Raw genomic sequence first — 50,528 nt, 5'->3', positions numbered from 1 at the left:
GGCTCGGTCGGCTTCTCGGTGGTCACCGACCTGATCTCGCCCCGCCGGCGGGGCCTGGTGATGACCCGTTCACGCCTTGCTGTCAGCAGTGTGGTGAACATGTGATGCTCCTTTCCAGAGCAATCGCCGCACCGCTTCATTGCCCCCGGAGGATCACTCCCTCCGCCGTCGCCGTGGGCGCTCCCTGTGCCGGCTTGTGACCCACCCCACGTCGCGGCACCCTCCGTGCGGCGTGCAGCACGGCGGCCCGCCATTCCCGGCGCGGATTAGCCGACCCGCCGAATGGCGAACGGCCGATATTGTTGCGAATTTGCCGCACCATAGGTCAAACTCTTAGCCACACTGCCCGACACAGGGAGCAATGGCGATGGCAAGGAAAGTAATCACCGTTCTGACCGACGACCTCGACGGCGGAAAGGCGGATCGGACCGTCGAGTTCGGTCTGGACGGCGTGACGTACACGATCGACGTCTCCGACGAGAACGCCGGCGTGCTGCGCAAGGCGCTGGACCCGTACATCAGCGCTGGCCGACGGATCGGGCGTGGCCCGCTGGAGAGTGGACGCGCCGCGCGGCGGCCGGCCCGCCCGGCCACCTCCGGAATGGACCGCGAGCAGAACCGCGCCATCCGGGAATGGGCCGCGAAGAACGGCTACGAGATTTCCGAGCGGGGCCGCATCCCGGTCTCCGTGGTGGAGGCCTACAAGAGCCGCTGAGCCCTCCTGGTTCACCGTCGGGCACACCGGGGTCACGCTGAGAAATCGGCGTGGCCCCGGTTGGCGTTTTCAGCGTTGACAATTCTCACCCCGGTGGAGAGCGCCGGCATCCGGCACCCGCACCGGACCGTGAGCGGCGCCACCATGATCGCCCGGTGACCAACCCCCCGTCGTACCCCTAGGTTGTAATGACCGGCACGTCCGGTGCTCATTACACGAACGACACGGGGGTGGCGCATGACGACGTGGTGGAGGCAGACCGGGGGCGGGTTACCCCGCACGTTCTGGTATCTCTGGACCGCCACGCTGATCAACCGGCTGGGCAGCTTCGTCGCCATCTACCTCGGCGTCTACCTGGTCTCGGTGCGCCACTTCGACCCGTCGTACGCCGGAATGGTGATCGGGTTGCACGGCGCCGGCAGCGCGCTCGGCACGCTGGTCGGCGGCATCGTCGCGGACCGGTGGGGCCGGCGGCCGGCGATGCTGTCCGGCAACGTCGCCGCCGCAGCCACAGCGGCCGGGATGGGACTGACCGGGCACCCGGTCGCCATCGCGGCGCTCACCCTGACGCTCGGGCTCTTCCTCGGCGTCTCCCGGCCCGCCTTCACCGCCACCATCATCGACGTGGTCGGCGAGCGCGACCGGCTGCGGGCCCTGACCTTGAACTACTGGGCGATCAACATCGGGTTCTCGGTGGCCGCCATCGTCGCCGGCGTGCTGATCCGCGTCGACCCGCTGCTCCTCTTCCTGATCAACGCGGCCGTGCTGCTCGGCACCGCCACCCTGATCGGCCTGAAGGTGCCGGAGTCCCGGCCGGCCCCCGAGGCCGTCGGGCCCCGCGTCCGGGCCGACCGGGGCGGGCTCGGCGCGGTGCTGCGCGACCGGGTCTTCCTCACCTTCACCGCGCTGACCGGGCTGATCTGGCTCTGCATCGAGGCGAACGCGATGCTCCCGGTGGCCTTGCAGGCCGACGGGCTGCCCGCGTCGGCGTACGGGCCGATCATCGCGGTGAACGGGCTCATGATCGTGGCGGGACAGTTGTTCGTACCCCGGCTGATCGCCCGTTTCGACCGGACCCGCACGATCGCGGTGGCGGCGGTGGTCGTCGGCGTCGGGTTCACGGTCACCGCCATGGCCGACACCGTGCCGCTCTACGGGCTCAGCGTGCTGATCTGGACACTCGGCGAGATGATGATGACGCCCGCCAACTCGGCGCTCAGCGCCGATCTCTCCCCGGCCGCGCAACGCGGTCGCTACCAGGGCGTCTATTCGCTGGGGTACGCCTTCGCCAGCTTCGCCGGCCCGACCCTGGGCGGCCTGGTCACCGGTCGGTTCGGGGTTACCGCGCTCTGGCTCGGGCTGAGCGGGCTGGCCCTGCTGGTCGCGGTGGGCAACCTGCTCGCCGGACCGGCCCGCACCCGCCAGATCGAGGTGCTGCGGGCACCCGCACCGCTGCCGGCCCGGCCCGTGCCCGCGCCGGCGTGACCCGCGCGCCCGGCCGGCACCGCCGGTGTCGGCCGGGACACGACGCGGGCAGCGCCGGGCGGTCAGTCGGCGCAGAGGTGGTCGAAGGCGAAGCCCCCGTCGAACTCGTCCCGCCGGGCGGCCAGCCGCCGCAGACGCCCGCGCAATTCGTCCCGGTCGACCAGCGACGGCTCGACGGCGTCGAGGTCGCGCAGCCGCTCCCCCACCGCCACGGCGGCCAGGTCCTCGGCGAGTTGCCCCGGATCCACGCCGCAGGAGAACCGCTGCGCGAACAGGCCGACCCGTTCGACCAGGCACCGGCCGGGCCGCACCTCGACCCAGCTCCACCCCTCGGCCGGGCCGCCCGTCCACCGCACATGCATCCCGCGGACGATCGGGTCGGCGAGCCGGCGCTCGACGTACGCCTCGACGACGGCGGCCCGAGCCAGCGCCCCGAGATCGTTCACCGGTCCGCTGCGCCCGTCGGGCAGCCGGCCGACGATCTCCCGGAACTCGATGGCGTACCCACCCTCCGCTCCCGAGCCGGCAGCGTAGCTCCGCGCGTCGATGACGTACTCGACGAAACGTCGGGCATGGTCGGCGCCGCGCAGCGTCGTCGACTCGACCCGCAGCACCGGCAGGCCGACGGCCGCGCAAACCACACTGGTCATCCGCTCGGCGCGGCGGGCGGCGGTGCCGGCGGGCGGCGGCGCGACCTGCACGGCGAAGACGGGACGGCCGCTGTCGGCCGCGCAGACCACCTGGTCGAAACTGTCCCGGAGGGCGCTGCTCCACTGGTGCCCGGTGATGCCCGGCGGCCGTCCCTGCACCAGCTCACCCAGCCGCCGCGCCGCGTACCCGACGTGGCCGGCCCGGGTGAGCAGCGGGGCGGGCCCGGCCGTGATCGGACGCAGCCAGGAAGCCGCCACGCTGCCGCTGCTCGTCATCTTCGTCAAACCCATCCATCGCTCGATCGACGCCCGAGTCTAGGCCGTCGATCATGGACGCCGCCTCCCCCGGGATGGATGGGAACCAACCGGTTCGGACCGTCACCCGCCACCTGCGCGGCACTGACCAGCCCGCCCGACGACGGATCGCCTCGGTACGCGAGGATGCTCCGCAGCGAGGAAGGGAGCCGCCGTGCGAGTGGTGTCACTGGTGCCGTCGTTGACCGAGGCCGTGGCGCTGACCCGGCCCGAGGTGCTGGTCGGCGCCACCGACTGGTGCACCCACCCGGCCGGGCTGGACGTCGCCCGGGTCGGCGGCAGCAAATACCCGGACCTGGACCGGGTGCTCGCGCTCCGGCCCGACCTGGTCCTGCTCAACGAGGAGGAAAACCGGCTCGCCGACGCCGACGCCCTACGCGCGGCCGGCGTACCGGTGTGGGTCACCTTTCCCCGTACGGTGCCCGAGGCGCTGACCCAGCTCGGCGAGCTGCTCGCGGCGATCGGGGTGCCCGGCGAGCCGGACTGGCTGCGGGACGCCCGGCGCGCCTGGGCGGCACCGCCCGGCCCGTCGGCGCCGCGTGCCGCGGTCGTGCCGGTGTGGCGGCGGCCGTGGATCGTGCTCGGCCGGGACACCTTCGCCGGTGACGTGCTGCGCCGGCTGGGCATCGCCAACCAGTGGGCCGACCACGACGAGCGTTACCCCCGCCCGAGCCTGGACGAGTTGCGCGCCCGAGCGCCCGAGCTGGTGGTGCTGCCGGACGAGCCGTACCGGTTCACCGCCCAGGACGGGCCGGAGGCGTTCCCCGGCGTACCAGCCGCGCTCGTCTCGGGCCGGCACCTGACCTGGTACGGCCCGTCGCTCGCCGAGGCGCCCGCGCTGCTCGCCGCCCAGCTCGCCGGCGCAACCTGAGGGCCGGACCGGGCGGACGAACCCGCTCGCCACGACCGCCGGCCGACCCGGTGCGGGGCCGGCCGGCGGCGACGGTCAGGCGACCGGCGTGGCGTGCACCGGATCGAGCTCCCTCAGCGTGGTGTCGTCCACGTCGTACGCGATGGTGTTGTGGACCTGCACGACGCCGCTGACCTGGGCGGCGAGCCGGCCGGCAAGGTCGACGGCGCTGCGCCGGTCCAGCCCGCCGTCCAGGGTGACCGCACCGTCGCGGACCTGGACGGTGACCAGGCCGTCCCGCACCGCGAGCACCCGGCGCAGCACCTCTTGCACCACGTCCTCGCGGATCTCCGCGTCGGTGCGCAGGTGCACCCGGAGCAGGTCGCTCCGAGTCACGATGCCGACCAGCCGGCCGAGATCGTCCAGCACCGGCAGCCGCTTGACCTCCTCGCGGCCCATCAGCCGAGCCGCCGCCGGCAGCGACGCGTGCGGGCAGGTGGTCACCGCCGGAGCGGTCATCAGGTCCCGGGCGAGCAGGGCGTCCGCCTTCTCCCTGGCGATACGCCGGCGCCGTCCCTCGAAGACCCGCCGCTCGTCGGGCTGCCCGGCCCGCTCCACCTTGTGCAGCAGGTCCGCCTCGGAGACCACGCCCAGCACCCGGCGGAAGCCGTCCACCACCGGCACGGCGCTGACGCCCCGCCGGATCAACACATCGACGATCTGGCGGTACGGGGTCTCCTCCTCCACCGCCGCGACCTCCCTGGTCATCACGTCGCCCACCTGCCACGTCCTCATCACGACCTCCTCGGCCCGGTGTTCTGAGCACGACGGTAGGGCGGGCTTGTCCACCGTGGTCAGAGGCGATCGGCAGGGCCGCGCAGGGCCGACCAGGCCGGGTCGGGACGGGTCCAAGGTCCCGGCCAGGAGCGGCCCGGTCGGCCCTGCCCGCACGACGCCGGCCGAGGTGGAATGAAGATGCCACCGGGAAGCGCGGTGCGAGGCACAGGAAGGGACGTGGAGACCATGACCGCGACTGTCGAGCGGATCACCGCCAACAACACCATCGCTCCGGCGGTGCAGACCATCCGCCAGGTCGAGACCATCCGGCAGAAGGCCGCCCGGTACGTCTTCGCCGGACTGCGGATCGCCCTCGGCTGGATCTTCCTCTGGGCTTTCCTGGACAAGATGTTCGGCCTGGGACACGAGACCACGGCGAAGAACGCCTGGCTCAACGGCGGCAGCCCCACCAAGGGCTTCCTGACCTTCGGCGCCAAGGGCCCGTTCGAGAACCTCTACCACGGGATCGCCGGAGCGGCCTGGGCGGACTGGCTGTTCATGGTCGGCCTGGCGGCCATCGGCGTCGCTCTGGTCCTGGGCATCGGGATGCGGGTCGCCGCGGTCGCCGGCGGGCTCCTGCTGGTCCTGATGTGGACGGCCGTGCTGCCCCCCGCGAACAACCCGTTCATGGACGACCACCTCATCTACGCGGGCCTGCTGGCCGGCCTGGCCCTGGTCGGCGCGGGGAACACCTGCGGACTCGGCCGGGCATGGGCAAAGCTCCCCATCGTCCAGCGGCTCCCCTGGCTGCGGTGACCGATCCGGCAGTGCCCAGCGGGCGGGCGTCACCGAAGGTGGCGCCCGCCGTCTCGTCCGCCCACCGGTCCCGGCGCCGTCGCGCCGGGACCGACATGTATCGGCCGGTCACGATCCGGCAGGATCGACGGAGATTGCACCCACGAACCACCGAGGAGATCCGCCATGGAAAAGCCCGAGGTTGGCCCGATCGAGGGCGCACCGCCCGCCGATCTCGTCATCGAGGACATCACGGTCGGCGAGGGCCCGGAGGCCCGCCCCGGCCAGCTCGCCAACGTGCACTACGTCGGCGTGGCCCACTCGACCGGCCGCGAGTTCGACGCCTCGTGGAACCGGGGCGAGGCGTTCGAGTTCTCACTCGGCGGCGGGCAGGTCATCGCCGGCTGGGACCAGGGCGTGGTCGGCATGAAGGTGGGCGGCCGGCGCAAGCTGACGATTCCGCCGCACCTGGGCTACGGCGCCCGGGGCGCCGGCGGGGTCATCAAGCCGAACGAGACGCTGATCTTCGTGGTGGACCTGCTCGGCGTCCGCTGACACACGGAGCGACCCGCACCGGGGCCGTCGGCGCTCGTGCCGGCGGCCCGGTGCCGTCCCGGGTGGTCGGCGCGGTCAGGCCGGGACCAGCTCCGTCGCCGCGGCCGACTCCACGATCGGCATCACCCGGTGCAGCCCGGTGGCATGCAGCACCCGGCGGACCACCGGGTCGGGGTCGACCAGCAGCAGCTCACCGCCCCGGGACCGGGCCCGCAGGTACGCGGCGACCAGCGCGCGCACCCCGGCCGCCGACAGCACCCGAACCTCGGACAGATCCAACCGCAGCACGGGCCGGGCGGGCGCGGCCCACAGCCCCGCCCGGAACGCCCCGACCGTGGCGATGTCGATCTCGCCGACCGCCCGGACGTCGACCACGTCGTCGGCCACGCTGACCTCCACGTGGAACCGCTCGCTGTGCTGCCCCATGACCGTCAACTTAGCCGCCGGGACCGACATTTTCGCCTTCCCGGACCCGGGATCCGGGTACGTCCGGGGTCTGACCCCGAGACGCTCAGGGTGGTCCCCCGGACAGCATGCGACGGACGGCCCCCCACCTCGGCGGCGGGCCGTCCGTCGGTCGTACCTCCCCAGGTCCTCAGCCGCCGCTCGCCGACGGGGCGGGTGCGGGCGCCGACCCGCCGGCCACCGCGCCCGGGTGTGGCGTCGCGCTCTGCGTGGGCTTGAGCCCGGCCGGCACCGGCAGCGCGCTGCCCTTGGCGAACTCGTCCCAACTGACGTTCCAGGCCGTGAAGCCGTTGCCCTGGTCCAGCTTCACCTCAGTGCCCTTGACCGTCACCAGGTCGCCGACCTGGGTGACGCCCATCAGCCAGTGCGCGTCAACGGACGAGACGTTGGTGCAGCCGTGTGAGGTGTTGTAGCTGCCCTGCTCCCCCTCCGACCACGGCGCGGCGTGAATGAACTCGCCGCCCCAGGTCAGGCGCTGCGCGTCGTCGACGTCGACCACGTAGCCGCCAAGCGGGTCACCGCGGGTGTCGAAGGTGGTCCGGTCGAACTTCTCCATGATCACCATGTTGCCGCTGGAGGTCGGTGTGCTCTCCTTGCCGAGGCTCACCGGGACCTTCTTGAGCAGCTTGCCGTCCGCATAGACCGACATCTGCTTGGTGGCGTTGTCGATGTCAAGCGAGGTCTGTCGGCCGATCTTGGACGTCCCCGTGTGGTCCTCGTCGCCGATGGCGTCCTTGCCGATCGGCAGCCCCTGCAGGGCGCTCCGCACGCTGATCTTCGTGCCCGGCTTCCAGAAGTCCGGCGCCCGGTATTCGACCTGCGTGCCGTCCGCGATCCACGACCACGTGCCCGGCTGCGGCGGATCCGTCTTCACGAACAATCGTCGCTGCACATCCGCCCTGGCCTCTTTCGGAATCCCCGGGTCGAACTTGACGACCAACGGCATCGCCGTCCCGTACGTCTGATTGTCGGTGAAATAGAGCGTGCTGGTGATCGGCGACTTGGTCGACGACGTCGCCGTGGTGGTGAATGTCGTCTTCTGTGTGGTGCTCTTTCCGGAATCGCCGGTCGCGGTCACCTCCGCGGTGTACGTCCGCGAATTGTCCAACGGCTTGCTCGGCACCCAACTGGAGCCGTCTTCCCGCGGCTCCGCCGCCACCTGCGCGCCCTTGTCGTCGGTGAGCCGGACGGCGGTGATCTTCCCGCCGCTGACAGTGGCGCCCACCTCGGCGCTGATCGGCACGTCCTTCGCGTGGTCCGACGGTGTGACGGTCAGCGACGGGGGCTTCTTCTTCTCCTGGCCCGACTTCACCGTCTTCGGTGCGACCGTGCAGCCGGCGACAACCAACGGTGCGGTAGCCATGGTTACCGCCAATAGCGTGAATCGTCGCCTCACGTCCATATTCGGTCCCCCATTTCCACTCCCCCTCGGCCACATTCTGTACGGCGTTTCCCAGGCCACGGCGCTCTTCCCCAAGAAATGCCCGTGAAACCACCAGCATTTCGTCGCCGATGTGCCCGACAAGGGCGCCGCCGCGAGGAGGCGATGTCCAACGCGACGGGGCCGGTCATCCAGCAGAGGATGACCGGCCCCGTCGGGCGGGATTTCAGACGTTCGCCACCAGCAGCGCGGGCTGCTCGACACAGTCCGCGACGTGGCGCAGGAAGCCGCCCGCCACACCGCCGTCACAGACCCGGTGGTCGAAGGTGAGGCTGAGCTGAGTCACCTTGCGGACCGCGAGTTGACCGTCGACCACCCAGGGCTTGTCGACGATCCGGCCCACCCCGAGCAACGCCGCCTCGGGGTGGTTGATGATCGGGGTGGAGCCGTCCACCCCGAACACCCCGTAGTTGTTCAAGGTGAAGGTGCCGCCGGTCAGCCGCGCCGGAGGCAGGGTGCCCGCTCGGGCCGCGGCGGTGGTCTCCGCCAGCGCGGCGGCCAGCTCGCGGGTGGTCAGCCGCTGCGCGTCCCGCAGCACCGGGACCACCAGGCCACGGTCGGTCTGCGCGGCGATGCCCAGGTGCACCCCGGCAGCCTGGATGATCCGCTGCCCGGCCGTGTCGACGTGGGCGTTGAGCTGCGGATACCGGCGCAGCCCGCTGAGACAGATCCGGGCCAGCAGGGCGAGGATGCTGACCGGGGCGTCCGGGCTGGCCGCGTTGATCGCCGCCCCGGTCTCCAGCAGCCCGGTGGCGTCCACGTCCACCCAGATGGTCACCTCGGGGATCTCCCGCCGGCTGCGGGACAGCTTGTCGGCGATCGCCCTGCGGATGCCGGTGAGTGGGATGACCGTGTCCCCGTCACCGCCGGGCGCGAGCCCGACGTGCGCCTCGGTGGCGTCCGGCACAGCCGCGAGGCCCGCCGCCGGGGCGGCCTCCACGTCCGCGCGCCGGATCACCCCGCCGGGCCCGGTGCCGCGCAGCGACGCCAGGTCCACCCCGCGTTCCCGGGCCAGCCGACGGACGATCGGCGAGATCACCAGGACGGAGCTGGCCGTACCCGTGCGCCCGTCGGTTCCGGCCGGGGCCGCTGCGGTGGGTTCCGGCGCGACGGCCGGCCGGGGCCGGCGCCGCCGACGGCCGGAGCCGCCGTGGCCGGTGCCGTAGCCGATCAGCACGTTGCCGGAGCCGGCCCGCTCCTCCTCGCGGTAGGTGGCGTGCCCGGCGGGCTCCGCAGGATCACCGGCGTCGAGGGGGGCGATGGTGATCAGCGGCTGGCCGACCGGGCGCACCTCACCCGCCGCGCCGTGCAGCGCGACGACCCGACCCGCGTACGGGCAGGGCACGTCGACCACGGCCTTGGCGGTCTCCACCTCGACCACCGTCTGGTCCACAGTGACCACGTCGCCGACGGCGACCCGCCACTCGACGATCTCCGCCTCGCTCAGCCCCTCGCCAAGATCGGGCAGGAGGAAGTCCTTGGTGCTCATGCCTTCACCCACCGGCTGTCCGGCTGGTCGTCCCACTGGAGCCGGGCCACGGTGTCCAGGACCCGGTCGACCGAGGGCAGGTGGGTGTGCTCCAGCATCGGCGCCGGGTACGGGATGTCCAGGCCGGACACCCGCAGCACCGGGGCGTGCAGCGCGTGGAAGCAGCGTTCCTGCACCCGGGCGGCGATCTCCGCACCGACGCCGGCGAAGCCCTGCGCCTCCTGGATCACCACGCAGCGGCCGGTCTTGCGCACCGACGCGGTGACCGTGGCGTCGTCGAACGGCACGATGCTGCGCACGTCCACGACCTCCAGGTCCCAACCCTCCTCACGGGCGGCCTCGGCCGCCTCCAACGCGACCGGCACCGCCGGCCCGTACGCGACGAGAGTGGCGTCGGCGCCGGCCCGGCGCACGACGGCCCGGCCGAACGGCGCGGTGCGGGCCGGCAGCTCCGCCTCGGCGCTGGAGAAGTAGAGCTTCTTCGGCTCCAGGAACACGACCGGGTCCGGGTCGTCGATCGCCTCGCGCAGCAGCGAGTACGCGTCCTCGACGGTGGCCGGGGTGACCACCTTCAGGCCCGGGGTGTGCGCGTAGTACGCCTCAGACGAGTCGCAGTGGTGCTCGACCCCGCCGATACCGCCGGCGTACGGGACCCGGATGACGATCGGCACGCTGAGCGCGCCGCGGGTGCGGTTGCGCAACTTCGCCACGTGCGAGGCGATCTGCTCGAACGCCGGGTACGCGAACGCATCGAACTGCATCTCGACCACCGGCCGCAGCCCGGACATGGCCAGGCCGACGGCGAAACCGACGATCCCGGCCTCGGCGAGCGGGGTGTCGAAGCAACGCTTGTCGCCGAACCGGGCCTGAAGCCCGTCGGTGATCCGGAAAACGCCACCGAGCTGCCCGACGTCCTCACCGAACACGACGACCCGCTCGTCGTCCAGCATCGCGTCGGCGAGCGCGGCGTTGAGCGCCTTCGCCATGGTCATGGTGGCCATCAGGCGTCCCCCTCCTCGTCGCGGGCGGCGGCCAGCTCGGCGCGGACCTGCTCGCGCTGCTCGACCAGTTGCGGGGTCGGCTCCGCGTAGACGTGGTCGAAGAGGCTCAGCGGGTCGACCGTCGGCTGGGCGTTCATCCGGTCACGCAGCGCGGCGGCGTACGCCTCGGCCTCGTCGGCGACCGCGCCGACCGCGGCGTCGTCCAGCGCGCCCCGGGCCCGCAGGTACGTCTCCAGCCGGGCGACCGGGTCGCGGTCCCGCCACGCGTCGACCTCCTCGGCGTCCCGGTAGCGGGTCTGGTCGTCGGCGTTGGTGTGCGGCTCCATCCGGTAGGTGTGCGCCTCGACCAGGAACGGCCCCTTGCCCGAGCGGGCGTGCTCCACGGCGCGGGTGAGCACCGCGAGGACGGCCACCGGGTCGTTGCCGTCGACCTGCTCGCTGGGTACGCCGTACCCGACGCCCTTGTAGGCCAGGCTCGGCGCGGCGGTCTGCCGGGACAGCGGGACGCTGATCGCGTACTTGTTGTTTTGTACGAAGTAGACGACCGGGGCTTTGAACACGGCGGCGAAGTTGACCCCCTCGTGGAAGTCGCCCTCGCTGGTGGCACCGTCGCCGATGAAGGCCAGCGCCACGGTGTCCCGCCCCTGGTACGACTCGCCGTACGCGAGGCCGGCGGCGTGCACGCACTGGGTGGCGAGCGGGGTGCACTGCGGCGCGGTGCGCCGGGCCGCCGCGTCGTACCCGCAGTGCCAGTCGCCGCGCAGCAGGGTGAGCACCTCGACCGGGTCGATGCCCCGGGCGGTCAGCGCCATCGACTCGCGGTAGGTCGGAAAGACCCAGTCGGTGTCGCGCACCGCGAGGACCGCGCCGACCTGGCACGCCTCCTGGCCGCGCGAGGACGGGTAGACGGCGAGGCGACCCTGCTTGGTCAGCGCGGTGGCCTGGACGTCGAAGCGGCGGCCGACGACCATCCGCCGGTACATCTCCCGCAGCGCCTCGACCGGCGGCTCGGGGTAGTCGTCCCGGGCCGGCAGCGGGGTGCCGTCCGGGTTCAGCAGCCGGACCGGCTCGACGTGCGGCAGCAGGCCGGCCGACGGGTCGGGGGCGGCCGGGGTGGCCTTCCGGCGGGTGCGGGGGGATGCCCTGCGGGCCGCCTGGGGTGTGGTCGTCACGGCGAGGACCTCCTGGACGTGTGGTGGAACTATGCTCACGCCCTCGGATGATTGACTCAAGTTGCCCGTAGAACGCGGGATGAATGGCACATTGCGAGGTGGCTCATGAGCCAGGAGACCAACCCAGCACCGGGCGCGGCGGGCGGAACGGGACGTTCGGCCGGGCCGCTCGACGAGGTGGACCGACGGATCCTGCGCGAACTGACCGGCGACGGCCGGCTTTCCATTCGTACGCTGGCCGAACGGGTGCACGTCTCGCGCACCAACGCGTACGCCCGAGTGGAGCGGCTGGTGCGAGACGGGGTGATCACCGGGTTCCGGGCCCGAGTGGCGCCGGAGCCGGCCGGGCTGGGCACGTCGGCGTACATCGCGCTGACCATTGAGCAGAACACCTGGCGGGAGGTGTCCGAGGAGTTGGCCCAGGTGCGCTACGTCGAGCACGTGGCGCTGCTCAGCGGCGAGCACGACGTGCTGGCCCTGGTCCGGGCACCAGACAACGCGACGCTGCGAGACGTGGTGCTGGACCGGGTGCAGAGCATCGCCGGGGTGCTGTCGACGCGTTCGTGGCTGGTCTTCGAGGAGTTCGACGGGGCGCAGACCCCCTGGCCGTAGGGGATCGGTGGCGGGCGGTCAGGAGAGCAGCATGATGCCCGCGACGACCAGCGGCAGCCCGACGAACAGGAAGATCCCGACGCCGGTGAGGACGCGGCCACCGCCCCCGGTCTCCCGCTCGGGCGCGAGCCCGAAGGTGGCGCGGGCGCCCAGCATGCCGACCCGGCTGAGGGTGAGGTCGCCGGTGACCCCGAGCAGCCCCCCGACCACGACCAGGGCGATGCCGAACCGGGTGACGAACTCGCCGCCGGACACCGCGACCCAGACGCCGGCGGCCACCGCGACCACCACCAGCGCGATCACGAACAGCACCAGCGCTTCCCGCAGACCCTTGAGGACCGTCATTGATGGCTCCATCCCGTCGTGTCGGACGAGACATTCTGCGCCATCGACGTGTTCGGCTGCCGTCCGCACGCCCGGGGTCGCGAGGTCCACACGCGTCGGCCGGGATGGTCATTCCCATCCCGGCCGCGATGTACCGGTCAGCCCTTCTCTCGCTGAAGCCGGTCGATGAGCAACTTCTTGCCCTGGTCGCCAGCCTTGCGGTTGTTCTCCTGGATCTTCCGGAACCAGGTCGCCAGCTCGCTGTCGCCCCGATTCTCGGCATCGGCGATGTACGTCTCCAACTGCCAGATGTGCTGGAGTGACATCTGCACCGCGTGGATCAGGTCGTAGTTCTTGTCCTTGACCGGGCTCATCGGCTCTCGGACCATGGTCGCCACGGCGTACCTCCCCGTGCTGTCGGCTTCCGGTGGAGCAGTGCGGTTACCCGCTGACACCCTGTTGACACGCCCGGTCCAGGCCTCGGAGCCTTTGCCGCCATCTGACGGTTGTTGTTCATCCGTTCGGCTGTGTGTAACACAACACCACAAGCCTACGCTGAACCACTGGAAAGTGAGCATCCTGCTCGTTTTCCGCTGGCCCGCTTTCCCCCAGGCAGTGCGGCCGGCTGGATCAGCCCTCTGGAGTCTGTGTGAAGAACCTGCGTCGCAAGACCCTCGCCGCCGCGTCCGTCGTGGCGCTCGGCGTCGGCCTCGCCGCCATCGGCGGGGTGGCACCCGCCGCGGCCGCTGGACCGGAAACCACGTTCCTGGTCCTCGCCCCGCAGAACGGCAAGACCGACAAGGCCGCCGCCCGCGTGGCGGCCGCCAACGGCACCGTGGTGGCCAGCTACGACCAGATCGGCGTGCTCGTCGTCCGCTCGACCAATCCGAACTTCGCCACCGAGGTGGCGGGGGCGGGCGTCGAGGCGGCCGCCACCACCGCCGGCCTGGGCACCGCCCTCGACGAGGGCGAGACCGTCGAGGTCTCCGCGGAGGAGATCGCCAACGCCTCCGGCGACCCGACGAAGGAGCCCATGTACGGCCAGCAGTGGGACATGGACATGATCCACGTCCCGCAGGCCCACAAGATCACCATGGGTAGCCCGAACGTGGTTGTTGGCGTGCTGGACAGCGGCATCTCCAGCAGCCACCCCGACCTGGCAACCCAGATCGCCAAGGACAAGAGCGTGTCCTGCGTCGGTGGGGTCACCAACACCGCCGAGGCGGCCTGGAACCCGACCAACAGCGACCACGGCACCCACGTGGCCGGCACTATCGCCGCCGCCGTCAACGGCGTCGGCGTGACCGGCATCGCGCCGGGCGTCAAGGTCGCCGCCGTCAAGGTGGTCAACAATGACGGCTACATCTACCCGGAGGCTGCGGTCTGCGGGTTCATGTGGGCCGCCGACCACGGTTTCCAGCTCACCAACAACAGCTACTACATCGACCCGTGGGAGCTGAACTGCCGCAACGACGCGCGCCAGCGTCCGGTGTGGCAGGCCGTGCAGCGAGCGATCCGCTACTCGCAGAACAAGGGCGTGCTGAACATCGCGTCCGCGGGTAACTCGAACTACGACCTCGCTCACAAGATCACCGACACCGGCAGCCCGAACAACGGGACGCCGGAGAACCGGCAGAACCTCACCAGCGCCTGCCTGGACCTCCCTGCCCAGGCGCCGGGCGTGGTGACCGTCTCGGCGGTCGGCCCGACCGGGCAGAAGAGCTACTACTCCTCGTACGGCCAGGGTGAGATCGACGTGACGGCGCCGGGTGGCGACACCCGGGTCCGTACCCAGGGCCGCAGCTCCACCTCCACCGACGGGATTCTGTCGACCACCTTCAACACGGCGACGAAGACCAACGGTTGGGGCTACAAGCAGGGCACGTCGATGTCCGGCCCGCACGCCACCGGTGTCGCGGCGCTGGCGCTGTCGGCTCACCCGAACATGACCCCCGGTCAGCTGTCGTCGTTCCTGCAGCGCACGGCCGTGAGCATGTCCTGCCCGAAGGGCGTCTACAACCCGGTGCCGCTGTGGCCGGGCCGCCCGAACGACTACGACGCGACCTGCTCCGGCGGGAACCGTAACGGGTTCTACGGCTTCGGCATGGTCGACGCGTACAACGTGGTGAAGTGACCGCCTGACCGCAGCGGACGGGGCCCGGCGAGCGATTCGCCGGGCCTCGTCCGTCTCCGCAGCCCACCCGGTAGGATCGGCGCGGGCCGTGACTGGCGCGTGGGGATGGAGCACCATCGGGAAGCGGTCCCGTCGCAAGGACGCACGCCGAGCGCCTGGGCCTTCCGCACGTCACCAGGAGGTTCCATGTCGCTGAACGCCGAATCCACCGCCTTCCGCAGCGCGCTGGAGGTGATCCGGGCCGTCGAGCCGCGAGTGGCCGACGCCATCGGGGCGGAGCTCGCCGACCAGCGCGAGTCGCTCAAGCTGATCGCCAGCGAGAACTACGCCTCCCCCGCCACGCTGCTGGCGATGGGCAACTGGTTCAGCGACAAGTACGCCGAGGGCACCGTCGGCCGCCGGTTCTACGCCGGCTGCCAGAACGTCGACACCGTCGAGGCGCTCGCCGCCGAGCACGCCCGGGAGCTGTTCGGCGCGGCCCACGCGTACGTGCAGCCGCACTCCGGCATCGACGCCAACCTGGTCGCCTTCTGGGCGATCCTGGCCGACCGGGTGGAATCCCCCGCGCTGAAGAAGGCCCAGGTACGCCAGGTCAACGAGCTGACCGAGGCGGACTGGTTCGCGCTGCGCCGGGAGCTGGGCAACCAGCGGATGCTGGGCATGTCGCTGGACGCCGGCGGCCACCTGACCCACGGCTTCCGCCCGAACATCTCCGGCAAGATGTTCGACCAGCGCAGCTACGGCACCGACCCGGCCACCGGCCTGGTCGACTACGACAAGGTCGCCGCAGCGGCCCGCGAGTTCAAGCCGCTGATCCTAGTCGCGGGTTATTCGGCGTACCCCCGGAAGGTCAACTTCCGGATCATGCGGGAGATCGCCGACGAAGTCGGCGCGACCTTCATGGTCGACATGGCCCACTTCGCCGGCCTGGTCGCCGGCAAGGTCTTCACCGGCGACTTCGACCCGGTGCCGCACGCGCACATCGTCACCACCACCACCCACAAGTCGCTGCGCGGCCCGCGCGGCGGCATGGTGCTCTGCGGCCCGGAGCTGGCCGACCAGGTCGACCGGGGCTGCCCGATGGTGCTCGGCGGCCCGCTGCCGCACGTGATGGCCGCCAAGGCCGTCGCTCTCGCCGAGGCCCGCCGCCCCGAGTTCGCCGACTACGCGGCGCGCATCGTCGCCAACGCCCAGGCGCTCGCCGACGGGCTGCTGCGCCGGGGCGCGAAGCTGGTCACCGGCGGCACCGACAACCACCTGGTGCTGATCGACGTCTCCGGGTACGGGCTCACCGGCCGGCAGGCCGAGCAGGCGCTGCTCGACTCGGGCATCGTCACCAACCGCAACTCCGTCCCGCAGGACCCGAACGGCGCCTGGTACACCTCCGGCATCCGGATCGGCACCCCGGCGCTGACCAGCCGGGGCCTCGGTGCCGCCGAGATGGACGCCACCGCCGAGCTGATCCACACCGTGCTGGCCCAGACCACCCCCGGGTCGAACCCGGACGGCACCCCGTCGAAGGCCAAGTACGTGCTCGACCCGGCCCTGGCCGACAAGGTGAGCAAGCAGGCCAGCGAGTTGCTGACCGGCTTCCCCCTCTACCCCGCCGTCGACCTGGGCTGACCCCACCCCCGCCTCCGGCTCCGGCACCATCCCGACGCCCCACCGGCCTGGCCGGTGGGGCGTCGCCCTGTCCAGATGACGTAAACCGCTGGCCCGGACTCCTCCCGTCCGGAGGCGCGGCGCGGCCCTCACCGCCGATGCGGCCTCGACGTCAAGAGGGGCCGGGTGTCGGCGGTGAGGACACCGATCGTCAGCTGTCAGCGGGTCAGTGGGCGCTTGAGGTAGTAGCGGTGCACCTCGGTGCTGCCCTGGACGTTGTTCACGTCCTCGGCCGCGTTGACCAGCTCCCAGCCCTCCCGACCGACCCGGTTCAGGTGCGCGACCGCGGTCTCGCCGTACGGGGTCACGTCGACGCGCGACCCGTCCGGGCCATACCAGACGAACGAGACGGTGAACTGTCGGCCCTGCCCCTGATAGCGGCGGACCAGCAACGCGTACTCCCAGGCAACCATCGGTCCATTATCTACAAACGGATCACGTGACGCGACGGCGGCGCAGCGGGTGTCACGCCGGGGCTGTCGAAACAGCCAGCCCGTCGGCGACCAGCGCAGCGAGCCGGTCCAGGCCCACGTCGATCTGCGCCGGGGTGACGGCGCTGACCGACAGCCGCAGCGCGTTCACCGGCGTGCCGTCGTCGTAGAAGTGGGCCATCGGCGTCCACAGCACGCCGTACTCGCGAGCGGAGCGGTGCAGCAGCGCGTCGTCCACGTTGAACGGCACGGTCACCACCACGAAGAAGCCACCGGCGGGCACATTCCACCGCACCGGACCGTCGGGCCCGAAACGCCGAGCCAGCCCGTCGATCAGGTGCCGCAGATTACGGGCGTACGCGGCCCGTTCCCGGACGTTCGCCGCGACCAGCGAGCAGTCGTGGGCCAGCAGCGCCCCGCCGATCACCGCCTGGGCGATCGGCGAGGTGTTCACGGTGACCATGCTCTTGATCTTGGCGAGCTGGTCGGCGAGCGGGCCGACGGTCCCGTCGGAACCGGCCACCCGCTGGTCGGCGACCACGTAGCCGACCCGGGCCCCGGGCAGCACGGTCTTGGCGAACGAGCCGAGGTAGACCACCCGGCGGTGGGTGTCCAGCGCCTTGAGCGTGGGCCGCCGCTCGGTGCCCGTGGCCGGGAAGAGGCCGTACGGGTTGTCCTCGATCAGCAGCAGGTCCTCGTCGACGGCGAGGTCCAGCAGCCGCCGCCGCTGAGCCGGGTCCATGCTGACCCCGGACGGGTTGGCGAAGTCCGGCATCACGTAGCAGGCGCGCGGGCGCAGCCCCTCGGCCCGGGCCCGGCGCAGCTGTTCGCGCAGGTCGGTCAGGTCGATCCCGGCCGGCCCGCCGGCCACCGGGCGCACCGGCAGGTCGACCAGGCGGGCCGCGCCGGTGAGCCCGACGTACGTGGGAGCGACGGCGAACAGCACGTCCTGCGGCCCGGCCCGCAGCGCCCGCAGCACCAGGAACATCGCCTCCTGGCAGCCGACGGTCACCACGATCGTCTCCGGATCGACGGCGAGCTGCTCGTCGACGGCGAGGTTGCGGGCGATCAGATGATGCACGATGCCCTTGGTCCGGCCGTACTGCAGCAGCGTCCGGTCGACCTGGTCGGGGCTCAGCCCGAGGTCGTCGGCGAGATGCCGGCGGAAGGTGTCCAGGTACCGGTGCAGCACGGCAGAGTCGAAGAACTCCTCGTACGGCCGGCCGGCGGCGAGCGACACCGCGTCCGGGTAGTGCTGCGCCACCTCGTTGAGGAAGTTCATCGAGTTCAGCGCGGGGTCGTCGACGGCGGCGTGCAGGCTGTCGACGGTCAGGTCAACCGGCTCCACCTCATCCTCCAGTGCGGGTGCGCAGGTGCCGGGCCGCCGCCGGGTCGGCGCAGCCGGTGAGGGTGAGCGCGTCACGCAGCTCGGCGGCGAGCAACGCCAGGGCCGCCTCGGCGCCGGCCCGGCCACCCGCCGCCAGCGCCCACAGCAGCGGCCGACCGACCAGCACGCCGGCCGCGCCGAGCGCGAGAGCGCGCAGCACATCGGTGCCGCTGCGCACGCCGCTGTCCAGCAGCACCGCGCAGCGTTCCCCGACCGCCGCGACCACCTCAGGCAGCGCGGCGACGGCAGCCGGAGCCCCGTCGAGCTGCCGGCCGCCATGGTTGGAGACCACCACCGCGTCCGCCCCGGTCTCGGCCGCGCGGACCGCGTCGCGCGGATCGAGGACGCCCTTGACCAGCAGCGGCAGCGTCGTACGCGCCCGCAGCCAGGCCAGGTCGGCCCAGCTCAGCGCGGGGGCGAAGACGGCACTGGTGTGCGCCGCGACCGCGGACACCCCGGGCGTACCCTGGTGGGCCAGGTCGTCGCGGCCCTCGGGCAGGTTCGCGGCAGCGACGTGCGGCGGCAGTGCGAAGCCGTTGCGGACGTCGCGCAGCCGCCGGCCGAGCACCGGCACGTCGACGGTGACCATCACCGCGGCGCAGCCGGCGGCGTGCGCCCGACCCAGCAGGTCCGCCACCAGGCCCCGGTCGCGCAGCCAGTAGAGCTGGAACCAGACCGTGCCGCCGGCCGTGGCGATCTCCTCGATCGGCGTGCTGGACAACGTGCTGGCCACGTAGGGCACCCCGGCCGTCTTGGCGGCGGCCGCCAGGGCCGGCTCCCCGTCCGGGTGCAGCAGCTTCTGGTACGCCATCGGCGCGACCGCCACCGGCATGGCGTACGTCCCGCCTGGCAGCGCGGCGTCGGTGCGCGGGCGGTCCACCCCGGTCAGCACCCGGGGCAGCACCGCCACCCGGTCCAGGGCCACCCGGTTGGCCGTGAGGGTGGTCTCCGTGCCGCTGCCGCCGGCCACGAAGTCCCACACGTCGGCGGGCAGCACGGCCCGGGCCAGCTCGGCGAAGTCGGCCAGGCTGACCGGCTCAGCCATGGTCCGGCCCGCCGTTCGTCGCCCCGGCCGCCGACCCGGCCGGGTCCAGCCCAAACCTCCGCCGCAGGAAGGCCGCCGCCTGCTCCTGCGCCCGCCGGCCCGCGTCGAACACGCCGGGCATGGCGAAGAAGCCGTGGATCATCCCGTCGTACCGGGTCGCCTCGGTGGGCACACCGGCCTCCCGCAGCCGCGCCGCGTACCGCTCCCCCTCGTCGCGCAGCGGGTCGTGTTCGGCGGTGATGACCAGCGCCGGGGGCAGCCCGGACAGCTCCTCGGCGAGCAACGGCGAGGCGAGCGGGTGGGCCGCGTCGGCCGGGTCGGCGAGATAGTGCCGCCGGTACCAGGCAACGGAGTGCCGGTTGAACAGCAGCGCGTCCTCGTCGTCGGCCGGTCCCGGGCCGGGCCGCTGGTCGGTGTTCGGGTAGACCAGCAGTTGGGCGGCGAGCCGGGGACCCTCGTCGGCGCGGGCCAACAGGGTGACCGCGGCGGCCAGGTTGCCGCCAGCGCTGTCCCCGCCGACCGCGAGCCGGGCCGGGTCGATGCGGAACTCCTCGGCATGCCCGGCCAGCCAGCGCAGCGCGGCATGGCAGTCGTCCACGGCCGCCGGGAAACGATGCTCGGGGGCCAGCCGGTAGCCGACGGTCACCGTCTGGCAGGGCGTGGCGTTGGCGAGCCGGCGGCAGATCCCGTCGGCGGTGTCCACGCTGCCCAACGTCCAGCCGCCGCCGAAGAAGTAGACCAGGGTGGGCAGCGGGCCGTCACCGGCCGGCCGGTGGATCCGCACCGGCAGCGGCCCGCCCGGGCCGGGCAGGTGGGTGTCGCGTACCTCGTGGACCGGCTCGACCGCGCCGGCGCCGGCGCGGATCGCGGCGAGGTCGGCGGCGCGGGCCTCGCCCAGGGTCTGGGTGTAGAGCGGCGCGGTGTCGGCGGCCGCCCGCGCCGCCCGCCACGCGACCACCTGCGGGTCGAGCGCCATCATTCCCCCCGGCCGTCGGTGGTGACGAAGAGCTTGTCGATGCCGCGCAGGAACAGGCTCCCGCTGTACGTGTAGGGCTGGGTGACGGCCAGGCGCGGGAAGCGGGCGAAGAGTCGAGGCAGGGCGAGCCGGCCCTCCAGCTTGGACACCGCGGAGCCGAGGCAGAAGTGCAGTCCCACGCCGAAGGCGAGCGAGGGCGGGCCGGTGCGGTGAGGGTCGAACCGGTCCGGGTCGGGGAAGCGGGCCGGGTCGCGGTTGGCGGCGGCGATCAGCAGCAGCACGTCCTCGTCCTGCTTGACCGGCACCCCGCCCAGCTCGGTGTCGTACGGCGCGGAGCGGGCCAGGAAGTGGACCGGGCTCTCCATCCGCAGGATCTCGTCCACGCAGCCCCGCGCGAGGGCGTCGTCGCCGGGCAGCGCGGCGACCAGGTCGGGGCGGGCCAGCAGCAGCGGCAGCCCGTTGCTGAACATGTAGACGGTGGTGACGAAACTGGCGTTGAACAACACGATCAGGTTGCTGATCAACTCTTCCTCGGTCAGTTCCATGCCGCCGGCGTCCAGCACCTCGACCAGGCCACTGATCAGCTCCTCGCCGGGCTGCCGGCGCCGGTGGGCGATCAGGTCCCGGTAGTAGGCGCGCAGCTCCTCGGCGGCCTGGTTGGCGCGGGCCACCCGCTCCGGGGTCTTGCCGGCGACGTCCATGTACTCGTCGATCCAGTCGACCCGCTGCCGGTACCAGGCCAGATCCGCCTCGGGCAGACCGATGAACTCGGCCATCACCAGCGCCGGGACCGGGTACGCGAAGTCGGCGACGAAGTCCACCTCGCCGCCGTCGGCGCCCGCCTCGGCCATCCGGTCCAACCGGTCCTCGACGACCCGGACGATCACCGGCTCCAGCGCGCTCAGTCGACGCGGGGTGAACGTCTTGGCGAAGACCGCCCGCATCCGGGTGTGATCGGGCGGGTTGATGAACATCATCGAGGACAGGAAGGTGCGCAGGATCTCCTGCTCCTGCCAGCCCGGCGGGGCGCCCTTGTACCAGGCCGGGTCGCGCAGCACCTGGTCGACCACGTCGTACCCGCCGGCCACGGCAGTGAGGGTGCTGGCGGCGGGGCGGTTCGGGATAGCGCTGATCGGCGCCTGTTCGTGCAGGGCCGCGTACCACGGATAGGGATCCTGCCGGCCCTGCTCGCTGAACAGGCCGGCCAGGATCTGACCAACGTCCACTTTCGGTGCCTCCCCGGGATCGGCGGTGGGGGCGACGTGGGTCGCACGCCACCCCCACCGGGTGTCACAGATCGAGCAGCTTCAGCGGTACGGCGTCCGCCATCGCCTTGTTGCCGGTGTCGTTCGGGTGGATGTGGTCACCCGAGTCGTACGCCGGCAGCAGCCGGCTGGTGTGCGTGGGATCGCGCAGCACCTTGTCGAAGTCGATCACCCCGTCGAACTCCTTCGCGCCCTGGCCGCGCAGCCAGGAGTTCACCGTCTGCCGGGTGGCCTCCTTCTCCGGCGTCCACACGCCGGGGCCGCCGTTGCCCTCGTACGGGGTGAGGGTGCTGACCAGGCTGGTCAGACCGCGGGCCTTGACCTGCTGGTTGAGCTGCCGCAGCGAGGCGATGATGCTCTCCGCGCTGTCGCCGTTCATCCAGATGTCGTTGATGCCCAGGTGGGTGATGACGGTACGCACCCCGGTCTGCGGGTAGACGTCCTCGTTGAGCCGGGCCAGGGCGTTCGGGCCCAGCTCGTAGTAGCCGGGGAAGTTGTCCGCACCGGGCTCCGTGCCCTCGTGGTTAAGCCGGTTACCGGACAGGCTCATGTTCAGCAGACCCGGCCGCTGCACCTCGGGTCGGGAGCCGATGAGCCTCCCGGCGAGCAGGTCCGGCCAGCGCTTGTTGGCGTTGGCCGTGCTGCCGTTGCCGTCGGCGATCGAGTCACCGAAGACGACCACCGCGCCGGGGCTCTTCTTGCGTTCCACGTCGATGCCGGACAGGAACATCCAGCAGCAGTCGGGCCGGGTGGTGAAGCCCGCGCCGCCCGCCGAGGTGGTGAGGTCGGTGCCGCCGATGAAGACGGTGGACCGGGACTGGCCGTGGAAGGTGACCGCGCCGGTCAGCACCGGGAAGTACAGGGTGACGACCAGGTCCTCCTGCTCGCGGACCTTGAAGCCCACCGGGTCGCTGAGCAGCTCGGCGCCCCGGTTCATGGTGGCCGAGGAGGCACCATTGAAGGTCAGCTCGCGCAGACTGGCCGGGTCGATGTCGGACAGGTCGTTGACGGTGGCGGTGTTGGGGCGGGCGATGGTGGCGTGCCCCACCTTCACGGCCCGCTCGCCGTAGATGTTGGTCAGCCGCACCCGGAGCCGATCGCCGCCCACCGAGGTGTGCACGATCATCCGGATGCTGTGGTTGTTGAGGCCGGTGTCGGTGAGGCCGACGTTGTTTCCGCGGGTCACCGCGGTGGCCCAGCTAGCGGCCCACTCCGCGCGCCCCTTCGGGGCGCTGTCGGTGCCGGCAGGGCCGGCACTCGCGGTGACAGCCGGGGTAACGGCGATCAGCAACGCCGTGGCGAAGGTTATGAGGTGCCATCTTCTCGGGGTCGACATTAAACCTCCATCGTTGGCAGCCCGGGGCGCGGTCCGACCGACGGCACCACCCGGACGATGGACCGGAAACTAGCGGCCGCTCGCGACGAGCGTCAATCAACCTGATCGACATGATCAAATGTCCTCGGGGTGTCGCCGGACGCCGAACCGGCTCTGTCCACGCCGGACCTGCGGTGCCTAGGCTCGATCCCCGGAACACGATGGGGGCTGCGCGATGATCGATCGGGCGAACTATCTGCACGAGGCACTGGAGCTGTTCGCTGGCTTCGGCGACCGGGAGGCCCTCGTCGGCGGGGGCCGTCGGATGACCTACCCCCAGGTCGCCGCCGAGGTGCGCGGCCTGGCCGGCGCGCTGCTGCGCCACGGCGTACGCCCCGGCGACGCGGTGCTGGTGATGCTCGGCAACACGGTGGAGGCACCGCTGCTCCAATTGGCGCTGCACCTGCTGGGCTGCCGGAGCATGTGGATCGCACCGGTGACCTCCCGCCGGGAGGTCGACGAGTTCGTCGCCCTGGCCCGCCCCGACGCCTTCGTCCACGACCCGCGCGCCGAGGACCCGCTCGGCGCGGAGATCGCCACCAGGCTGTCCGGCGTACCGGTGCTCTGCCTCGGGCCCGGCGGTGCGGGACCCGACCTCACCGCCGGCGGGAACGCACCGGTGGAGCTGCCCGCCGAGGTGCCGGCGCCGGAATCGTTCCTGCAGACCAGCGGCACCACCGGCACCCCCAAGCTGGTACACCACCGGGAAAGCTTCTACCGCCAGATCCTCGCCCTGGCCGCCGACTTCCGGGCGGCCGGCTTCCCGCTGCTGCGGCACCTGTCGCACTCGCCGATGTGGCTGGCCAGCGGCCAGATCACCACCCTGTTCAACCTGTTCACCGGCGGGGTGCTGTTCCTGCGCGAGCGGTGGGACCCGGCCGCGTTCATCCGGACCGTGGACACCGAGCGGCTCACCTCCACCTTCGTCACCCCGCCGATGCTCTACGAGGTGCTCGACCATCCGGCCCTGGCCGGCGCCGACTTCTCCGCCATGTTCATGTTCAACGTGGGCGCCGGGCCCGCCGCGCCCGCCCGGCTGCGCCAGGCGATCGCCCGCTTCGGCCCGTGCCTGCGCATCGTGTACGGGCTCAGCGAGGCCGTGGTGATCTGCGCGCTGCCGGGGCTCACCGACGATCCGGAGCACCCGGAGCGGCTGCGTTCCTGCGGCCGGCCGTACGGGGACGTGACCGTGCAGATCCGCGACGCCGACGGCCGGGTGCTGCCGCCCGGCGATGACGGCGAGGTGTGGGCGCGTACCAAGCTCAGCTTCGCCGGCTATCACGGCCAGCCCGAGCTGACCGCCGAGACGCTCGTGGACGGCTGGGTCCGGACCCGCGACATCGGCCACCTGGACGCCGACGGCTACCTCTACCTGGTCGACCGACTCCAGGACCGGATCCTCACCCGGCAGCGGAGCTGGCCGATCTACTCCCGCCCAATCGAAGACGCGCTCGCCGCCCACCCCGAGGTACGCGCCGCCGCCGTCATCGGCGTGCCGGACCCGGTGGCCGGGGAACTGCCGCACGCGTACGTGGTGCCGGCGCCGGGGGCCACGGTGACCGGGGACGAGCTGATCGCGCTGGTCACCCGGGAACTGAGCGACACCTGGGCACCCGGCGCGGTGGAGTTCGTCGACGCGCTGCCGCTGAACCGCTCCGCGAAGGTGGACAAACGCGCCCTGCGCGCCCGGTACGCCGCCACGCACCCCGTCGACACGGACGCGGCGGCGATCGGCGGCCGGGCGTGAACCCGCGCCGCGAGCTGTACACCCTGGTCGGCGCCGACCTGCTGTCCAACCTGGGCACCCGGATCTCGGTGGTGGCCATCCCCTGGCTGGTGCTCGAGACCACCGGCAGCCCGACCCGGATGGGCCTGGTCGCGGCGGCGGAGACCCTGCCGTACATGCTCTCCAGCGCCCTCGCCACCCCCTGGGCGGACCGGTTCGGGGTACGCCGTACCGCCGTCACCGTCGACGCGGCCAGCGCGGTGGCGATGGCGGTCGTGGCGCTGGCACCCTGGCTGGGGTTCGGCGCGCTGGTGGCACTGGTCGCGGTGGCCGGCGGGCTACGCGGCATCGGCGACCGGGTCAAACACGTCTTGTTCAAGCCTGCCGCCGAGCGCGCCGGGGTGCCGCTGATCCGGCTCACCTCCGCCTACGACGGGCTGGTCCGGGGCCTGATGCTGTTCGGGGCGGTCCTCGGCGGGCTGCTCATCGGCTGGGTGGGGGTGACCCGGGCGATCTGGATCGACTCGGCCACCTTCGTGGTGTGCGCGCTGCTGGTCGGCCTGCTGGTCCGCCCGCCCGCGCCGGCGAACCCGGCGCCCCGGGAAAGCTACCTGCGCGCGCTACGCGGTGGATTCGGCTATCTGCGTACCGACCGGACGCTGCTGACCATGCTGGTGGCGGTCTCGGCGGCGAACATGTTCGCCGTCGCCAGCGTCGCGGTCTGGATCCCACTCTGGGTGAGTCGGGTGCTCGGCGACCCGGCCGGCTTCGGCCTGGTGCTCGGGGTGTTCTCCGGCGGGGCGCTGCTGGGCAACCTGCTGTTCACCGTGGCCGGGCCGCGGCTGCCCCGCCGGGTGATGTTCGCGCTCGGGCTGGCGCTCAGCGGCGCGCCCCGACTGGTGGCGCTCGCCCTCACCGACCGGCTGGCGGTGGTGCTCACCGTGACGTTCGTGTCCGGCATCGCGATCGCCGCGGTGAACCCGCTGCTCGGCGCGGCCCTCTACGAGCGGGTGCCCGAGGCTCTGCAGACCCGGGTGCTGGGCATCTCCGGCTCGGTGGCGTTCGTCGGCATGCCGATCGGTGCGCTGGTCGGCGGCTGGTCGGTGGCGGCGCTCGGGTTGACCCCGGCGCTGCTGGTGATGGCGGCGGTCTGCCTGACGCTCACCGTCGGGCCGCTGCTGCTGGCCCGGTCGAAGGCCGACCGCCCGGCGGCGGAACCCGCGGTGTCCACCCCGGCCTGAGCGGTCAGCGGTAGCGCAACAGCACCACGCCGTTGCCGAACCGGCGGGTCTCCATCAGCTCTAGGTCGAGCGTCGTGCCGGCGGGAAACAGCGGCCTGCCGCCGCCGACGACCACCGGATTCAGGTAGATCCGCCATTCGTCGATCAGCCCGTGCCGGGCGAACTCGGCCGCCAACTCCGCGCCGCCGAGGATCAGGTCACCGCCCGGCTGCTCCTTGAGCGCCCGCACCTGCTCCGGCACGACCTCGCGCACCACGGTGGCGTTCCAGTCGGCCCGGTCGAGGGTACGTGAGTAGACGATCTTCGGCATCTCCCGCCAGATGCCGGCGAACTCCCGGGTTGTGGCGCTGGCCTGCGGGTCCTGGTCGGCGGTGGGCCAGAACCCGGCCATCAGCTCGTAGGTGCGCCGGCCGTCCAGGAAGGCGCCCTTGGTCCGCAACTCGTCGTTGAAGTGCTGGTGCAACTCTTCGTCGACCCGGTGCCAGCTCAGGTCGCCTTTGGGCCCCTCGAAAAAGCCGTCGAGCGACACCATCATCCACACGATGACCTTGCGCATCTCACCCCAATCTCGCCGGTAGGTGGGAGGCCAGTCTGCCAAGATTCCGGCGTGTTCGCGCACCGCCAGGCCAGTAGTCGCCGCACGGAGACTACGAACTCATCCCCATGCCTCCAGCGCGACGGCGACCGCCTCCTCCGGCGTGTCGACGTGCCGCGGGCCGGGCAGCGGCTTGCCGGCCGGGTCGAGAATGCGCCAACCGCCGAGCACTGCCACGGGGATGTCACCGCGCCGCATCGCCAGCGCCAGCTCGCTCAGCGTCCCCCACGAGCCGCCGACGACGATCACCGCGTCGGCGCTCCACACCAGGATCGCGTTGCGCGCCTGACCCATGTTGGTCACCACCGCCGCCGACACGTCGGCCTCGCCCGGGTCGGTGCCGTCGTCGGGGCGTACGCCGATCACCAGGCCGTTGCGGGACCGGGCGCCGGCGGCGACGGCGGCCATCACCCCACCGCCCCCGCCGCACAGCACGGTCACCCCGCGCTCCGCCAGCAACTCCCCCAGCCGCCGCGCCCCCGCCACCTCGGCCGCCGAAGCTTCCGCCGGCCCACACACCGCCACCTGCACCCGCATCCCTCCATTCCGGCCGATGATCATGACGTTGGCGACGCGACACGCCGGTCGGGAGACCGCCAAAGTCATGATCGACGGGTCGGGCGCGGGTGGGTTAGCGTTCCGGGATGGGACGGGTGTTGAGCGAGGTTACCGATCCTTGGTGTCTGCGAGAGGGTGAGAGCGTCGGGCTGCTGCGCGGGCATCCGTGGCGACGGTTCGTGGTGCTGGGCGACAGTGTGGCCGAGGGGCTGTGCGAGCCGGTCGAGGGCTATTCCGACCTGCAGTGGGCCGACCGGATCGCCGCCGAGTTGCGGGCGGTCCAGCCCGAGCTGGCGTACCTCAACCTGGGGCGACGCGGGCTGCGCGCGTATGAGGTGCGGGCGACGCAGCTGGCGGCGGCGCTGGCGTGGCGGCCGGACCTGGCGCTGGTGGTCTGCGGCGGCAACGACGCCTTCCGATCCGGGTACGACCCGGACGCGGTGGACACCGAACTGTCCGCGATGATCACCGCGCTCCAGGATGCCGGAGCAGACGTGATCACGGTCGGCATGTTCGACGTCTCGCACAGCCCCGCCGTGCCGCCCGCGCTGCGAGCCGGCCTCGGCGAGCGGATGCGTCTGCTCTCCACCCACACCGGGCGGCTGGCCGAGCGGCTCGGCACGCTGCACGTGCACCTCACCGACCATCCGGCCGGCGTTGACCCGTCGCTGTACAGCAGCGACGGCCGGCACGGCAGCGCCCGCAGCGACGCCATCGCCACCGCAGAAACGCTGCGGGTGTTGGGCGCCCGCCTCGGCGCACCCGTCGACCAAGGGCGATGATCACGGCCGGAGCCATGGCTGGACTGTTCTACAGTGGATTGGATACTCCGACGGAAGGGTCGTCATGAGCGATCGCAACGAGTCGGCTTTCCGCGCGTCCACGCCCCGCATCGTCGGCTATTTCCTGTCGATCGCCGCAGTGAGCTGGCTCATCGCCCAGCTGGCGGTGGCTCTGATCTTCCGGAATCCACTGGACCTGTTGGCCCTCGGGCTGTCGAGCGTCGCCTTCCTGTTGGTCTTCGTGGGTCTCTCGCTCCTCCTCAATCGAAAAAGGTGGCCGTGGGTCCGGGTCACTGACGGGGCGCTGGAGTTGGCGGATCGGGGCAGGGGTGTGGCCCTCCCCTGGCCGGTGGTCCGGTCGGCGGTGATCCGGCATAGCGGTCCGTTCGCCGTGCTCCGGGTCACCCTTCACCCCGGGGTGCCGGCACCACCCCCCGGCACCCTTCAGCCGCGCGTCCGCGCCGGCCACCCGACCTACCAGATCAACGTCGGCACCCTTCGCCCGTCCTCGGTGGCCCTGCGCGCGGCGCTGGCCCACCACTTGGCGACGGCGGCCCCCGGTGTCGCCGACGCGCGTTCTTGATCAAGGAGATCGCGCCACGGACCGGCGCTTCAACCGACACCAGCTTCTTGGTCAACTGGGCGGGACGCGGGCGAGGATGCGGCGGGTGGCGTGGTCCGCGACGGACCGCATGAAGGCACGGTCGGGGAAGTCGCCGTCGAGCAGGCGGAGTGGGCCCTCCACCAGGGACAGGTCCAGGGCCAGCTGGTAGAGACGCAAACGCGCCTCGTCCAGACCGTCGGCCGCCAGGTGGTGGTAGGTGCCGCCGAAGCGCAGCCGCAGAAAGACGTGCTCCCACTCCGGGTCGAAGTACATCGCGCCCTCAATGTCGATCAGCACCGGCCGGTCGTGGTCGTCGATCAGGACGTGATCGGGGCCCAGCTCGCCGTGGATCAGCGCGTACCCGGCCCGGGGCGCCACGGCGGCGTACGCGACGTCGAGCAGAGTGGCGATCCGGTCCCGGGCCGCGGCGATGCGGGGCACCCGGCGGGCACACTCCGCCAGGTGGCGCAACGCCCGGTCGCGGACGCGAACTCTCCACCGCCGTCGCAGAATCCGCGACGCTGATGGGTCAACTCGTCTGGGACGCCTCGCAGCGGCGCGACCACGCGGCCAGCGCGGCATACCTCGATCAGGCGGTCAACGCCGCCCGGGCGACACGCAACGCCGTCGCCGAGGCCAACGCACTGCTTCGGAAGAGCTATCTCGCCCTGTACGGCACCAAGCGGCCCACCGCTGGCCTTGTCCTGACCACACGTGCCGCAATGGTGAGCCGCACCGACAGTCATGTCATCGCCGGCCTTGCCCAGTTGCACCACGCCGAGGCACACGCGATGCTCGGCAACGAACGGGACTGCTCGGAGGCTCTCGGCGACGCTGAGGACCACCTCGCCGCGGTGGAGGCCGGTGATCCGGCGACCGCCCTCTTCTGCCCCAGTCACTACGCACGCCTCGTGGGTTCCTGCTGGCTGCTCTTGCAGAAGCCAGTCGAAGCCGTTGCCGCGTTGGAGAGCGCTCGTCAACTGATCGCCGCACGCCGCAAGTCCACCGCCGTCATCCTCGGCAACCTCGCTCTCGCCGAGATTCTCCAGCGAGAGGTCGACGCCGCCACGTCCCATCTACATCAGGCGATCGACGTTATCGAGGAGACCCGCGCGGCGGGCGGCCTCAACCTCGCGTTCGCCGCCGCCCGGCAGCTACGACCTTGGCGCGACGAACCCCTCGGTCCAGGAGGTCACCGACCGCCTGCTCACTCTCATGACCCCCTAGGAGTACAGGATGACCAGCCCCGACGACATTGATCGCGCCAAGGAGGCCGTCCGGCGACAGGTCTGGGACCTCCTCGAACGTGAAGGTGCCGCCCCACGCGGTGTACACGGCCACATCCCGGACTTCGTCGGCAAGGAGGCAGCCGCCATCCGTCTCACCGATCTGAAGGAGTGGCAGCAGGCCCGGGTCGTCAAATGCAACCCGGACCAGGCGCAACTGCCCGTGCGGGTACGTGCCCTCCAAGAAGGCAAGTTGCTCTACATGGCGGTGCCACGGCTCACCACTCCCAAGCCGTTCTACCTACTCGATCCAGCGGTCCTGACGATTCCGTTCGAGGTAGCGGCGACCAGCACAGGGGCATCCGAGATCGCACCAACCGTGGGACCGGACGAGATGTACCCGATCGACTTCGTCCGTCACTCCGGGCGAGGTGGTGGCCTACACACCACTTCGAGTGCGACCGCCCGCGATCCTTGACGCCAAGCTCCGCCCGGATCAGCGCAACAGCATCCCCGCCTTGTCCAATTTGGCCTGGCGGCGCGGAGGGTGACGCCAACTCCGTCACACAGGTGGGACGTCGGCGCCGATTTGGCCGCAACGGCTAGCCGGCGCCGGGGTCACCTGCTCAGTGGTGCTCGGCGGGCACCTCAACGTCCCGCCAGTGCAGATGGTTTATGATCATCCCGAGCAAGACGACAGCCCTCCAGATACCGATCGCACCACCGACTGCGGCGATGGTGAGCGGAATCGCCCAGTATGCGCCGTGCAAGCCCGGGTAGAGGCCGGCGAAGACCGCGACCAGGGCGCCGGCCCAGCCGATGCCGGTCGAGATGGGTTTGGTAACGACGGTGGTGCGGGGCATGATGCTCCTCAGGGCCAGCGGACGTGTCGAGAAGACACGGTAAATGCTGAGTCCCAGTCGGTCACGGACGTTTGTTGGTGGCCAGTTGAGATTCCCCGCTGGCGGCACGTGGCGGGGAGGTATCTGGCCGTAGATGACTACGCAGAGCTGATCCCTGCCGGCATCGTGCACCCGGGCGAGCTATAACGATGTGATGGGAACAACGCCGACCCTTGTCGTCATCAGCGGACCGTCGGCGGCTGGCAAGACGACACTCGCGCACCTGCTCGCCCGGAGGATCGGCTGCCCGGCGATCTGCCGGGACGAGATCAAGGAGGGCATGGTCCACGCGGCCGGCGATTTCATCGCCGCACCGAGCGACGAGCTGACCCTTCGGACCCTGCCCACGTTCTTCACGGTGCTGCACCTGCTCCTGACCGCCGGCGTGACCACGGTCGCCGAGGCGGCCTTCCAAGACCACGTCTGGCGCCCCGGCCTGCAGCCATTGGTCGGGGTCGCCGACATTCGGGTCGTGCACTGCCAGGTCGCCGCGCGGACGGCCTTCAACCGCATCCAGCGACGGCAGGACAAGAACGCGACCCGGCATGCCCACGCCGACGCGTACCTCGGCGACCATCAGACCCATGCCGTCGGCCACCACGGCTTCCAGCCCGTCCGGCTCGACGTGCCCGAGATCGAGGTGGACACCAGCGGCGGCTATCGCCCTGACCTCGACGAAATCGTCGCCTTCGTGAACGCCGGACGATCAGCAACCCGTGGTTCCCATCCGTAGCTTCGGAACGGGCCGTCCACGGGGAAACCCGACTGGCCGCCGCCAACGTTCCGGCAGGCAGTGACGCGTGTGCGGGTGGGGTTGGTGATTGCCCGCGAAAGACAGAGCCCGCGCGTGCCAATCAAGGAATTCGCGTCAGGTAGCGCGCGGACCCTGACGCGAACTCCTTGATTGGCGCAGTTGGGGGAGCTAGTCGGTGAGGAGGATGCCGGTCATGAGGACGCCTCTGGCCAGGTTGAGCACCTGTTCGCAGCCGGGGTAGCCGACCCGGGCCAGGGCGCCGGAGCCGGTCCGGCCAAACAGGTACGGGGCCAGGCTGTACGGGACCACCGCGCTGACCGTTTCACCCGTCTCGATCTGCACGAAGTCCATCGCCACCTGGTCCGCCTCGTGGTAGCGCTGCAGGATGTTGCCGCCCGCGTCGATCGCGGCGCGTACGCCGTCCTCCCAGGCCACCGCGCTCATCTCCCGGCCGATGAGCACTCCGTGCCCGGCCGAGCCGCCGGCCGGCTTGGCCACCAGGTCGGCCTGCTCCGCGAGAGCCCGGTCGAGCTGGTCGGCGGTGAGCGCCACGGTGTGCGGCACGTACCGGCGGATGAGCGCCTGGTCGGTCTCGGAGAGCAGGTCCAGGTCGTCCCAGAGCCAGGCGTAGTTCAGCTTGTTGCTGAGCAGCCAGGCGGCGCTGCTGACGTACATCGGCAGGGTGCCGGCGGCCAGGGCGTCGGCCACCGCGTCCAGGCCGGAGCTGGGGGTGACCCGGTTGGGCACGAAGAGCCGGAACAGCGCGTCCACCGGGGCGCCGCCCACGACCAGCCGCTTGTCGTCGGTCAGGGTGCACTTCTCGACCGGAGCGATGATCAGGTCGATCCCGAAGTTGCGGGCCCGGTCGGCGAGCGGGGACAGGATCCGGAGGAAGTCGTCCGGGGTTTCCAACCCCGGGTAGTCGGCCAGGAAGTCCAGCAGCAGCGCCACCCGCGCGCCGTCGGCCAGCCCGAGGGTGTCCCGGATCGCCACGAACCGCTGGTCCAGCAGGGACGGAGCCGGGCGGACCGGCATCGCCTCCAGCAGGCCCTGCTCGCGGTAAAGGTCGGCGTACCGGTGGATGACGGTGTCCGCGTCGAAGCCGCCGCCGAGGCTGCTGTCGATGTTGTACTCGACGATGCACGGCACCCCGCCGGAGAACAGCACGTCCGGCCGGTACGCGGCGAGCAACCCGTCGTGCAGGACCTCGTCCTCGTCGAGCAGCCGGGTCTCCCCCTCCGGCACGCCCAGCTTGCGGCGTAGCTCCCCCGCCGTCCGGGCCCGCCGCTGGCACGCCTCGAAGATGAGTTGGACGATCCGGTCGCAGACCTCGTTGAGCTCGCGGAACGCGTCGGCGGTGAGCGCCGGCGGCCGGGCCAGCCGCCACTGCTTGTTGTACGAGGCGCAGCCGTAGAAGATCTGCTGCCAGGCTTCGGCCCCGGCGGCAACCATCGCGGTACGGGTCGATTCGGGCAGGTCGGTCCAGGGCTGTCCAAGGGGCGGCCAGGCGTAGTTCGGGTCCATCGGTCATCCGTCCTTCATCGTGAGTTGAATGGCGGCGGCGAGCTGGTCCCGACCGGGCTGCACGGCCCGGTCGAGGGCGGGGGCGAAGGGCAGCACGGCACCGTCCGGGCGGGTGACGCGGCGAGGAGGCGCGGCCAGCCGCACCCGCTCGACCACGGTCGCGATGATCTCGCCGGCGATGCCGCAGGACCGGTTGGAGTCGTCCACCACGACGAGGCGCCCGGTGCGCGACACCGACTCGACGAGGCCGTCCCAGTCGAACGGGTACAGCGTCCGTGGGTCGAAGACCTCCACCGACGCCTGGTCGGCCAGCTCGTCGGCGACGGCGAGCGCGTCGTGCACCAGGTGCCCGACCGCGACCACGGTGACGTCGCTGCCCGGGCGGCGCACCACGCCCCGCCCGAGCGGCACCGGGGCGAGGTCGTCGACGTCGGCCCGCACGTCGAGGGCCCCGGCGGGGGCGAAGACGACCACCGGGTCGGCGCAGCGGATCGCCGATACCAGCAGCCCGTACGCGTCCGCCGGGGTGGCCGGAACCACGGTGGTCACCCCGACGTGGGCGAAGAGGCTGTACGGGTGGTCGGAGTGCTGCCCGGCCCACCCGGTCCGGGAGCCGGAGCCGGGCACCAGGTAGGTGACCGGCACGGCGCACTGCCCCCCGGTCATCAGCGGGAACTTGTGCGCGTGGTTGACGATCTGCTCGAAGACCAGGAACAGCAGCGACGGGATCTGGAACTCGATCACCGGCCGCAGCCCGGCCAGCGCGGCGCCGGTAGCGAAGCTGGTGAACGCCTGTTCCGACAGCGGGGTGTCGATGACCCGCTCCGGCCCGAACTTCTTCAGCAGGCCGGAGGTGATGTTCGCGGCGGCCACCCGGATGTCCTCGCCGAGCAGGAAGACCGACTCGTCGCGGGTCATCTCGTCGGCGAGCGCCCGGGTGAGCGCACGACGATACGACAGCCTCGGCATCACGAACCTCCTCGGGCAGTCAGCCCGCTGGCGTACAGGTGGTCGAGGGCCCCGGCCGGGTCCGGCACGGGACTGGCCAGGGCGTACTCGACGGCCGCGGCCAGGGTCGCCTCGACCTCGGCGTCGACGGCCTCCCGCACCTCGGCGGGGAGTCGCGCGCCTTGAATGACGACCGGGTCGCGGGAGCGGCCCCGGGCCACCTCCTCGGGCGGGCGGTAGTCGAGGCGTACCACGTGTTCGAAGGTGTGATGGGCGTCGAAGCGGTAGGTGTGCGTTTCGATCAGCTCCGGCCCACCGCCGGCGCGCATCCGGGCGACGGCGGCGGCGGTGGCCGCGCGTACCCGCTCGGGGTCCTGCCCGTCGACGGCGGCGGCCGGCATGCCGAACGCCTCGGCGCGGCCGGCGATGGTGCCGGCGACCGCGCCGTCGACCGGCATGGTGGTGGCGTAGCCGTTGTTCTCGCAGACGAACAGCACCGGCACCCGCCAGAGCGCGGCCAGGTTGAACGCCTCCAGCAGCATCCCCTCGTTGACCGCGCCGTCGCCGAAGAAGGTCACCCCCACGAGGTCGTCGCCGCGCCGCCGGCGCGCCCACACCGCTCCGGTGAGGATCGCGCCGGCGGCCCCGACGATGGCGTTGGCGCCGAGCACCCCGACGCCGAAGTCGGCGGCGTGCATCGACCCGCCCCGGCCCCGGTTGAGCCCGGTGACCCGGCCGCACAGCTCGGCGAGCATCCGGGCCGGGTCGGCGCCCTTCGCGAGCACGTGCCCGTGCCCGCGATGGGTGCCGGTCACCAGGTCGTCGTCGCGCAGCGCCGCGCAGACCCCGGCGGCGATCCCCTCCTGCCCGAGGTACGGGTGGATGCCGCCGACGATCTCCCCGGCGCGGACCAGCTCGATGGCCCGCTCCTCGAAGCGGCGGATCAGCCGTACCGTGCGGTAGAGCCGGGCCGGGTCGTGGGTCACGCCGGCCGCCCCTCCTTGATCGCGGTCAGGATGGCGTCCCAGAGCTGAGCTCGGGCCGCCAGCGCGTCGTTGACGGTGTCCGCGCACTCCTGCCACTTGGTGTCGTCGTCGCCACAGAGGTCGGCCAGCATCTGCATGGCCATCGGGGTGTGCTGCTCCCCGTCGACCTCGATGTGCCGCTCCAGGTAGTCGACGAACTTGTTGAGCCGTTGGCTGCGCTCGTTGACTGAGACGACCTGGGTGAACATCTCGGGGATGAGGTCCTCCCGGCCAAACGCGAAGGCCGCCGCCTGGCAGTGCACCGGGGTGCGCTCGATGATCCGCCAGGTGGTGCCGGCGAACGCCGCGGACGGGCCGGGCACGCCGGCGTCGCCCAGCGCCTCGGTCACCGGCCGGCCGGCGCGCAGCAGGTCGACCAGCCTGTCCACCGCGCCGGTGTCCGCGCCGGCCTCCGCCATGCCCTGCACGTAGAGTTCGAAGTGGCTGATGTAGCCGTCGCCCAGCTCGTCGCTCTCCTCCACCATCACGATGTCGTTGATCAGGCGGCGGCTGCCGGTCGGTCCGGTGGGGATCCACGGGACGGTGACGCAGGTGAGCTGGCGCTGCAACGACTTCAGCAGCGACATGAAGTCCCAGACGGCGAAGACGTGGTGCTCCATGAAGGTGACCAGCGCCTCGTGGCTGTCGAGACTGGCGTAGAGCGGGTGGTTGACCACCGCGTCGCGGCGTTCGGTCACCGCCCGCTCCAGCCGCTCGATGCCCGGGTGCGTCTTACCCCAGTCGTACCGTGACATGTTCAGCCTCCCTGCTGGGCGCGGTCGCGCCAGATGACCGGGCAGAATTCGGGGTCCGCGTAGTCCGGCCGCCCCTCGTGGGTACGGCGGACCAGCACGTCGTGGTTGTACGCGGCGAGCGTGCCGTCGGAGAGCGGATACTCCCGCCAGGCGTTGCCGCCGTCCTGCAGGTGCAGCGAAATCGCCCGGCGGGGCCGCCCGCTGACGTTCGCGCCGCTGCCGTGGTAGGTGCGGCAGTGGTGGAAGCTCATGTGCCCCTTGGGGATCACCATCGGGATCTTGCGGATCTCCGTGTTGTTGTACGCGGCGTTCTCGGCGAGCATCTCCTCGAGCTGGTCACGATCCCGGTCGGCGAAGTGCCGGACCACGGTGTCGTCGGCGCCGATCTCCCGCCAGCGGTGCGACCCGTCGACCATGGTGATGGTGCCCATCTCCTCCCCGCAGTCGTGGAAGGGGATGAACGCGGTGAGCATGTTCTCCGATGACGAGGACGCCCAGTAGTGCTTGTCGAAGTGCCACGGCACGATGTTGGACGGCTCCCCGTCGATCGGCGGCTTGTAGATCAACGTGGACTGGAAGACCCGGATCTCCTCGGCCTGCGCCAGCCGGGCGGCGACCGCCCCGATCAGCGGCTTGCGCAGGATCCGGCTGATCGCGTCGTGCTCGTAGTGCACGTAGTCGTTGTGCCGCTGCACGTCGCCCCTGCTCGGCTCCCAGTAGGCCAGCTTCGGCGGTCGGACGGGCAGCCGGCGGTCACGCTCCCCGGCGTAGTAGCGGTCGGTCGCCGCGACGAGCTGGTCCACCTCGTCGTCGGTGAACAGTTTCTTGGACAGGTACCAGCCGTGTTCGGCGTAGTGACGCACGTCGGAGTCCGACGGCAGCAGCGCCTCCTCCTCGGCGGTCAGGGTCGGATGTGTGGTGGTCATGCCCCAGCTCCTTCTGCCGTGCCGGCCGCGACGGCGGGGATCGCCCCCGCCGCGGCCAGCTCCCGTTCCTTGGCCTCGTAGAGCGCCTTGATGTTGCCGCTGCCGAAGGTGGTCGCCCCGCGCCGCTCGATGAGCTCGAGGAAGAGGGTGCGGCGCACGTGCATCGACTCGGTGAAGATCTGCAGCAGTTGGCCGCCGTGGTCGGAGTCGACCAGGATGCTCAGGTCGCGCAGCCGGTCCAGCGGCGCGTCGATCGGCCCGACCCGCCGTTCCAGGTCGTCGTAGTAGGCGGCCGGGGTGCCGGCGAAGCGCACCCCCCGGTCGGCGAGGGCGCCGACCGCGGTGACGATGTCGTCGGTACGCAGCCCGAGGTGCTGCACCCCGGCGCCGGCGTGCCAGCGCAGGAAGTCCTCGATCTGCCCGGGCCGCCGGCTGGTGTCCGGCTCCAGCAGCACGATGGTGACCCGCCCGGACGGGCTCTGCACCACCTTGGAGTTCATCGCCTGCCCGGCGACCTCGACGTGTTCCTCGAAGGTCTGGGCGAAGCCGAAGACCTTCTCGTAGTGCTTCACCGTCTCGTCGAGTTGGCCGGGCGGCACGCAGACCGCCAGGTGGTCGATCTCGGCGAGCAGCTTGTCGTCGCCGCCGGCCGGCAGCGGATCGATCGCGCCGGGCAGGAACTCGGACCGGTCGCCCCGCCGCTGCACCAGCCGGTGCAGCACGTCGCCGAAGCCGCCGACCTCGGCGATCACCACCTCGGCGTCCGCGCCGGTGTAGGTGCGCGGCGGGGTCACCCCGGTCGCCCCCCGGCCCATCAGCTCCGCGTACGCCCCGGCGGCGTCGTCGACCTCCAGGGCCACCACCGCGATGCCGTCGCCGTGCCGTTGTACGTACGTCGACGCCGGGTGCTCGGCGGTGAGCCCGGAGGTGAGCAGCATCCGGATGTCGGCGTGGGCCAGCAGCAGCGAACGCTGGTCGGTCAGCCCGGTCTCGGGTCCACCCTGCCCACGCAGCCGGAAACCAACCGCGGTGCGGTAGTAGTAGGCCGCCTGCCGGGCGTCCCCCACGTACAGTTCGATGTGGTCTATTCCGTTGATATCCACCTGTCAGCCCTTTCCGATGTCCCCCGTGACTGCCGGTCCCGGGCGCCCCTGGCCCGGAATGGAACGTCGGATCACCTCCCCGCCCCGGCGGCCCGCCTGAGCAGCAGGCTGACGTTCTGGCCGCCGAACCCGAACGAGTTGGTCAGCGCGTGCTCGGCGCGGGTGCTCCGGGGCGCACCGCGGACGTGGTCCGCCGCGCAGTCCGGGTCCGGGTCGTCGAGGTGGTAGGTGGGCGGCAACAGCCCCCGGCCGAGCGCGAGCGCGGTGGCCGCCGCCTCCAGCACCCCGGAGGCGCCCAGCAGGTGCCCGGTGAGCCCCTTGGTGGAGCTGACCGGCACCCCGCCGACGCCGAACACCTCGGCGAGGGCGGTGGTCTCGGCGATGTCGCCGAGTTTGGTGCCGGTGCCGTGCGCGTTGACGTAGCCGACCTGGGCCGCCGTCACCGCCCCGCTGGTCAGGGCCCGGCGCATACACTCGGCCGCCCCGGCGCCGTCCGGTCGCGGCGCGGTCGGGTGGTACGCGTCGGTGTTCACCCCGTAGCCGGCGACCTCGGCGTAGCCGGTGACGCCCCGGGCGGCGGCGTGTTCGGCGCGTTCCAGCACCAGCAGCGCCGCCCCCTCGGCGAGGACGAACCCGTTGCGCCGCTTGTCGAACGGCCGGCTGGCCTCGGCGGGCTCGTCCCAGCCACGGGCCAGCGCGCGGGCGTTGCCGAAGGTGTCGGCGAAGGTCGGGAAGAGCGGCGCCTCGCTGGCCCCGCAGAGCACCACGTCGGCCTCGCCGGCCCGGATGAGGCGTACCGCGTCGGCGACGGCCTGGGCGCCGGACGCGCAGGCCGTGCCCACCGACGAGCTGTAGCCCCGGATGCCGTGGGCGATGGCGATCCGGGCCGACGGCATGTTCGGCAGGATCCCGGTGAGCAGGTACGGGCTGACCGCCGCCCGACCGCGCGCGGCGCGCGCGAGAACCTGACTCTCCAGAGTGGACATGCCGCCGACCCCGCCGACGATCACGCCGATCCGGTCCGGGTGGACGTCCCGCCCCACCTCGATGCCGGCGTCGGCGAGCGCCTCGGCGGCGGTGATCAGGGCGAGCAGCACGATCCGGTCGAGGATCTTGGTCTCCGGCCCGGACGCGACGCTGCGGGGGTCGATCTCCGGCAGCACTCCGGCCACCTCGAGGCAGTCCCGCGCCGGGTGCCCCTCGGGTGGCCGGCGCAGCCCAGAGCGGCCGGTGGTGAGCGCGTCGAAGGTCTCCTCGACGCCCCGGCCGGCGGGGGTGAACAGGCCCATCCCGGTGATGACCGCAGTCATCGCGGCGCCTCGGCCAGGTAGCGTTCGCGCAGCGCCACCTTGCGGACCTTGCCGGTCACGGTGACCGGGATGTCGTCGGGGCGGACCGGCACCACCCGGCGCAGCGTCGCGCCCACGTCCGGCCCGAGCGCGGCGCGGACCCGCGCGCTGCGGTCCTGCGCCGGGTCCGCCCCGGCGGCCAGTTCGAGCAGCACGTCGGTCACAACTGCGCCGTTCTCCTTGACGATCACGACGGTGCAGTCGGTGACGTCGGGGCAGGCGGCGAGGACCCGTTCCTCGGACAGTGCGGTGAAGAAGCGCTTCCCGTCGCCGAGTTCGACCGAGTCGACGGCCCGGTCCAGGTGGTAGTAGCGCCCGTCGGCGTCGGCGTGGACCAGGTCGCCGGTGAGGTACCAGCCGCGCAGCCGGGACCGGTAGGTGGTGACCGAGTCGTTCCAGTAGCCGCGAAACAGCGACGGCGAGTCGATGCCGAGCCAGCCGACCTGACCGGGCGGCAGCTCGTTGCCGTCCGCGTCGAGCACCGCCACCTTCGTGAACCGGTACGGGCGGCCGATGCAGCGGCTGTACCGGTTGGTGTCGACGGTGTGGGTGATGTGGAACATCGAGTGCCCCATCTCGCTGGAGCCGAGGCCGTCGATGAAGACCGAGCCGGGCACCCGGGTCACCCCGTCGCGGGTCATCACCTCCCGCGAACCGACCTTGACCAGCCGCCGCACGTGCGGCTCGTGGGAGCAGTCGCCGGTGTTGAACCACAGCCGCACCGAGTCCAGGTCGTACCCGGACAGGTCGAAACGGGCCAACTCCGCCCAGGTGACCGAGAAGCCGAAGACGCCGTCCGGCCGCCACCGTTGGATGGCGTCGAGCACCCGCTCGCCGCCCTGCTCGGAGAGGAGGAACATCTCCGCCTGGTTGCCCAGCGCCTGGTTGACCATCAGCACGGTCGCGGTGTGCGGAGCGGGCAGCGCGTTGAGGATCCGGCTGGTGCCCTGCGCCTGCGGCATGGACAGCAGGTGCCGGGTGGCCGCGAAGAGGCTGGCGTGCGAGTGCAGCACCGCCTTCGGTACCCCGGTGGTGCCGGAGGTGTGGGTGATGACGATCGGGTCGTCCGGGTGGTGCCGGTAGTGCGGGGGCGCGGCGGCCGGGTCGCCGGTGCCCGCCTCGGCGGGCTGGCCGAGCAGCGGGGCGCCCAGGTCGTGCCCGGTGAGGGTCGCGGCGTGCGCGGTGTCGGCGAGCACCCCGGCGGCCCGCAGCCGGCGGATGTACTCGGCGGCGATCTCCGGGCGCAGCTTGCCGTTCATCAGCACGGGGATCGCGCCGAGCCGGGTCAGCGCCAGGAAGGACAGCACCATGTCGGCGGCCGTGCCGGCCCAGACCGCCACCGGGTCGCGGGGTTTCACCCCGCGCTCGTGCAGCCAGGCGGCCCGGGCGGCGACCCGCTCGTCGAGCTGTCCCAGGGTCAGCGGGCGCTCGGCCGGGTGGCCGTCGACCGCCGTGTCGAAGGTGAGCCCTGGCCCGTTCGGGTCGGCGCCGTGCGCCAGCACCCGGGCGAGCACGTTGCCCGCGCCCAGTTCGGTGTCGGCGGCCAGCGCGCCGCGTAGTCCCTTGGTCCTCATTGACGTGTTCCCTCCCCCAGCAGCACCGCGACCGCCTCGCCCGGCGTACCGTCGGGTGCCTGTTCGACAAGAACCAGCAACACCTCGTGGGCGTCGCCGTCGTACCGCAGCAGTTCCGCCTCCGCGATGCCGTCGGCCCACGGATCGCCGGTCGGGCTCATGCACACCACCGGGCCGTCCAGTCCCCAGCGCGCGGCGACGTGCCCGGCGACGCTGTTCGGCACCGACTGGAAGAAGAACAACGGCCCGACCCGGCCGCCACCGGCGACGGTGGCCCGGACGTGCTCGGCGCTGGCCCGGTCACCGCTGGCGCTGATCAGCACCACCGCCGTCCGGTTGCCCGTCGGCAGGGGGCGGTCGCCGTACCGTCGCCCCAGACACCGCTCGGCCACCGCCACCACCAACGGCGCGAACCCCGAGTGCACGAACCCCGGCACCGGGGCCGGCGCCGCGTCCCCCACCTCCGGCCACCGCGCCTCGGCGAGGACCTGGAGCCCGGCCGCCCCGATCACGGCGCACCGACCAGGAGTGCGGTGTTCGCGCCGCCGAAGGCGGCGTTGAGGGTCAGGGCGTGGGGGGTGGTCGCGGGGTGGGGGGCGTCGGTGATGACGTTCAGGGGGCAGGATTCGTCGGGGGCTAGGAAGCCGGCGTTGACCGGCAGCTTGCCGTGCCGCAGCGCCAACACGGTGACCACCAGTTCGAGCAGGCCGGACGCTTCGAGGGCGTGCCCGTGCACCGACTTGGTGGAGCTGACCGGGAGCCGGCCCGCCAGGTCGCCGAACACCCGGCGCAGCGCCGCCGCCTCCGAGGCGTCGCTGTACGGGGTGCCGGTGGCGTTGGCGTTGACGTAGCCGACGGCCTCGGCCGGCAGGCCGGCCCGGCGCAGCGCCGCGTCGACCGCCCGGGCCAGCCCGCCGCCGTCGGGGTCGGGCTGGCAGGGGTGGTACGCGTCCCCGGCCCGGCCCCAACCGTTGACGGTGGCGAGTGCCGGGGCACCCCGTCGGGCGGCGGCGGTGGCCGACTCCAGCACCAGCGCGACCACCCCGTCGCCGAGCAGCAGCCCCTGCCGTCCGGCACTGAACGGGCGGACCGCCCCGTCGGCGGCGAACGCCCGACCGGCGTCGAAGAGCGCGTACTGGTCCGGCTCGACCAGGTAGCCGGCCGCGACGACGACCCGGTCCAGGTCGCCCCGGCCGATCATGGCCGCCGCGTCGGCGACCGCCGTGCTCGCCGACACGCAGGCGGTGGTGTAGATCCGGGTCCGGTCGGCGAGCCCGCAGCGCCGGGCCAGGTGGCCGGCGAGCTCCGGCGTCTCCGGCCCGCCGCCGGGCAGCGAGGGCGGGCCGCCGTGGGTGGCGAGGAACAGCGCCGCCTCCGCCCGCCCGGTCCGGTCCAGTCCGGCGGCCCGGCAGGCGACGTCGATCGCGTCGGCCAGTTCGTCGGCGAGAGTACCGGTCTCCGGCAGCGTGGCGGCCACGGTGACCCGGCGGCCGGTGGTGTCGAACCGGCGTACCGGCGCGAACGCCGGGGTGCCGGCGAGCACCCCGGCGAGCAGCGGGTCGACGCCCCGGCCGAGGGCGCTGAGCGCGTGGACGCCGGTGATCTTCAGATGCTTCCGCTCAGCCATCGGCGGGGGCGGTCAGCGAGGTCTGGAACACCGCGAGGGCGTCGTCGACGGTACGGATGCCGGCGAGCTGGTCGTCGGTCAGCTCCATTCGGCGGTCGTAGCGCTGCTCGACCAGGTGCACCAGCCAGGCCAGCTCCATCGAGCCGATCCGGTCCGACACCTGGTCGGCGGGGCGCGCGGTCAGTTCGGCGAGCATGCTCACCAGGTCAGCTCGCCCCAGATCGGGCTGACCGGCCATCAGGCGGCGTCGCTCTTCGCGCCGGCCACCCGGTCGGCGATCATCGTGGTGAACTCGCCGACCGTCATCAGGGCCAGCTGCTCCGACTCGTCGTCGGCGAACTTCAGGCCGTACCGGTCCTCCACCCGGACGGCGAGGTCGGCCAGAGCCAGCGACTCGAGGTCGACGCCGGACGGGCCGAGGGTGGTGTCGTCGTCGAGGTCATCGACGTCGTAGTTCATGTCGGCGAGTTGCTCGGTGACGAAGGCGCGGACCTCGTCTCGCATGGCGTTAACCTCTTTCCGTGAACCAGCTACCGGTGCCCGGTCGGGACACCGTGTACGTGTGGATCGGCCATAGCGCCGGCGATCGGCCGGAGCTCGTGCGGCGGCTGCTGCGGCGCGCGGGTGGCGCGCTGCTGGGCCGGTCCGGGGCGGAGATCGGGATGCGGCGGGCCCCCGGCGGACGCCCGGAGGTGTACGCCCACGACGGCCGGACGCTGCCGGTCAGCGTCAGCCACGCCGGCGGGCTGGTCGTGGTCGCCGCCCGAGCGGACGGACCGGTCGGGGTGGACGCCGAGCGACGTCGCCCGCTGCCCGCCGCGCCCCTCGCGGGCCGCTGGTACGACCCCCACGAGGCGGCCTGGCTGGGAAGCCGGGCGGAGGCCGGCCGGGACCTGGACTTCCTGCGCCTGTGGACGGCGAAGGAGGCGGTCGGCAAGGCGCTCGGCACGGGGCTGCGCCACGGCGGGCTGCGCCGCCGGATGCCCGCCCCCGGCGGCCCGGGTGAGCTGCTGCGCCCGGTGCCCGGCTGTCCCGGCGTACGCGTGGGCCACCCGGAGGCCGGGGACGGCCTGGTGCTCGCGGTGGCGGTCGTCGGGGCGGCCGGGAAGGTCGATGTCGCCTTCGCGTAGCGGGCCGGTCACGACGCCGCGTCCCGCAGCACGGTGGCCGAACGGACCAGCTTGCCGGTGGTGGTACGCGGCAACTGGTCGAGCAGGTGCAGGGTGCGCGGCCGCTTGTAGCCGGCGAGGCGCTCGGCGAGCAGCTTGTCCAGGGTCTCCTCGGACAGCGGCCCGTCGGGCTGCACGTACGCGGTGATGCCGTCGTCCCAGACCACCACCGCGGCGCCCACCCCGGGCAGCTCGGCGACGGTGGTCTCCACCTCGGTGAGGTCCACCTTCATGCCGCCGACCGACACCTGCGAGTCGAGGCGGCCCTTGACGGTGACCAGCCCGGTATCCGGGTCGACGGTGCCGGCGTCGCGGGTGTGCAGCCAGCCGTCGGACCAGCGGGTCGGGTCGGTGAGCCCCACGTACGGGGAAGCCGGGCAGCTCACCTGAAGCTCGCCGCCCTGTTCGCGCACCTGGATGCCGGGGGCGGGGGCGATGGCCGGGCGGTGCGCCCCGTACAGGTCGGTGCCGATGACGCCGACCTCGGTCATCCCGTACATGTTGCCCAGCGGGACGCCGTAGCGGTCGGTGAAGGCGCGGACGACGGCGGCCGGGACCAGCTCACCGCCGGTGGTCATCCGCTTGAGCTGCGGCAGCTTTCCCGGCGGTGTCGTGGAGGCGAGCAGCCCGATGTGGAAGGGCACACCGAGCACGGTGGCCGGGCTGTCCTGAGCGGCGACGGCGGCGAGGACCGCGTCGCCACTGAGGCGCTGCGGCGGGCAGAGCTCGACGCCGGCGTGCAGCCCGTAGAGGAGGCCGCCGACCAGGCCGAGCACGTGCACCATGGACGGCAGCAGGATGATCCGCTCGCCGGGCAGCGCCACCCCGTCGATCAGCGTGTACCGGCGCACCTCGGCGACCAGGTCCTCGACGGTCCGGCCGATCACCTTGGACGGCCCGGTGGAGCCGGAGCTGAGCTGGATGACCGCGTGCGGACTGCCGGCCGGGCGGTCGGAGTAGGCGGTGAGCCCCTCGGTGACGTCGACGAAGACGCGCAGCGCGCCCCCGCCGGTCCGCACCGGGGCGACCACCACCTGCGGAGTGAGCCGGCGCAGGGCCCGGTCGACCTCGTGATCGGTGAGTCGGTGGTCCAGCAGGATGGCTTGCGCGCCGCTGCGCCAGGTGGCGAGCAGGTTCACCACGTACGCCAGTGACGGCGGCAGGCGCAGCGCGGCGGCGCCACCGCGGCGCAGGCCGGCGTCGGCCAGCCGGGTCTGTGCCTCGCGCACCAGGCGACGCAGGGTGCCCTTGTCCACTAAATCCGGCAGGCGCAGACATATGTCATTGGAATGCCCGGTGAACAGAATGTCGTCCACCCAGCTCGCCGCTGCCGCCGCAGGATCTATCGCTCCAGATTGCACAGTCACGACCGCCCACCACCCAGCCTCAGAAATGGGCGCAATACGCCCAACAGATGCGCTCCCCGTGGTGCTGACGGAACCCTACGCAATCAATCCAGATAGCTCCACATGCAAATGGCTAGATCAATAAGAGCGGCTGGGCGGATTGCCGAGGCTCGATCGGACAGGCAGTATCGCGGGTACGCCGGCACGCGACACACCGGCAGCGGGCTGCTGCGCGCGTCCAGGTGGCCGCACCAGTCCTCGGCCCGCGTGCCCTGCGACGCCGTCCGCAGCGCCGCGGCCGGACGAATGTCGGTGCGGGCCGGTACCCTCCGCACGCTGCCCGACGCTCGCTGGCGGCAGCAGGGAGGACGACGCTGATGACCGACGGGCCGCCGCGGCTCATCGCGATCGACCACGACGACTATCACGCCGAACACGTGGGGCACACCGCCGACGGCCGGCAGTTCCCCCCGACACCTGTTGAACCGGGACGCGCGGCGGCGAGCGTACGAGGGGCGGCTGGCAGAGCTAGGGCCGGTGACGTTCGGCCGCATCGAGGTGGCGCCCTTCGCGGTGGAGCGGTTCGGCACCACCTTCGGCCTCATCCCCCAACCGCCCGAGGACGGGGACGATTTCTGGTGGGTGGAGCTGCACCCCGGCAACTACATGGCCTTCACCGCGCCCTGGGACAGCGGCGAATACGACACCGATATACCTCTGGGTCATATTCATGCCTTAGCGGCATATCACTTTTGGCCGTCTCCATCTGGCAAGCCTTGAGCCCTCCCGCGCACGGGTTCGACCACCATCTTGATTTCCTCCTCCGCCTGAAGTCGGGGATCCCTCCCCTCGCGGGGTGGATCTTCCTGCTTCATCGGCGATTGCCCCCGGGACGAACCCAAGCCGGGGTCTTACACGGCCTCCACAGGCTTCACATCCCGCCAGCCCGGCGGTAGACCGGTCGAGTTTCCTCAACCGACGTTGCCGCCGTGGGGCTGTCGTGCTTGGCTCCGGGCAAACGGCTCGGCCTGTCGACACTGCGCGTCATCGTTGGATGAGTCCGATGGTGGTGGCGAGGCGGGTGACGTCGGCTGTGGTGGGTCCGGTGCGGAGCAGGGTGGTCAGGGCGGTGTGGGCGGTGGGGCGGGTGCGGGTTTCGGCGGGGGCGATCTGGTCGGCGGTGACCAGGGCCTGGCCGGCGGCGCGGTGGTCGCCGAGGTCGAGGTAGGCGCGGCTGATGTCGATCAGATGGGCGGCGCGGTGTTCGGCGGGTAGCCGACGCCAGGCGTCGCCGCCGGTGACCTGACGGTGCAGGGTGATGGCGTGTTGGCTGTCGCCGAGTTCGGCGGCGATCAGGGCGCGGGCGAGGTCGACCATGACGGGCACGAAATCGAGGTCGCCGCCGCCGTCGTGGTCCGGGTGGTCGCCGAGTTCGGTGGCGAGGTGGGCGGCCTGCTGGGTGTGGTGACGTACGGCGGTGGGATCGTCGCAGGTGGCGGCGGCGAGGGCGGCTTGGATCCGCAGGATGCCGGCCAGGGCGAGATGGCAGGGTGGGGTGTGCCGGGACGGTGTGGGGGTGAGCTGTTGTGCGGCGGTGGTGGCGGCGGTCATGGCCAGCCGTCCCCGGTGCAAAGCGCGCAGCGCCTGCGTCAGGGAGATCGTTGCCGTGGCGGTGCGGCGTGGGTCGCCGGCGGCGGTGGTCATGGCCCGGTCGGCGACCAGCCAGGCCAGTTCCGCTTCGCCGAGTTTGACCAGCACCTGGGCGGCGAGCCGATATGCCCGTACGAGCAGGTCCGCGGTATCGGCGGCGGCCGCGAGGTGGCGGGCGTCGGTGAGGAGGTCGGGCAGCATCCGTAGCACCTGGGGGTGGTGGGCGTGCCGGTACGCCTCCCAGGCGTGGTTGATCCGGCGGGTCACCTCGTCGGCCGAAGGCGGCAGGCCAGTGCAGGTGGTGTCGTAGCAGGCCAGCGTGGCGCGTACGCGTTCCAGGGCGTCAGCGGCCGGTCCGGTGGGCTCTGGCCAGCGGGCGGCTTTGGAGAACAGGATTTCCGGGGTGACGCCGAGAACCTCGGCCACAGTTTCGATGGTGGAAAAGCGGTCGAGGTTACGGAGACCCCGTTCGACCTTGTCCACCCAGCTTTTCGACTTGCCGATCCGGTTGGCGAAAATCTGCTGCGTCATGCCGCGTCGCGCACGTAGCTGCGCCACGCGCCGTCCGGGTGGCAGGTCACCGGCGAGGTACCGGCCTGGCCTGCTGTTCATCGCTCCTCCGTCCGGTGCATGGCCTCGGTGGACTCGCCGCAACGCGGACACCACCGCGACTTGACCCGAAACGCGAGGAGCCCGAGCAGGAACCCGAGCGTCAACCCGCCCAACACAACCGGAACGATCTCAGCAATCACGAGCACTCCCCCACCACAGTCACGCGTGTCATCGCCCCTCCTCTGGCCAGTGCCCCCGATTGATCGGGATGCGGTGTCTTGCTCGGCAGGGCAGATCTGATCCGCACTGGCAGACCTGACGCCACCGCTTCCACGACCACACCGGCCGATGGCGACGAGCAAGGGTGAGGGCGGTTGCGGCTACGTACTTGTCGTAGCTGTTCTGCTGAGACATGCACGTCTCCTCATGTCCGTTTCGCGCTGCCGACGCAGCCATCTTGCGCGCGCAATTTCCGGTAGTCAACACTGTGGACGCGCAACACGCACAACAAGTGCCTAGCCAGATTGGTGAGACACGAGCAGAATGTCACTCATGGAGAGTCCGACCTTCGTGCGGTTTCAGCTCGGCGCCCAGCTCAAGCAGGCGCGCGAGGCCGCGAACGTGACGACCGAGCAGGCAGCCGAGATCATCGAAGTCTCGGCAAGCACCCTGCGACGAATCGAGCAAGGACGGGTGGGTTTGAAGGGGCCAGCCCTGAAGGCGCTGCTGGACCGGTACGAGGTCGTAGATGCCGAGTTGCGCGAGACGCTGCTGTCGATGGCCCGGACCGGCAAGCAGCGCGGCTGGTGGGCCAAGTACGCCGACCTGCCCAGTTCCTACCGGCAGTTCATCGGGCTGGAATCCGCAGCGTCGGAGATGCAGAACTTCGAGACGCTCGTCGTGCCTGGCCTGTTGCAGACCGAGGACTATGCCCAAGCCGTCATCAGTAGCGAGGTGTCCCAGCCGACACCGGATGGTGTGGCACAGCGAGTTGCCGCCAGACTGGAACGCCAGAAGCTGATCGCGGACGGCAAGCTCCGCATGGTTGCCGTCCTGGACGAAGCGGTCCTCCGCCGGCAGATCGGCGGACGCGACGTCATGGCCCAGCAGCTCACCGCACTGCTCGACGCCCAGAAGCGCTGGAACGTGACCATCCAGGTCATCCCGTTCCGCGAGGGCGCCTACGCTTCAATGCTGAGCAGCTTCGCCATCCTGAGCTTCGAGGAAGGCCCCGGGGTGGTCTACATCGAGGGGCTGACCGGTGACCTCTACGCCGAAGGCGAGGATGTCAGGCGTTGTACGGTCGTCTTCAACAGCCTTCGAGCGTCAGCCCTGTCCGCGGCTGCCTCGGTAGCGCTGATCAAAAAGATCCGTGACACGGAGCACCAAGAGTAGGAGGCCTGCCATGGATGCCCACTGGCGTAAGAGCACTCGCAGTGGCGGCAATGGCCAGTGCGTCGAAGCCCGGTATGTGGACAACAGTGCCCAGGTTCGGGATAGCAAGGACCGGCAAGGGCCGGTGCTGTCCTTCACGGCCGACCAGTGGGTCAGCTTCGTCCAGGGCATCAAGGCCGGCAAGGTCGACGCCTGACCTTACGACGCCGGGTGCGGGCAGCCACCTGCCGCACCCGGCGCTCAACGAGCAACGAGTGCGGCAGCCCCAAAGCGGCTTCCCGCCCGCGGCCTACAGGTGCTCGGCCGCGAGTTCCTCCGCCTCCGCTACAAACCCGTCGAGCTCGTCCGGGGTGAGGTTTACCTCCAAGAGGATCTGGCCGAGGATGAAGAGTTCGGCCCCAAGGGCAGTTTCGGCGGGGATAGTATCGACCAGTTCCTCTTCGCCGAGGGCGGCGCGGATGAGACCTTCCATCTCCAGCGCCGGCAAGGGTTCTCCGCCCTGGTGCCGGGCGCGAACTGCGGCGACCCAGGTGGCGACGTCGGTCGGGGTGCTCTCCGGGCCGAAGCGGCGGTGGACCGCGAGGGCAAAGGCTGTCCCGATGACTTGTAGTCCGTTGGCCAGACCGTGTTTGCCGATCTCCACCACCAGAGCGTCGACGGCATCCCAGTCAGCCCTTGCCAGAGCCCGGATCAAATCGCTGAGTGGCTGTTCATTCATCTCTGTTGAACCTCGCTATCCACTTGGCCACCACGCTGACGGCCCGATGCGCTGCCACGCCTGCCAGCAGGCCGACTACTACAAGGTGTCCGGCGGCCTCTGCCCCATCTATCTTCGGCCGTGCCGGAGGACCCGGGACGGTGGGGGTGCCTGTTCCGGTCGAGTGGGTGCCGGAGGGACCGTTGAGGTCACGGAGGGCCTTGGCCGCTTCTTGAAGTGCGCTGGTGGCCGTTGTTGCTTGTTCCTGCGCTTCGTCGGCCCTTCGCACTGAGCGCTTGAGGAACCCTCCGATCTTCGATCGAGCGACGTCGCGGCGGTCGCTGTCCGTCACGAGTTCCTCTCCGGACGGCGTCCCGGAGGTGGCCTGTCCAGGGGCTGAACCTGGTGCGATGGCATTCAGGTAATCAGCGACATGCCGAGCGGCTTCACTGCTCAGCCGGGCAAGCCGGTGCGCCTTGTCGACCCCGGTACGACTCTGGGCCACCGCCGCACGGAGTCTCGGATGATCGGTACCTCTGCCGGCGTCGGCGTACCGGGCGCTTCCCTCGGCGACATCCACCGCGGCACGGTTCGCCTGCACCGCGAGTGCGTCCAGCCGGTCGATCGCGGACCTGAGCTGGGCCACGACCTGGGCGAGCAGGCCGTTCACCCCAGCGCCTTCCGAAACTCGGTCCCACTGTCCTGCGCGGCGCTGATGACCCGAAGGGTCAACTGCACTTCTCGTACGGCCTCGGCGATGGCCTTGCGGGCCTTATCCGCTTCGGCCCGGCGGCTGTCATGGAGGGACGCGAGCACGAGCCCGGCAGTTTCGTCCAGCGCTGTGCCGATCTCGTTGAGGGTCGTCTTGCCCTGGTCGAGTAGCCGGTTCGCCTCTTCGAGGGTCGCCTTGACCTCACCGATGCTCACGGGTCAGCCAAGGACGCTGATGTACTGCCGGGCCGCCTCCGTGCTGCCTTGAAGCGTGGTGGCCGCCTGGATCAACTGCTGTTTGCTCTGCTCGGCCCGGCCGATCGCCGCTGAGATGGCGGGGTGTCCGGTGCCAGCGGCGACCCCGCGCAACCGAACGAGCACCTGTTCGATTCCCTCGATGGCGGCCCGGATCTGGCCGGTCGTCGCGTTGCTCTGCTCGGCTGCCTGGGCAAGCTCGGCCTTGACTTGCTCGATGCTGGCCATGCTGTCCTCTCGGTCGACGGCGGCGGGAAGCCGGTCTGCACGCCGCGTAGCGAGGCAGACACTATCCAACATGAATCCCCTTCCGCAGCCCCGACCCGTGTACGGAGCTGTGGCCGGGGTAGCCCGAGCGGCAGGCGGTCAGCCGACGCCTCGCCCGCTGGCAGTGGAGACGTCAATCTGACCGATGACGGCAGCGGTGATCAGGCAGACTCGGTGCGAACAACCTCGGGTTCATGTCATGCCAGGTGTCGGCGTACAGGCACCAGTGCAGAGCCAGGTACGCCTGGACGGGCTCTGTCGCCGATCTTGTGACGGCGTGGAGCTGAGGCCAAGATCAGCCGAGTGCTCTCAAGCTTGATCAAGGCTCTGCCGCATCTGTCCAACG

General features: G+C 71.5%; 56 protein-coding genes and 1 riboswitch. Of the genes, 19 read left to right on the top strand and 37 right to left on the bottom strand.

Annotated elements, in window-relative coordinates:
* Positions 1-367 precede the first annotated feature (367 nt).
* Both ABZ671_RS25640 and ABZ671_RS25635 read left to right on the top strand, forming a co-directional pair.
* Positions 368-715, top strand: coding sequence for an Lsr2 family protein (locus ABZ671_RS25640; protein ID WP_357862637.1), 348 nt, complete (start codon positions 368-370; stop codon positions 713-715).
* Positions 716-952: 237 nt separating this feature from the next.
* A complete protein-coding gene (locus tag ABZ671_RS25635; RefSeq protein WP_357862635.1) occupies positions 953-2,200 on the top strand; it encodes an MFS transporter in 1,248 nt (415 codons plus the stop codon).
* A gap of 62 nt (positions 2,201-2,262) precedes the next feature.
* Here ABZ671_RS25635 and ABZ671_RS25630 read toward each other — a convergent pair whose 3' ends face one another.
* A complete protein-coding gene (locus ABZ671_RS25630; protein WP_357862632.1) occupies positions 2,263-3,141 on the bottom strand; it encodes a hypothetical protein in 879 nt (292 codons plus the stop codon).
* 178 nt (positions 3,142-3,319) lie between these two features.
* Here ABZ671_RS25630 and ABZ671_RS25625 point away from each other — a divergent pair, with 178 nt between their 5' ends.
* A complete protein-coding gene (locus ABZ671_RS25625) occupies positions 3,320-4,036 on the top strand; it encodes a helical backbone metal receptor (protein ID WP_357862630.1) in 717 nt (238 codons plus the stop codon).
* A 75-nt stretch (positions 4,037-4,111) separates the two neighbouring features.
* Here ABZ671_RS25625 and ABZ671_RS25620 read toward each other — a convergent pair whose 3' ends face one another.
* Positions 4,112-4,810, bottom strand: a complete 699-nt coding sequence (locus ABZ671_RS25620; RefSeq protein WP_357862628.1) for a CBS domain-containing protein — start codon at positions 4,808-4,810, stop codon at positions 4,112-4,114.
* 228 nt (positions 4,811-5,038) lie between these two features.
* Between ABZ671_RS25620 and ABZ671_RS25615 the strand changes: the two genes are divergently transcribed.
* Both ABZ671_RS25615 and ABZ671_RS25610 read left to right on the top strand, forming a co-directional pair.
* Positions 5,039-5,608 carry a hypothetical protein gene (locus ABZ671_RS25615; RefSeq protein WP_357862626.1) on the top strand — a complete coding sequence of 190 codons (570 nt, stop codon included), beginning with the start codon at positions 5,039-5,041 and terminating at the stop codon, positions 5,606-5,608.
* 165 nt (positions 5,609-5,773) lie between these two features.
* The gene (locus ABZ671_RS25610; protein WP_357862623.1) at positions 5,774-6,142 is read left to right on the top strand and encodes an FKBP-type peptidyl-prolyl cis-trans isomerase; all 369 of its coding nucleotides are present in this window, start codon (positions 5,774-5,776) and stop codon (positions 6,140-6,142) included.
* A gap of 75 nt (positions 6,143-6,217) precedes the next feature.
* On the opposite strand, the gene ABZ671_RS25605 is transcribed toward ABZ671_RS25610, so the two are convergent.
* From ABZ671_RS25605 to pdhA, 5 genes are all read right to left on the bottom strand, one after another.
* Positions 6,218-6,568, bottom strand: coding sequence for an STAS domain-containing protein (locus ABZ671_RS25605; protein ID WP_357862621.1), 351 nt, complete (start codon positions 6,566-6,568; stop codon positions 6,218-6,220).
* 169 nt (positions 6,569-6,737) lie between these two features.
* Positions 6,738-8,009 (bottom strand): Ig-like domain-containing protein, encoded by a 1,272-nt coding sequence (locus tag ABZ671_RS25600; protein WP_357862645.1) that lies wholly within the window; start codon positions 8,007-8,009, stop codon positions 6,738-6,740.
* Between the two features lie 205 nt (positions 8,010-8,214).
* Positions 8,215-9,549 carry a dihydrolipoamide acetyltransferase family protein gene (locus tag ABZ671_RS25595; RefSeq protein ID WP_357862619.1) on the bottom strand — a complete coding sequence of 445 codons (1,335 nt, stop codon included), beginning with the start codon at positions 9,547-9,549 and terminating at the stop codon, positions 8,215-8,217.
* On the bottom strand, positions 9,534-10,538 hold the full coding sequence (locus ABZ671_RS25590) for an alpha-ketoacid dehydrogenase subunit beta (RefSeq protein WP_357862617.1): 1,005 nt from the start codon (positions 10,536-10,538) through the stop codon (positions 9,534-9,536). The genes ABZ671_RS25595 and ABZ671_RS25590 overlap by 16 nt, the downstream gene beginning before the upstream one ends.
* Positions 10,538-11,743 (bottom strand): pyruvate dehydrogenase (acetyl-transferring) E1 component subunit alpha, encoded by a 1,206-nt coding sequence (gene pdhA / locus ABZ671_RS25585; RefSeq protein ID WP_357862643.1) that lies wholly within the window; start codon positions 11,741-11,743, stop codon positions 10,538-10,540. The genes ABZ671_RS25590 and pdhA overlap by 1 nt, the downstream gene beginning before the upstream one ends.
* Positions 11,744-11,815: 72 nt before the next feature.
* On the opposite strand from pdhA, the gene ABZ671_RS25580 reads away from it, so the two are divergent.
* A complete protein-coding gene (locus ABZ671_RS25580) occupies positions 11,816-12,322 on the top strand; it encodes an Lrp/AsnC family transcriptional regulator (RefSeq protein ID WP_357862615.1) in 507 nt (168 codons plus the stop codon).
* A gap of 18 nt (positions 12,323-12,340) precedes the next feature.
* On the opposite strand, the gene ABZ671_RS25575 is transcribed toward ABZ671_RS25580, so the two are convergent.
* Both ABZ671_RS25575 and ABZ671_RS25570 read right to left on the bottom strand, forming a co-directional pair.
* On the bottom strand, positions 12,341-12,667 hold the full coding sequence (locus ABZ671_RS25575) for a hypothetical protein (RefSeq protein WP_357862613.1): 327 nt from the start codon (positions 12,665-12,667) through the stop codon (positions 12,341-12,343).
* A 137-nt stretch (positions 12,668-12,804) separates the two neighbouring features.
* Complete coding sequence (locus ABZ671_RS25570) at positions 12,805-13,035, bottom strand: hypothetical protein (protein WP_357862641.1); 231 nt, start codon at positions 13,033-13,035, stop codon at positions 12,805-12,807.
* Between the two features lie 260 nt (positions 13,036-13,295).
* Here ABZ671_RS25570 and ABZ671_RS25565 point away from each other — a divergent pair, with 260 nt between their 5' ends.
* Together ABZ671_RS25565 and ABZ671_RS25560 are read left to right on the top strand one after the other, a co-directional pair.
* On the top strand, positions 13,296-14,780 hold the full coding sequence (locus ABZ671_RS25565; RefSeq protein WP_357862611.1) for a S8 family serine peptidase: 1,485 nt from the start codon (positions 13,296-13,298) through the stop codon (positions 14,778-14,780).
* A 78-nt stretch (positions 14,781-14,858) separates the two neighbouring features.
* A riboswitch (ZMP/ZTP riboswitch) is annotated at positions 14,859-14,948 on the top strand.
* Between the two features lie 18 nt (positions 14,949-14,966).
* Positions 14,967-16,403: a glycine hydroxymethyltransferase gene (locus ABZ671_RS25560; RefSeq protein ID WP_357862609.1), complete on the top strand. Its 1,437-nt coding sequence runs from the start codon at positions 14,967-14,969 to the stop codon at positions 16,401-16,403.
* A gap of 197 nt (positions 16,404-16,600) precedes the next feature.
* Here the strand turns inward: ABZ671_RS25560 and ABZ671_RS25555 are convergent, their stop codons facing one another.
* The 6 genes from ABZ671_RS25555 to ABZ671_RS25530 all read right to left on the bottom strand — a co-directional run bounded on the left by ABZ671_RS25555 (position 16,601) and on the right by ABZ671_RS25530 (position 22,882).
* The gene (locus ABZ671_RS25555) at positions 16,601-16,855 is read right to left on the bottom strand and encodes a hypothetical protein (protein WP_357862607.1); all 255 of its coding nucleotides are present in this window, start codon (positions 16,853-16,855) and stop codon (positions 16,601-16,603) included.
* A gap of 52 nt (positions 16,856-16,907) precedes the next feature.
* Complete coding sequence (locus tag ABZ671_RS25550; RefSeq protein ID WP_357862605.1) at positions 16,908-18,221, bottom strand: PLP-dependent aminotransferase family protein; 1,314 nt, start codon at positions 18,219-18,221, stop codon at positions 16,908-16,910.
* Position 18,222: 1 nt separating this feature from the next.
* Positions 18,223-19,305: an alpha-hydroxy acid oxidase gene (locus ABZ671_RS25545; protein WP_357862603.1), complete on the bottom strand. Its 1,083-nt coding sequence runs from the start codon at positions 19,303-19,305 to the stop codon at positions 18,223-18,225.
* Complete coding sequence (locus ABZ671_RS25540) at positions 19,298-20,281, bottom strand: alpha/beta hydrolase (protein WP_357862639.1); 984 nt, start codon at positions 20,279-20,281, stop codon at positions 19,298-19,300. The genes ABZ671_RS25545 and ABZ671_RS25540 overlap by 8 nt, the downstream gene beginning before the upstream one ends.
* A complete protein-coding gene (locus ABZ671_RS25535) occupies positions 20,281-21,507 on the bottom strand; it encodes a cytochrome P450 (protein ID WP_357862601.1) in 1,227 nt (408 codons plus the stop codon). The genes ABZ671_RS25540 and ABZ671_RS25535 overlap by 1 nt, the downstream gene beginning before the upstream one ends.
* A gap of 64 nt (positions 21,508-21,571) precedes the next feature.
* Complete coding sequence (locus tag ABZ671_RS25530; protein WP_357862599.1) at positions 21,572-22,882, bottom strand: SGNH/GDSL hydrolase family protein; 1,311 nt, start codon at positions 22,880-22,882, stop codon at positions 21,572-21,574.
* 214 nt (positions 22,883-23,096) lie between these two features.
* Here ABZ671_RS25530 and ABZ671_RS25525 point away from each other — a divergent pair, with 214 nt between their 5' ends.
* A complete protein-coding gene (locus tag ABZ671_RS25525) occupies positions 23,097-24,668 on the top strand; it encodes an AMP-binding protein (protein WP_357862597.1) in 1,572 nt (523 codons plus the stop codon).
* On the top strand, positions 24,665-25,888 hold the full coding sequence (locus ABZ671_RS25520; protein WP_357862595.1) for an MFS transporter: 1,224 nt from the start codon (positions 24,665-24,667) through the stop codon (positions 25,886-25,888). The genes ABZ671_RS25525 and ABZ671_RS25520 overlap by 4 nt, the downstream gene beginning before the upstream one ends.
* 4 nt (positions 25,889-25,892) lie before the next feature.
* Here ABZ671_RS25520 and ABZ671_RS25515 read toward each other — a convergent pair whose 3' ends face one another.
* Both ABZ671_RS25515 and ABZ671_RS25510 read right to left on the bottom strand, forming a co-directional pair.
* A complete protein-coding gene (locus ABZ671_RS25515) occupies positions 25,893-26,444 on the bottom strand; it encodes a dihydrofolate reductase family protein (RefSeq protein ID WP_357862593.1) in 552 nt (183 codons plus the stop codon).
* A 99-nt stretch (positions 26,445-26,543) separates the two neighbouring features.
* Entirely contained in the window at positions 26,544-27,020 is a 477-nt protein-coding gene (locus ABZ671_RS25510; RefSeq protein WP_357862591.1) for a dethiobiotin synthetase, read from the bottom strand.
* A gap of 107 nt (positions 27,021-27,127) precedes the next feature.
* On the opposite strand from ABZ671_RS25510, the gene ABZ671_RS25505 reads away from it, so the two are divergent.
* Both ABZ671_RS25505 and ABZ671_RS25500 read left to right on the top strand, forming a co-directional pair.
* Positions 27,128-27,823: an SGNH/GDSL hydrolase family protein gene (locus ABZ671_RS25505; RefSeq protein WP_357862589.1), complete on the top strand. Its 696-nt coding sequence runs from the start codon at positions 27,128-27,130 to the stop codon at positions 27,821-27,823.
* 64 nt (positions 27,824-27,887) lie between these two features.
* Positions 27,888-28,406 (top strand): hypothetical protein, encoded by a 519-nt coding sequence (locus ABZ671_RS25500; RefSeq protein WP_357862586.1) that lies wholly within the window; start codon positions 27,888-27,890, stop codon positions 28,404-28,406.
* A gap of 51 nt (positions 28,407-28,457) precedes the next feature.
* Here ABZ671_RS25500 and ABZ671_RS25495 read toward each other — a convergent pair whose 3' ends face one another.
* The gene (locus ABZ671_RS25495; protein WP_357862584.1) at positions 28,458-28,868 is read right to left on the bottom strand and encodes a hypothetical protein; all 411 of its coding nucleotides are present in this window, start codon (positions 28,866-28,868) and stop codon (positions 28,458-28,460) included.
* 83 nt (positions 28,869-28,951) lie between these two features.
* Between ABZ671_RS25495 and ABZ671_RS25490 the strand changes: the two genes are divergently transcribed.
* Together ABZ671_RS25490 and ABZ671_RS25485 are read left to right on the top strand one after the other, a co-directional pair.
* A complete protein-coding gene (locus ABZ671_RS25490) occupies positions 28,952-29,686 on the top strand; it encodes a hypothetical protein (protein ID WP_357862582.1) in 735 nt (244 codons plus the stop codon).
* Positions 29,664-30,131: a hypothetical protein gene (locus ABZ671_RS25485; protein ID WP_357862580.1), complete on the top strand. Its 468-nt coding sequence runs from the start codon at positions 29,664-29,666 to the stop codon at positions 30,129-30,131. Before ABZ671_RS25490 ends, ABZ671_RS25485 begins: the two co-directional genes overlap by 23 nt.
* 148 nt (positions 30,132-30,279) lie before the next feature.
* Here ABZ671_RS25485 and ABZ671_RS25480 read toward each other — a convergent pair whose 3' ends face one another.
* Positions 30,280-30,516 carry a hypothetical protein gene (locus ABZ671_RS25480; protein ID WP_357862578.1) on the bottom strand — a complete coding sequence of 79 codons (237 nt, stop codon included), beginning with the start codon at positions 30,514-30,516 and terminating at the stop codon, positions 30,280-30,282.
* Between the two features lie 193 nt (positions 30,517-30,709).
* On the opposite strand from ABZ671_RS25480, the gene ABZ671_RS25475 reads away from it, so the two are divergent.
* Positions 30,710-31,288 (top strand): AAA family ATPase, encoded by a 579-nt coding sequence (locus ABZ671_RS25475; RefSeq protein WP_357862576.1) that lies wholly within the window; start codon positions 30,710-30,712, stop codon positions 31,286-31,288.
* A gap of 189 nt (positions 31,289-31,477) precedes the next feature.
* On the opposite strand, the gene ABZ671_RS25470 is transcribed toward ABZ671_RS25475, so the two are convergent.
* The 12 genes from ABZ671_RS25470 to ABZ671_RS25415 form a co-directional block, all read right to left on the bottom strand.
* Entirely contained in the window at positions 31,478-32,833 is a 1,356-nt protein-coding gene (locus ABZ671_RS25470) for a hypothetical protein (RefSeq protein WP_357862574.1), read from the bottom strand.
* Between the two features lie 3 nt (positions 32,834-32,836).
* Positions 32,837-33,802 carry a transketolase C-terminal domain-containing protein gene (locus tag ABZ671_RS25465; protein ID WP_357862572.1) on the bottom strand — a complete coding sequence of 322 codons (966 nt, stop codon included), beginning with the start codon at positions 33,800-33,802 and terminating at the stop codon, positions 32,837-32,839.
* The gene (locus tag ABZ671_RS25460) at positions 33,802-34,767 is read right to left on the bottom strand and encodes a thiamine pyrophosphate-dependent dehydrogenase E1 component subunit alpha (RefSeq protein ID WP_357862570.1); all 966 of its coding nucleotides are present in this window, start codon (positions 34,765-34,767) and stop codon (positions 33,802-33,804) included. Before ABZ671_RS25460 ends, ABZ671_RS25465 begins: the two co-directional genes overlap by 1 nt.
* Positions 34,764-35,561: a DUF3050 domain-containing protein gene (locus ABZ671_RS25455; protein ID WP_357862568.1), complete on the bottom strand. Its 798-nt coding sequence runs from the start codon at positions 35,559-35,561 to the stop codon at positions 34,764-34,766. Before ABZ671_RS25455 ends, ABZ671_RS25460 begins: the two co-directional genes overlap by 4 nt.
* A gap of 2 nt (positions 35,562-35,563) precedes the next feature.
* Positions 35,564-36,487, bottom strand: coding sequence for a phytanoyl-CoA dioxygenase family protein (locus tag ABZ671_RS25450; protein WP_357862566.1), 924 nt, complete (start codon positions 36,485-36,487; stop codon positions 35,564-35,566).
* Positions 36,484-37,590, bottom strand: coding sequence for a 4-hydroxyphenylpyruvate dioxygenase (hppD, locus tag ABZ671_RS25445; RefSeq protein ID WP_357862564.1), 1,107 nt, complete (start codon positions 37,588-37,590; stop codon positions 36,484-36,486). Before hppD ends, ABZ671_RS25450 begins: the two co-directional genes overlap by 4 nt.
* Positions 37,591-37,661: 71 nt before the next feature.
* Complete coding sequence (locus ABZ671_RS25440; RefSeq protein WP_357862563.1) at positions 37,662-38,900, bottom strand: beta-ketoacyl-[acyl-carrier-protein] synthase family protein; 1,239 nt, start codon at positions 38,898-38,900, stop codon at positions 37,662-37,664.
* Positions 38,897-40,513, bottom strand: a complete 1,617-nt coding sequence (locus ABZ671_RS25435; protein WP_357862561.1) for a class I adenylate-forming enzyme family protein — start codon at positions 40,511-40,513, stop codon at positions 38,897-38,899. The genes ABZ671_RS25440 and ABZ671_RS25435 overlap by 4 nt, the downstream gene beginning before the upstream one ends.
* Positions 40,510-41,025, bottom strand: coding sequence for a beta-ketoacyl synthase chain length factor (locus ABZ671_RS25430; RefSeq protein WP_357862559.1), 516 nt, complete (start codon positions 41,023-41,025; stop codon positions 40,510-40,512). Before ABZ671_RS25430 ends, ABZ671_RS25435 begins: the two co-directional genes overlap by 4 nt.
* On the bottom strand, positions 41,022-42,140 hold the full coding sequence (locus tag ABZ671_RS25425) for a beta-ketoacyl synthase N-terminal-like domain-containing protein (protein WP_357862557.1): 1,119 nt from the start codon (positions 42,138-42,140) through the stop codon (positions 41,022-41,024). Before ABZ671_RS25425 ends, ABZ671_RS25430 begins: the two co-directional genes overlap by 4 nt.
* Positions 42,133-42,378 carry an acyl carrier protein gene (locus ABZ671_RS25420; RefSeq protein WP_357862555.1) on the bottom strand — a complete coding sequence of 82 codons (246 nt, stop codon included), beginning with the start codon at positions 42,376-42,378 and terminating at the stop codon, positions 42,133-42,135. Before ABZ671_RS25420 ends, ABZ671_RS25425 begins: the two co-directional genes overlap by 8 nt.
* A complete protein-coding gene (locus ABZ671_RS25415) occupies positions 42,378-42,644 on the bottom strand; it encodes a phosphopantetheine-binding protein (protein WP_357862553.1) in 267 nt (88 codons plus the stop codon). The genes ABZ671_RS25420 and ABZ671_RS25415 overlap by 1 nt, the downstream gene beginning before the upstream one ends.
* Before the next feature lie 17 nt (positions 42,645-42,661).
* On the opposite strand from ABZ671_RS25415, the gene ABZ671_RS25410 reads away from it, so the two are divergent.
* The gene (locus ABZ671_RS25410; RefSeq protein WP_357862551.1) at positions 42,662-43,270 is read left to right on the top strand and encodes a 4'-phosphopantetheinyl transferase superfamily protein; all 609 of its coding nucleotides are present in this window, start codon (positions 42,662-42,664) and stop codon (positions 43,268-43,270) included.
* A gap of 8 nt (positions 43,271-43,278) precedes the next feature.
* Here ABZ671_RS25410 and ABZ671_RS25405 read toward each other — a convergent pair whose 3' ends face one another.
* Positions 43,279-44,625: a class I adenylate-forming enzyme family protein gene (locus tag ABZ671_RS25405; protein WP_357862550.1), complete on the bottom strand. Its 1,347-nt coding sequence runs from the start codon at positions 44,623-44,625 to the stop codon at positions 43,279-43,281.
* A gap of 567 nt (positions 44,626-45,192) precedes the next feature.
* Here ABZ671_RS25405 and ABZ671_RS25400 point away from each other — a divergent pair.
* Positions 45,193-45,435, top strand: coding sequence for a hypothetical protein (locus ABZ671_RS25400; RefSeq protein ID WP_357862548.1), 243 nt, complete (start codon positions 45,193-45,195; stop codon positions 45,433-45,435).
* A gap of 264 nt (positions 45,436-45,699) precedes the next feature.
* Here the strand turns inward: ABZ671_RS25400 and ABZ671_RS25395 are convergent, their stop codons facing one another.
* The gene (locus ABZ671_RS25395; RefSeq protein ID WP_357862547.1) at positions 45,700-46,917 is read right to left on the bottom strand and encodes a helix-turn-helix transcriptional regulator; all 1,218 of its coding nucleotides are present in this window, start codon (positions 46,915-46,917) and stop codon (positions 45,700-45,702) included.
* A 492-nt stretch (positions 46,918-47,409) separates the two neighbouring features.
* Here ABZ671_RS25395 and ABZ671_RS25390 point away from each other — a divergent pair, with 492 nt between their 5' ends.
* Both ABZ671_RS25390 and ABZ671_RS25385 read left to right on the top strand, forming a co-directional pair.
* On the top strand, positions 47,410-48,252 hold the full coding sequence (locus ABZ671_RS25390; RefSeq protein WP_357862545.1) for a helix-turn-helix transcriptional regulator: 843 nt from the start codon (positions 47,410-47,412) through the stop codon (positions 48,250-48,252).
* A gap of 10 nt (positions 48,253-48,262) precedes the next feature.
* On the top strand, positions 48,263-48,448 hold the full coding sequence (locus ABZ671_RS25385; RefSeq protein ID WP_357862543.1) for a DUF397 domain-containing protein: 186 nt from the start codon (positions 48,263-48,265) through the stop codon (positions 48,446-48,448).
* A 93-nt stretch (positions 48,449-48,541) separates the two neighbouring features.
* On the opposite strand, the gene ABZ671_RS25380 is transcribed toward ABZ671_RS25385, so the two are convergent.
* The 4 genes from ABZ671_RS25380 to ABZ671_RS25365 are packed head-to-tail and all read right to left on the bottom strand — an operon-like array spanning position 48,542 to position 50,143.
* A complete protein-coding gene (locus ABZ671_RS25380) occupies positions 48,542-48,970 on the bottom strand; it encodes a hypothetical protein (RefSeq protein WP_357862541.1) in 429 nt (142 codons plus the stop codon).
* Complete coding sequence (locus tag ABZ671_RS25375) at positions 48,963-49,619, bottom strand: hypothetical protein (RefSeq protein WP_357862539.1); 657 nt, start codon at positions 49,617-49,619, stop codon at positions 48,963-48,965. Before ABZ671_RS25375 ends, ABZ671_RS25380 begins: the two co-directional genes overlap by 8 nt.
* Complete coding sequence (locus ABZ671_RS25370) at positions 49,616-49,876, bottom strand: hypothetical protein (protein ID WP_357862537.1); 261 nt, start codon at positions 49,874-49,876, stop codon at positions 49,616-49,618. The genes ABZ671_RS25375 and ABZ671_RS25370 overlap by 4 nt, the downstream gene beginning before the upstream one ends.
* Before the next feature lie 3 nt (positions 49,877-49,879).
* Positions 49,880-50,143, bottom strand: a complete 264-nt coding sequence (locus tag ABZ671_RS25365; protein ID WP_357862535.1) for a hypothetical protein — start codon at positions 50,141-50,143, stop codon at positions 49,880-49,882.
* Positions 50,144-50,528: the final 385 nt, after the last annotated feature.

Origin of the sequence: Micromonospora sp. NPDC006766 (genome assembly GCF_040636055.1) — a bacterium.
Classification (GTDB): Bacteria; Actinomycetota; Actinomycetes; order Mycobacteriales; family Micromonosporaceae; genus Micromonospora.
This window is presented reverse-complemented; position numbering and strand designations above follow the sequence as displayed.

Excerpts from the sequence above, each read along its gene's own strand:
- ABZ671_RS25440 (WP_357862563.1), bottom strand. The coding sequence starts at position 38,900 with ATGACTGCGGTCATCACCGGGATGGGCCTGTTCACCCCCGCCGGCCGG.
- ABZ671_RS25610 (WP_357862623.1), top strand. The coding sequence starts at position 5,774 with ATGGAAAAGCCCGAGGTTGGCCCGATCGAGGGCGCACCGCCCGCCGAT.
- ABZ671_RS25380 (WP_357862541.1), bottom strand. The coding sequence starts at position 48,970 with ATGAATGAACAGCCACTCAGCGATTTGATCCGGGCTCTGGCAAGGGCT.
- ABZ671_RS25570 (WP_357862641.1), bottom strand. The coding sequence starts at position 13,035 with ATGGTCCGAGAGCCGATGAGCCCGGTCAAGGACAAGAACTACGACCTG.
- ABZ671_RS25600 (WP_357862645.1), bottom strand. The coding sequence starts at position 8,009 with ATGGACGTGAGGCGACGATTCACGCTATTGGCGGTAACCATGGCTACC.
- ABZ671_RS25385 (WP_357862543.1), top strand. The coding sequence starts at position 48,263 with ATGGATGCCCACTGGCGTAAGAGCACTCGCAGTGGCGGCAATGGCCAG.
- ABZ671_RS25435 (WP_357862561.1), bottom strand. The coding sequence starts at position 40,513 with ATGAGGACCAAGGGACTACGCGGCGCGCTGGCCGCCGACACCGAACTG.
- ABZ671_RS25500 (WP_357862586.1), top strand. The coding sequence starts at position 27,888 with ATGAGCGATCGCAACGAGTCGGCTTTCCGCGCGTCCACGCCCCGCATC.
- ABZ671_RS25485 (WP_357862580.1), top strand. The coding sequence starts at position 29,664 with ATGACCAGCCCCGACGACATTGATCGCGCCAAGGAGGCCGTCCGGCGA.
- ABZ671_RS25630 (WP_357862632.1), bottom strand. The coding sequence starts at position 3,141 with ATGGGTTTGACGAAGATGACGAGCAGCGGCAGCGTGGCGGCTTCCTGG.
- ABZ671_RS25580 (WP_357862615.1), top strand. The coding sequence starts at position 11,816 with ATGAGCCAGGAGACCAACCCAGCACCGGGCGCGGCGGGCGGAACGGGA.
- ABZ671_RS25465 (WP_357862572.1), bottom strand. The coding sequence starts at position 33,802 with ATGCCGAGGCTGTCGTATCGTCGTGCGCTCACCCGGGCGCTCGCCGAC.
- ABZ671_RS25620 (WP_357862628.1), bottom strand. The coding sequence starts at position 4,810 with ATGAGGACGTGGCAGGTGGGCGACGTGATGACCAGGGAGGTCGCGGCG.
- ABZ671_RS25560 (WP_357862609.1), top strand. The coding sequence starts at position 14,967 with ATGTCGCTGAACGCCGAATCCACCGCCTTCCGCAGCGCGCTGGAGGTG.
- ABZ671_RS25635 (WP_357862635.1), top strand. The coding sequence starts at position 953 with ATGACGACGTGGTGGAGGCAGACCGGGGGCGGGTTACCCCGCACGTTC.
- ABZ671_RS25515 (WP_357862593.1), bottom strand. The coding sequence starts at position 26,444 with ATGCGCAAGGTCATCGTGTGGATGATGGTGTCGCTCGACGGCTTTTTC.
- ABZ671_RS25505 (WP_357862589.1), top strand. The coding sequence starts at position 27,128 with ATGGGACGGGTGTTGAGCGAGGTTACCGATCCTTGGTGTCTGCGAGAG.
- ABZ671_RS25545 (WP_357862603.1), bottom strand. The coding sequence starts at position 19,305 with ATGGCTGAGCCGGTCAGCCTGGCCGACTTCGCCGAGCTGGCCCGGGCC.
- ABZ671_RS25425 (WP_357862557.1), bottom strand. The coding sequence starts at position 42,140 with ATGGCTGAGCGGAAGCATCTGAAGATCACCGGCGTCCACGCGCTCAGC.
- ABZ671_RS25525 (WP_357862597.1), top strand. The coding sequence starts at position 23,097 with ATGATCGATCGGGCGAACTATCTGCACGAGGCACTGGAGCTGTTCGCT.
- ABZ671_RS25365 (WP_357862535.1), bottom strand. The coding sequence starts at position 50,143 with ATGGCCAGCATCGAGCAAGTCAAGGCCGAGCTTGCCCAGGCAGCCGAG.
- ABZ671_RS25470 (WP_357862574.1), bottom strand. The coding sequence starts at position 32,833 with ATGGACCCGAACTACGCCTGGCCGCCCCTTGGACAGCCCTGGACCGAC.
- ABZ671_RS25450 (WP_357862566.1), bottom strand. The coding sequence starts at position 36,487 with ATGACCACCACACATCCGACCCTGACCGCCGAGGAGGAGGCGCTGCTG.
- ABZ671_RS25605 (WP_357862621.1), bottom strand. The coding sequence starts at position 6,568 with ATGGGGCAGCACAGCGAGCGGTTCCACGTGGAGGTCAGCGTGGCCGAC.
- ABZ671_RS25455 (WP_357862568.1), bottom strand. The coding sequence starts at position 35,561 with ATGTCACGGTACGACTGGGGTAAGACGCACCCGGGCATCGAGCGGCTG.
- ABZ671_RS25395 (WP_357862547.1), bottom strand. The coding sequence starts at position 46,917 with ATGAACAGCAGGCCAGGCCGGTACCTCGCCGGTGACCTGCCACCCGGA.
- ABZ671_RS25575 (WP_357862613.1), bottom strand. The coding sequence starts at position 12,667 with ATGACGGTCCTCAAGGGTCTGCGGGAAGCGCTGGTGCTGTTCGTGATC.
- ABZ671_RS25590 (WP_357862617.1), bottom strand. The coding sequence starts at position 10,538 with ATGGCCACCATGACCATGGCGAAGGCGCTCAACGCCGCGCTCGCCGAC.
- ABZ671_RS25615 (WP_357862626.1), top strand. The coding sequence starts at position 5,039 with ATGACCGCGACTGTCGAGCGGATCACCGCCAACAACACCATCGCTCCG.
- ABZ671_RS25555 (WP_357862607.1), bottom strand. The coding sequence starts at position 16,855 with ATGGTTGCCTGGGAGTACGCGTTGCTGGTCCGCCGCTATCAGGGGCAG.
- ABZ671_RS25510 (WP_357862591.1), bottom strand. The coding sequence starts at position 27,020 with ATGCGGGTGCAGGTGGCGGTGTGTGGGCCGGCGGAAGCTTCGGCGGCC.
- ABZ671_RS25540 (WP_357862639.1), bottom strand. The coding sequence starts at position 20,281 with ATGGCGCTCGACCCGCAGGTGGTCGCGTGGCGGGCGGCGCGGGCGGCC.
- ABZ671_RS25490 (WP_357862582.1), top strand. The coding sequence starts at position 28,952 with ATGGGTCAACTCGTCTGGGACGCCTCGCAGCGGCGCGACCACGCGGCC.
- ABZ671_RS25530 (WP_357862599.1), bottom strand. The coding sequence starts at position 22,882 with ATGTCGACCCCGAGAAGATGGCACCTCATAACCTTCGCCACGGCGTTG.
- ABZ671_RS25420 (WP_357862555.1), bottom strand. The coding sequence starts at position 42,378 with ATGGCCGGTCAGCCCGATCTGGGGCGAGCTGACCTGGTGAGCATGCTC.
- ABZ671_RS25640 (WP_357862637.1), top strand. The coding sequence starts at position 368 with ATGGCAAGGAAAGTAATCACCGTTCTGACCGACGACCTCGACGGCGGA.
- ABZ671_RS25480 (WP_357862578.1), bottom strand. The coding sequence starts at position 30,516 with ATGCCCCGCACCACCGTCGTTACCAAACCCATCTCGACCGGCATCGGC.
- ABZ671_RS25475 (WP_357862576.1), top strand. The coding sequence starts at position 30,710 with ATGGGAACAACGCCGACCCTTGTCGTCATCAGCGGACCGTCGGCGGCT.
- ABZ671_RS25390 (WP_357862545.1), top strand. The coding sequence starts at position 47,410 with ATGGAGAGTCCGACCTTCGTGCGGTTTCAGCTCGGCGCCCAGCTCAAG.
- ABZ671_RS25415 (WP_357862553.1), bottom strand. The coding sequence starts at position 42,644 with ATGCGAGACGAGGTCCGCGCCTTCGTCACCGAGCAACTCGCCGACATG.